The 57,671-nt window shown below is 72.7% G+C and carries 47 protein-coding genes and 1 tRNA gene (1 of these 48 cut by a window edge); 24 read left to right on the top strand and 24 right to left on the bottom strand.

Annotated features, from left to right (window positions below; translation table 11 throughout):
* Positions 1-163 precede the first annotated feature (163 nt).
* Positions 164-895 carry a 3-keto-5-aminohexanoate cleavage protein gene (locus B073_RS0105710; protein ID WP_026247097.1) on the bottom strand — a complete coding sequence of 244 codons (732 nt, stop codon included), beginning with the start codon at positions 893-895 and terminating at the stop codon, positions 164-166.
* Between the two features lie 88 nt (positions 896-983).
* Positions 984-1,598 (bottom strand): hypothetical protein, encoded by a 615-nt coding sequence (locus B073_RS0105715; protein ID WP_018537133.1) that lies wholly within the window; start codon positions 1,596-1,598, stop codon positions 984-986.
* A gap of 263 nt (positions 1,599-1,861) precedes the next feature.
* On the opposite strand from B073_RS0105715, the gene B073_RS0105720 reads away from it, so the two are divergent.
* Positions 1,862-4,684, top strand: a complete 2,823-nt coding sequence (locus B073_RS0105720) for a penicillin acylase family protein (protein ID WP_018537134.1) — start codon at positions 1,862-1,864, stop codon at positions 4,682-4,684.
* Between the two features lie 191 nt (positions 4,685-4,875).
* The gene (locus tag B073_RS0105725) at positions 4,876-5,934 is read left to right on the top strand and encodes a LysR family transcriptional regulator (RefSeq protein ID WP_018537135.1); all 1,059 of its coding nucleotides are present in this window, start codon (positions 4,876-4,878) and stop codon (positions 5,932-5,934) included.
* 22 nt (positions 5,935-5,956) lie between these two features.
* On the opposite strand, the gene B073_RS0105730 is transcribed toward B073_RS0105725, so the two are convergent.
* Both B073_RS0105730 and B073_RS0105735 read right to left on the bottom strand, forming a co-directional pair.
* Positions 5,957-7,282 (bottom strand): MFS transporter, encoded by a 1,326-nt coding sequence (locus B073_RS0105730; RefSeq protein WP_078507910.1) that lies wholly within the window; start codon positions 7,280-7,282, stop codon positions 5,957-5,959.
* A 98-nt stretch (positions 7,283-7,380) separates the two neighbouring features.
* Positions 7,381-8,655, bottom strand: coding sequence for an exo-beta-N-acetylmuramidase NamZ domain-containing protein (locus B073_RS0105735; RefSeq protein WP_018537137.1), 1,275 nt, complete (start codon positions 8,653-8,655; stop codon positions 7,381-7,383).
* Positions 8,656-8,859: 204 nt separating this feature from the next.
* On the opposite strand from B073_RS0105735, the gene B073_RS0105740 reads away from it, so the two are divergent.
* The 3 genes from B073_RS0105740 to B073_RS0105750 all read left to right on the top strand — a co-directional run bounded on the left by B073_RS0105740 (position 8,860) and on the right by B073_RS0105750 (position 12,010).
* A complete protein-coding gene (locus B073_RS0105740) occupies positions 8,860-9,633 on the top strand; it encodes an SDR family oxidoreductase (RefSeq protein WP_018537138.1) in 774 nt (257 codons plus the stop codon).
* Positions 9,630-11,282 (top strand): class I adenylate-forming enzyme family protein, encoded by a 1,653-nt coding sequence (locus tag B073_RS0105745; protein WP_018537139.1) that lies wholly within the window; start codon positions 9,630-9,632, stop codon positions 11,280-11,282. The genes B073_RS0105740 and B073_RS0105745 overlap by 4 nt, the downstream gene beginning before the upstream one ends.
* A 116-nt stretch (positions 11,283-11,398) precedes the next feature.
* Positions 11,399-12,010, top strand: coding sequence for a TetR/AcrR family transcriptional regulator (locus tag B073_RS0105750; protein ID WP_018537140.1), 612 nt, complete (start codon positions 11,399-11,401; stop codon positions 12,008-12,010).
* Between the two features lie 146 nt (positions 12,011-12,156).
* Here the strand turns inward: B073_RS0105750 and B073_RS0105755 are convergent, their stop codons facing one another.
* The 5 genes from B073_RS0105755 to B073_RS0105775 all read right to left on the bottom strand — a co-directional run bounded on the left by B073_RS0105755 (position 12,157) and on the right by B073_RS0105775 (position 17,207).
* The gene (locus tag B073_RS0105755; protein WP_018537141.1) at positions 12,157-13,389 is read right to left on the bottom strand and encodes an acyl-CoA dehydrogenase family protein; all 1,233 of its coding nucleotides are present in this window, start codon (positions 13,387-13,389) and stop codon (positions 12,157-12,159) included.
* Between the two features lie 7 nt (positions 13,390-13,396).
* Positions 13,397-14,446 carry a phosphotransferase family protein gene (locus B073_RS0105760; protein WP_018537142.1) on the bottom strand — a complete coding sequence of 350 codons (1,050 nt, stop codon included), beginning with the start codon at positions 14,444-14,446 and terminating at the stop codon, positions 13,397-13,399.
* 175 nt (positions 14,447-14,621) lie between these two features.
* A complete protein-coding gene (locus B073_RS0105765; RefSeq protein ID WP_018537143.1) occupies positions 14,622-15,590 on the bottom strand; it encodes an MBL fold metallo-hydrolase in 969 nt (322 codons plus the stop codon).
* A 133-nt stretch (positions 15,591-15,723) separates the two neighbouring features.
* Positions 15,724-16,275, bottom strand: a complete 552-nt coding sequence (locus B073_RS0105770) for an NUDIX domain-containing protein (RefSeq protein ID WP_018537144.1) — start codon at positions 16,273-16,275, stop codon at positions 15,724-15,726.
* Positions 16,276-16,310: 35 nt separating this feature from the next.
* Positions 16,311-17,207 (bottom strand): DMT family transporter, encoded by an 897-nt coding sequence (locus tag B073_RS0105775; RefSeq protein ID WP_018537145.1) that lies wholly within the window; start codon positions 17,205-17,207, stop codon positions 16,311-16,313.
* Positions 17,208-17,390: 183 nt separating this feature from the next.
* On the opposite strand from B073_RS0105775, the gene B073_RS0105780 reads away from it, so the two are divergent.
* Both B073_RS0105780 and B073_RS0105785 read left to right on the top strand, forming a co-directional pair.
* Positions 17,391-18,158 (top strand): winged helix-turn-helix domain-containing protein, encoded by a 768-nt coding sequence (locus B073_RS0105780; protein WP_078507904.1) that lies wholly within the window; start codon positions 17,391-17,393, stop codon positions 18,156-18,158.
* Entirely contained in the window at positions 18,155-19,579 is a 1,425-nt protein-coding gene (locus B073_RS0105785; protein WP_018537147.1) for an MFS transporter, read from the top strand. The genes B073_RS0105780 and B073_RS0105785 overlap by 4 nt, the downstream gene beginning before the upstream one ends.
* Here B073_RS0105785 and B073_RS39200 read toward each other — a convergent pair.
* Positions 19,555-20,376, bottom strand: a complete 822-nt coding sequence (locus tag B073_RS39200; RefSeq protein WP_018537148.1) for a response regulator transcription factor — start codon at positions 20,374-20,376, stop codon at positions 19,555-19,557. The genes B073_RS0105785 and B073_RS39200 overlap by 25 nt on opposite strands.
* Before the next feature lie 255 nt (positions 20,377-20,631).
* Complete coding sequence (locus B073_RS0105795; protein WP_018537149.1) at positions 20,632-21,039, bottom strand: hypothetical protein; 408 nt, start codon at positions 21,037-21,039, stop codon at positions 20,632-20,634.
* Between the two features lie 148 nt (positions 21,040-21,187).
* Between B073_RS0105795 and B073_RS0105800 the strand changes: the two genes are divergently transcribed.
* Together B073_RS0105800 and B073_RS0105805 are read left to right on the top strand one after the other, a co-directional pair.
* On the top strand, positions 21,188-22,618 hold the full coding sequence (locus tag B073_RS0105800) for a cytochrome P450 (protein ID WP_018537150.1): 1,431 nt from the start codon (positions 21,188-21,190) through the stop codon (positions 22,616-22,618).
* 358 nt (positions 22,619-22,976) lie between these two features.
* Entirely contained in the window at positions 22,977-24,602 is a 1,626-nt protein-coding gene (locus B073_RS0105805; RefSeq protein ID WP_018537151.1) for an ABC-F family ATP-binding cassette domain-containing protein, read from the top strand.
* Between the two features lie 53 nt (positions 24,603-24,655).
* On the opposite strand, the gene B073_RS0105810 is transcribed toward B073_RS0105805, so the two are convergent.
* Together B073_RS0105810 and B073_RS0105815 are read right to left on the bottom strand one after the other, a co-directional pair.
* Positions 24,656-25,339, bottom strand: coding sequence for an HAD family hydrolase (locus B073_RS0105810; RefSeq protein WP_018537152.1), 684 nt, complete (start codon positions 25,337-25,339; stop codon positions 24,656-24,658).
* Positions 25,340-25,512: 173 nt separating this feature from the next.
* Positions 25,513-25,600, bottom strand: a tRNA-Leu gene (locus B073_RS0105815).
* Between the two features lie 304 nt (positions 25,601-25,904).
* On the opposite strand from B073_RS0105815, the gene B073_RS0105820 reads away from it, so the two are divergent.
* The 3 genes from B073_RS0105820 (at position 25,905) to B073_RS48995 (ending at position 28,837) form a co-directional block, all read left to right on the top strand.
* Positions 25,905-27,230: a M20/M25/M40 family metallo-hydrolase gene (locus B073_RS0105820; RefSeq protein WP_018537153.1), complete on the top strand. Its 1,326-nt coding sequence runs from the start codon at positions 25,905-25,907 to the stop codon at positions 27,228-27,230.
* A 266-nt stretch (positions 27,231-27,496) separates the two neighbouring features.
* Positions 27,497-27,730, top strand: coding sequence for a chaplin (locus tag B073_RS0105825; protein ID WP_018537154.1), 234 nt, complete (start codon positions 27,497-27,499; stop codon positions 27,728-27,730).
* A 198-nt stretch (positions 27,731-27,928) separates the two neighbouring features.
* On the top strand, positions 27,929-28,837 hold the full coding sequence (locus B073_RS48995; protein WP_026247100.1) for a chaplin: 909 nt from the start codon (positions 27,929-27,931) through the stop codon (positions 28,835-28,837).
* An 85-nt stretch (positions 28,838-28,922) separates the two neighbouring features.
* On the opposite strand, the gene B073_RS0105835 is transcribed toward B073_RS48995, so the two are convergent.
* Entirely contained in the window at positions 28,923-29,111 is a 189-nt protein-coding gene (locus B073_RS0105835) for a DUF5703 family protein (RefSeq protein WP_018537156.1), read from the bottom strand.
* Between the two features lie 47 nt (positions 29,112-29,158).
* Here B073_RS0105835 and B073_RS0105840 point away from each other — a divergent pair, with 47 nt between their 5' ends.
* Entirely contained in the window at positions 29,159-29,842 is a 684-nt protein-coding gene (locus B073_RS0105840) for a hypothetical protein (RefSeq protein ID WP_018537157.1), read from the top strand.
* An 89-nt stretch (positions 29,843-29,931) separates the two neighbouring features.
* On the opposite strand, the gene B073_RS0105845 is transcribed toward B073_RS0105840, so the two are convergent.
* Positions 29,932-32,412, bottom strand: a complete 2,481-nt coding sequence (locus tag B073_RS0105845) for a helix-hairpin-helix domain-containing protein (protein ID WP_018537158.1) — start codon at positions 32,410-32,412, stop codon at positions 29,932-29,934.
* Positions 32,409-33,392 (bottom strand): aldo/keto reductase, encoded by a 984-nt coding sequence (locus B073_RS0105850; protein ID WP_026247101.1) that lies wholly within the window; start codon positions 33,390-33,392, stop codon positions 32,409-32,411. The genes B073_RS0105845 and B073_RS0105850 overlap by 4 nt, the downstream gene beginning before the upstream one ends.
* A gap of 159 nt (positions 33,393-33,551) precedes the next feature.
* Between B073_RS0105850 and B073_RS0105855 the strand changes: the two genes are divergently transcribed.
* Positions 33,552-34,607, top strand: coding sequence for an LLM class F420-dependent oxidoreductase (locus B073_RS0105855; RefSeq protein ID WP_018537160.1), 1,056 nt, complete (start codon positions 33,552-33,554; stop codon positions 34,605-34,607).
* Positions 34,608-34,855: 248 nt separating this feature from the next.
* Positions 34,856-35,644, top strand: a complete 789-nt coding sequence (locus B073_RS0105860) for a hypothetical protein (protein WP_018537161.1) — start codon at positions 34,856-34,858, stop codon at positions 35,642-35,644.
* 22 nt (positions 35,645-35,666) lie between these two features.
* On the opposite strand, the gene corA is transcribed toward B073_RS0105860, so the two are convergent.
* Entirely contained in the window at positions 35,667-36,659 is a 993-nt protein-coding gene (corA, locus tag B073_RS0105865) for a magnesium/cobalt transporter CorA (RefSeq protein ID WP_026247102.1), read from the bottom strand.
* A gap of 101 nt (positions 36,660-36,760) precedes the next feature.
* Between corA and B073_RS0105870 the strand changes: the two genes are divergently transcribed.
* The 4 genes from B073_RS0105870 (at position 36,761) to mshC (ending at position 40,409) form a co-directional block, all read left to right on the top strand.
* The gene (locus B073_RS0105870) at positions 36,761-37,456 is read left to right on the top strand and encodes a histidine phosphatase family protein (protein WP_018537163.1); all 696 of its coding nucleotides are present in this window, start codon (positions 36,761-36,763) and stop codon (positions 37,454-37,456) included.
* A gap of 130 nt (positions 37,457-37,586) precedes the next feature.
* Positions 37,587-38,177 carry a DUF3090 domain-containing protein gene (locus tag B073_RS0105875; RefSeq protein ID WP_078507906.1) on the top strand — a complete coding sequence of 197 codons (591 nt, stop codon included), beginning with the start codon at positions 37,587-37,589 and terminating at the stop codon, positions 38,175-38,177.
* Positions 38,141-39,046: an SCO1664 family protein gene (locus tag B073_RS0105880; RefSeq protein WP_199788109.1), complete on the top strand. Its 906-nt coding sequence runs from the start codon at positions 38,141-38,143 to the stop codon at positions 39,044-39,046. The genes B073_RS0105875 and B073_RS0105880 overlap by 37 nt, the downstream gene beginning before the upstream one ends.
* A gap of 133 nt (positions 39,047-39,179) precedes the next feature.
* Positions 39,180-40,409 (top strand): cysteine--1-D-myo-inosityl 2-amino-2-deoxy-alpha-D-glucopyranoside ligase, encoded by a 1,230-nt coding sequence (mshC, locus tag B073_RS0105885; RefSeq protein ID WP_018537166.1) that lies wholly within the window; start codon positions 39,180-39,182, stop codon positions 40,407-40,409.
* Between the two features lie 105 nt (positions 40,410-40,514).
* On the opposite strand, the gene B073_RS39205 is transcribed toward mshC, so the two are convergent.
* Positions 40,515-41,630: a PAC2 family protein gene (locus B073_RS39205; RefSeq protein ID WP_018537167.1), complete on the bottom strand. Its 1,116-nt coding sequence runs from the start codon at positions 41,628-41,630 to the stop codon at positions 40,515-40,517.
* Positions 41,631-41,941: 311 nt separating this feature from the next.
* Between B073_RS39205 and B073_RS0105895 the strand changes: the two genes are divergently transcribed.
* A complete protein-coding gene (locus B073_RS0105895) occupies positions 41,942-42,748 on the top strand; it encodes an SDR family oxidoreductase (protein WP_018537168.1) in 807 nt (268 codons plus the stop codon).
* Positions 42,749-42,781: 33 nt separating this feature from the next.
* Here the strand turns inward: B073_RS0105895 and B073_RS0105900 are convergent, their stop codons facing one another.
* The 5 genes from B073_RS0105900 to B073_RS0105920 form a co-directional block, all read right to left on the bottom strand.
* Positions 42,782-43,879 (bottom strand): LLM class flavin-dependent oxidoreductase, encoded by a 1,098-nt coding sequence (locus tag B073_RS0105900; RefSeq protein WP_037810972.1) that lies wholly within the window; start codon positions 43,877-43,879, stop codon positions 42,782-42,784.
* A 231-nt stretch (positions 43,880-44,110) separates the two neighbouring features.
* Entirely contained in the window at positions 44,111-45,715 is a 1,605-nt protein-coding gene (locus B073_RS0105905) for a glycerol-3-phosphate dehydrogenase/oxidase (protein WP_018537170.1), read from the bottom strand.
* A 14-nt stretch (positions 45,716-45,729) separates the two neighbouring features.
* The gene (gene glpK, locus B073_RS0105910; RefSeq protein ID WP_018537171.1) at positions 45,730-47,286 is read right to left on the bottom strand and encodes a glycerol kinase GlpK; all 1,557 of its coding nucleotides are present in this window, start codon (positions 47,284-47,286) and stop codon (positions 45,730-45,732) included.
* A gap of 43 nt (positions 47,287-47,329) precedes the next feature.
* Positions 47,330-48,118 carry an MIP/aquaporin family protein gene (locus tag B073_RS0105915; protein ID WP_018537172.1) on the bottom strand — a complete coding sequence of 263 codons (789 nt, stop codon included), beginning with the start codon at positions 48,116-48,118 and terminating at the stop codon, positions 47,330-47,332.
* Between the two features lie 227 nt (positions 48,119-48,345).
* Positions 48,346-49,110: an IclR family transcriptional regulator gene (locus B073_RS0105920; RefSeq protein ID WP_018537173.1), complete on the bottom strand. Its 765-nt coding sequence runs from the start codon at positions 49,108-49,110 to the stop codon at positions 48,346-48,348.
* Between the two features lie 238 nt (positions 49,111-49,348).
* On the opposite strand from B073_RS0105920, the gene metH reads away from it, so the two are divergent.
* From metH to B073_RS0105940, 4 genes are all read left to right on the top strand, one after another.
* Positions 49,349-52,858: a methionine synthase gene (metH, locus tag B073_RS0105925; protein WP_026247104.1), complete on the top strand. Its 3,510-nt coding sequence runs from the start codon at positions 49,349-49,351 to the stop codon at positions 52,856-52,858.
* Between the two features lie 215 nt (positions 52,859-53,073).
* Positions 53,074-53,787 carry an HAD family hydrolase gene (locus tag B073_RS0105930; RefSeq protein ID WP_018537175.1) on the top strand — a complete coding sequence of 238 codons (714 nt, stop codon included), beginning with the start codon at positions 53,074-53,076 and terminating at the stop codon, positions 53,785-53,787.
* A 359-nt stretch (positions 53,788-54,146) separates the two neighbouring features.
* Positions 54,147-55,757: an ABC transporter substrate-binding protein gene (locus tag B073_RS0105935; RefSeq protein WP_018537176.1), complete on the top strand. Its 1,611-nt coding sequence runs from the start codon at positions 54,147-54,149 to the stop codon at positions 55,755-55,757.
* An 84-nt stretch (positions 55,758-55,841) separates the two neighbouring features.
* The gene (locus tag B073_RS0105940) at positions 55,842-57,437 is read left to right on the top strand and encodes an ABC transporter substrate-binding protein (RefSeq protein ID WP_018537177.1); all 1,596 of its coding nucleotides are present in this window, start codon (positions 55,842-55,844) and stop codon (positions 57,435-57,437) included.
* A gap of 89 nt (positions 57,438-57,526) precedes the next feature.
* Here B073_RS0105940 and B073_RS0105945 read toward each other — a convergent pair whose 3' ends face one another.
* Positions 57,527-57,671: the 3' portion of a response regulator gene (locus tag B073_RS0105945; RefSeq protein WP_018537178.1), read on the bottom strand. The gene runs 527 nt beyond the window's last position; the window shows 145 of its 672 coding nt (coding positions 528-672); its start codon lies off the right edge, out of view; it ends in the stop codon at positions 57,527-57,529.

The following is a 57,671-nucleotide window of genomic DNA, read 5'->3' on the forward strand; positions in this document are numbered from 1 at the left end:
GAGCCGGCCACCGGGTGGCCGGGGAACAATGGCCGGGAAGCGCCGGTGATCGGCGTGATCGGTCGGTGCCGCCGGGAGCCGGGGCCCGCACCGGAGCCCCACCGGCCCCGCACCGGAGCCCGCCCGCCGCCGGGCCGAGGCCCCCGGCGGCCCCGGCCCGGCCTCAGGCGGCGGGCGGCCCGCCCGTCAACTCGGCGGCGCACGCGACCAGATGGGCGTTCCCGACCGCCGGGGAGCCGTCGGCCAGCGTCAGGGTGTCCTCGATGCCTATGCGGCTGGCCAGGCCCAGCTCGCTGGCCAGCCGCAGCACCGGCCAGGCGCCGCCGTCGTAGCCGTGCAGCAGCACCGGGCGGCCGTGCGGTATCTGCGCCAGTTCGGCGAGCAGCGCCCGGGCGGTGGCGGGTGCGGTGTGCGGGTCGGTGTCGCCTATGACCTCGGCCAGCACCCGCAGCACTCGCGGCGCCAGCGGGGAGGCGGCGAAGCGGGCGGCGGCCGCCGTCCCGGCCCAGATGCCGGCCTCGACGCCGACGCCGCGGGCCAGCAGCGCGGCGGCGACGGTGTCGGCGCCGTCCTCGTGCCAGTTGACCGAGGCGTGGTCGGGGAGCACCGTCCAGGACGCGATCTGCGCGGCCCGGCGGGCGGGGTCGGGCTCGGCCCAGGCGCCGGTCGTCACGCCCACCGGCACGTCGACCGCCTCCCGTATGGCCGCCAGGGCCGGGCCGACCACCTGGGGCGAGAGGGAGTCCTGGCCGCACGGGGTCTTGGGGTGGACGTGGACGTCCTGGGCGCCGGCCGCGACCGCCTGCCGCGCCGCTTCCGCGAGCGCGGCCGGCGACAGCGGCACCACACCCGAATCGGCCGCGGTCCGGGCGCCGTTGAGACATACCTGAAGCATCTGAAGCATGGGTCCGATGATGACAGGCGGGTCCGACAGTCCGCCGTGCGCGGGGTGCAGGGTGCCGAAGGCGCCGCGTGGAAGGGGCTCAGGCCGCCGCGAAGGTCTCCGCGCCGGGCACCCCGGCCGCCGTGTGCAGCGCCTCCGGGGTCAGTACGGCCGCCGGGGCGAGCACTCCGCACTCCCGGCAGGCCGGACCGGTCGCCGGGCAGCCGCCCGGGCCGGGGACCCAGGCGAAGCGGGTGCCGCCGCAGACCGGGCAGTCGCGGCGCGGGCGTCCCGCCTCCATCGCCGCGATCATGCGGCGCAGCACCTCGGAGAGGCGGGCCGCCGGGTGCCGCTGCGCGGAGACGCAGGGCACGATGTCGTAGCCGCCCCAGGTGCGGCGGTGCCACTCGTCGAGGGTGCCGGGCTGGCGGATGCCGTGGTGCTTCTCGCGGCGGCGCCGGGCGGCGAACTCCTCCTCGTAGGTGAGCCAGAGGGCGCGTGCCTCCTCCAGCTCGGCCAGCGCGGCCACCAGTCGCGCCGGGTCGGGTTCGCGGTCGTGGGTGGCGAATCCGGCCCGGGTGCACAGATGGTGCCAGGTCGCCCGGTGCCCGTAGGGAGCGAAGCGCTCCAGGCACTTGCGCAGCGCGGTGCGCCGCCGGGCGGTGACGAGTCGTGGGTCGCGGACCTGTTCTGCGAGGGCTCTGAAACCGGCCATGGTGCTTCCACCTCCGAGGCGGATCCCGAACGGACAGGGAATGGACGTGGGCGCCTGCCACCTGGATCCATCGAATTCTTTTGCGGTTTTGGGCGGCGATGTGCCGGGGTGTCCTGACGCCCCGTGCCCCCAACCGCCTTCCCGCTGTGGGAAATTCAAAAAGGTGACTGTTGTTCATCTTCCCGTAACGGGTAACCGACGGTAACGTCCGGCGCACCCTCCCCCGCGCTCCGGAAGAGCAGGGGCCCCTCCGAGGAGCAGGAATGCAACGACGTACCGGAAGGCTCAGGGCCGCCGCGGCGGCTGCCCTGTTCGCCCTGGGTGCCACGTTCTTGGCACCGCCTCCCACCGCGGCCGCGACCGCGGCGCACGACTCCGACGACTACTGCCAGGGCCAGTGCGCGGACATCCTGCCGCCCGGCGCGACGGGCAACGCGACCCTGGTGCAGATCCTCGGCAACAAGCTGTTCGGCACCCACCCGGCACACTCCACCGACCAGATCGCGCCCTACAACGCCCTGTCCGGCGGCTACCGTTCGCTCACCGACGCCACCCTCACCGACTTCTTCAACGACGCCTCCTTCGGGGTCCCGAAGGACCAGGTCGGCTCGGTCACCCGGCCCCGCTCCGACGTCACCATCACCCGCGACAAGAAGACCGGCGTCCCGCACATCAAGGGCACCACCCGCTACGGGACCGAGTACGGCGCCGGCTACGCCGCGGGCCAGGACCGGCTGTGGCTGATGGACCTCTTCCGGCACATCGGGCGCGGCGAGCTGACCTCGTTCGCCGGCGGCGCCCCCGCCAACCAGGGCCTGGAGCAGCAGTTCTGGCCCTCCGCCCCGTACACCGAGGCCGACCTCCAGGAGCAGGTCGACGCCATCCGCGACAACAACGGCGCCCGCGGCAAACAGGCCATGGCGGACGCCCAGGCATACGTGGACGGCATCAACGCCTACCGCGAACAGTCCAAGAACGGCCGCTACTTCCCCGGCGAGTACGTCCTCACCGGCCATGTCGACGCGATCACCAACGCCGGCGAGATCCAGCCGTTCAAGCTCACCGACCTGATAGCCCTGGCCTCCGTCGTCGGCGGCCTCTTCGGCAACGGCGGCGGCGGAGAGGTCCCGTCCGCCCTCGCCCTGCTCTCCGCCCAGCAGAAGTACGGCCTGGAGAAGGGCACCGAGGTCTGGGAGTCCTTCCGGGAGCGGAACGACCCCGAGGCGGTCAAGACCCTGCACGACGGCCAGAGTTTCCCCTACGCCGTCAAGCCCGCCAAGGCCGAGGGCACCGCACTGCCCGACCGTGGCTCGGTCACCCCCGAACCGCTGGTCTTCGACCGCACCGGCGCCGCCGCCTCCAAGAGCGCCACCCCGCCCCGCGACCCGGTCAAGGCCCCCGGGAAGTACCGCAAGCTGGAGGGCCTCTTCAAGGACGGCGTGCTGCCCAAGGGGAGCTTCGACCCCACCCAGCACCGCGGGATGTCCAACGCCCTGCTGGTCTCCGGCAAGCACACCGCGAGCGGCCACCCGGTCGCCGTCTTCGGCCCGCAGACCGGCTACTTCGCGCCCCAGCTGCTGATGCTCCAGGAGATCCGGGGACCCGGCATCAGCGCCCGCGGCGCCTCGTTCGCCGGCGTCGGGATGTACGTCCAGCTCGGCCGCGGCCAGGACTACGCCTGGAGCGCCACCTCCGCCGGGCAGGACATCACCGACACCTACGCCGTCGACCTGTGCAACCCGGACGGCTCGGCGCCCACCGAGAACTCCACCTCCTACCGCTACCACGGCCGGTGCCTGCCGATGGAGAAGCTGGAGCGCACCAACTCCTGGAAGCCCACCATCGCCGACCCCACCGCCGCCGGCTCCTACCGGATGCAGGTCTTCCGCACCAAGTACGGCATCGTCACCCACCGCGCCACCCTCGGCGGCACACCCGTCGCCTACACGGCGCTGCGCTCCACCTACCGCCACGAGGCCGACTCCATCATCGGCTTCCAGATGCTCAACGACCCGTCGTACGTCCACGACGCCCGGAGCTTCCAGCGGGCCGCCCAGCACATCGGCTACGCCTTCAATTGGTTCTACGCCGACTCCCGCGACATCGCGTACTACAACAGCGGCCTCAACCCCGTCCGCAACCCCGACGTCGACGCCGCGCTGCCCGTCCGGGCCGAACCGGCCTACGAATGGCGGGACTTCGACCCCGCCACCAACACCGCCGCCTACACCCCGCCCGCCCAGCATCCGCAGTCGGTCGACCAGGACTACTACGTCTCCTGGAACAACAAGCAGGCCAAGGACTACGACTCGGCCGGCTTCGGCAACGGCCCGGTGCACCGCGCCAACCTCCTCGACGACCGGGTGCGCGCCCTCACCAAGGAGGGCGGGGTCACCCGGGCCTCCCTGACCCGGGCGATGGCCGACGCCGCCCTCACCGACCTGCGCGGCGAGGACGTCCTGCCGGAGCTGCTGCGCGTCCTGGACGGCAAGCCGGTCACCGACCCCGCGCTGCGCACCGCGGTGCAGCGGCTGGACGCCTGGCGCAAGGACGGCGCCCAGCGCCGCGAGACCACCCCCGGCTCGCACACCTACGCCCACTCCGACGCCATCCGCCTGATGGACGCCTGGTGGCCGCTGATGGTCAAGGACGTCTTCCGGCCCGGCCTCGGCACCGACCTCTACGACGCGCTGAACGCCAACCTCGCCATCGACGAGTCCCCGTCGGCCGGCCACGGTCCCACCGGGGCGCACGCCGGATCGGCCTTCCAGTACGGCTGGTGGAGCTATGTCGACAAGGACCTGCGCGCGGTGCTCGGCGACCGCGTCCAGGGCCCGCTCGCCGCACGCTACTGCGGCAACGGCGACCTCTCCGCCTGCCGGGACACCCTGCTGGCCACCCTCCGGCAGGCCGACGCCCGCACCGCCGAGCAGGTCTACCCGGGCGACGACACCTGCAAGGCCGGCGACCAGTGGTGCGCGGACGCCATCGTCCACCGCGCCGTGGGCGGCCTGACCCACGACAAGATGAGCTGGCAGAACCGCCCCACCTACCAGCAGGTGGTGGAGTTCCCCGCCCACAGGTAGACGGCCGGCGGCGGGAACGACACGCATGACGTGAACGGCACGAACGCAACCGGGCCCTGGGGTGTCGTCGGCTCCCCGGGGCCCGGCTGCGTTCCCCCGCCGCCACCGTGAACAGCCGCGCCGCCGGAAATACCGGTACGGCTATGCTGCTCCTTCCTGAATTTGGGGGAAGGGAAAGCGAGTAGGGGCGCATGACCGTGACAGGTCCGCAGCAGAATTCAGGTCCGCAGCAGAACTCGGGGTCGCGGCAGTTTCCGCCGGAGCTGCTCGACACCACGATGGACCAGCTGCGGACGCTGATCACGGTGCACGAGGCGGGCACCGCGCTGGCCGCGGCCCGCCGGCTGGGCCGTGAGCAGTCCAGCGTGCAGAAGCAGCTCGACACCATGAACCGCACCTTCGCGGCGCTCTGCGGCGAGGAGTTGGTGCTCAAGCAGGGCCGGGGCCGCGACGCGCTGTTCACCGCCACCGGCGAGGCCCTGGTCGAACTGGCCCGGCGTACCCTCGGCGAGTGGTCCGCCGGCGTCCACGACGCCCGCCGCCGGCTCGGCCGCACGCTCTCCGTCGGCACCACCCGCTACACCCTCGGCTTCCTCCTGGACGCCGTGGAGTACGTCAGCGCCGACTTCGACCGCGAGGGCGTCGACCTGAAGATCACCCACGTCCGCACCGCCGACCTCTTCACCAAGCTCCGCTCCCAGGAACTGGACCTGGTCTGCGGCAGCGTCGTGGTCACCGAGGGCGAGGAAGCCGCCCAACTCGCCCCGTACGAGGTGATGGAGTGGCGGCGCAGCGGGCTGTCCCTGCTGACGAACCTGCCGCCGGAGCGGCTGCCCACCGGCCCGTTCCCCGCCGGTGAACTGCCGCGGCTGCCGCTGGTGGTCTCCACCGGCGGGCTCATCGACCGCTTCCTGACCGCCTGGTACGGCACCGACTACCGCCAGAAGCTGACCGTCGCCGCCGAGATAGAGGCCGCGCACTACGGCTTCGAACTGCTCCGCTCGGGCGTGGTCAGCGGCGCCATGCTGGTCACCCGGGGCCTGGGGGAGGCCGCGTCGGACGGCCATCTCCCGGAGGCCGAGGGGCTGCGGACCCTGGAGGTCGTCGGGGACGTCGGCCCCCGGACGGAGGTTCTCGTCGGCGTCTTCACCCGCCGCGGCGAGCGGGGCTCCTACGGGCCGGAGCACCCGCTCAACCGCCTCTGGGAGGCGCTCTCCTGGGAGAGCGAACGCTGGTGGCTCCGGCCCTGACCGCCTACTCCGGGCCCGCCGCTCAGCCCGTGAGTTCCCGCTCCCGGGTCTCCGGCAGCGCCAGTACGCACCCCAGCGACACCAGCGCCATCGCGCTCACGTACCAGCCCACCGACGCCGAGCCGAACGCCGCCTGCAGCCGGGTGGCGACCAGCGGCGCGACCGCCCCGCCCAGTACCCCGCCCAGGTTGTAGGCGAGCGAGGCGCCCGAGTAGCGGACGGTGGTCCCGAACAGCTCCGGCAGATAGGCGCCCATCGGGCCGTAGACCACGCCCATGCAGAACAGCGCCCCGCCGACGCCCAGCGCGATCAGCACCGGCTGCCGGGTGTCCAGCAGCGGGAAGAGCGCCGGCCCCCACACCACCGCGAGCCCCGCGCCGCCCAGCACCAGCTTCCGGCGCCCGACGCCGTCGGAACGGGTCGCGGCCAGCCAGGTGCCCGCCGCCAGGAACAGGCAGGCGACCAGCGAGAGTCCGAGCATGGTGGTACGGGAGACACCCAGGCTGCCGGTGGCGTACGCGAGGCAGTAGGTGGTGGCGGTGTAGAAGAGCCCGTACGCGACGATCATCCCGCCGGCGCCCAGCAGCAACTCCCGTGGATGGCGCCGGAGGACGTCCACGGCCGGCACCCGGCCGGCCTCCTGCGCGTCCCGCACCTTCGCGAAGACCGGCGTCTCGCTGATCTTCAGCCGGACGAACAGCCCCACCCCGACCAGCAGGAACGACAGCAGGAACGGCACCCGCCAGCCCCACGCGCGGAACGCCGCATCGCTCATCGCTTCGGACAGCAGCCAGAACACCCCGGTCGCCGCGAAGAACCCCACGGACGGCCCCAGTTGCGGGAACGCGGCGTACAGCCCGCGCCGGCTTCGCGGCGCGTGCTCGACCGCCAGCAGCGCCGCCCCGCCCCACTCGCCGCCCAGCCCGATCCCCTGGAGGAACCGCAGCAGGATCAGCATCAGCGGCGCCCAGATCCCCCACGTCCCGTACCCGGGCAGCAGTCCGACGCACGCCGTCGACAGCCCCATCAGCAACAGCGAGGCGACCAGCACCGACTTGCGCCCGACCCGGTCGCCGAAGTGGCCGAACACCAGCGACCCGAGCGGCCGCGCGGCGAACGCCACCGCGTAGGTGGAGAACGACGCCAGCGTGGCGTTGACCGGATCGAGCGTCGGAAAGAACGCCTTGTTCAGCACCAGCGCCGCGGCCGTGCCGTAGATGTAGAAGTCGTAGAACTCGATGGCCGTCCCGATGAACGAGGCCACGGCCACCCGCCGCAGACTCTCCCCGCCGGCCGCCTTCTCGACCGGCTTGTCCGCCGGTCTCGCTGATGTCGCGTCACTGTGCACGAGCCGCACTCTCACGGTCGATGCAGAGGGCAGTCAATAGGCGGAATGGCCCGTCTTGGATGGTGAGATGTCGGGCGGGGCCCGCCGCCGGCCCGGGCTCACCGGTATCGCAGATACCGCTTCCGCACCGCCCGGAAGCTGCGCAGCCCGTCCTGCCAGGACTCGGCGATCTCGTCGACGCCGGCGCCCGCGTCGATCATGGTGCGGACGGTGTCGGTGCCGGTCAGGTGGTCGAAGTGGTCGGGCATCCAGGCGAAGTCCTTCCAGAGGCGCTTGGCGGTGAGCACGAGGGCGAGGCCGGTGCGGACCGGGTCGAAGGCGGTGCGGTCGTGGACGTGGAGTTGAAGGCCGCCGATCGTCTTTCCCTGGAACTTGGAGAAGGTGGGCGCGAAGTACGCCTCGCGGAAGTACACGCCGGGCAGGCCCAGTTCGGTGGCCGCGTCGGCCCAGCGGTGGTCCAGGCCCGCGGCGCCGAGGAGTTCGAAGGGGCGGGTGGTGCCGCGGCCCTCGGAGAGGTTGGTGCCCTCGAAGAGGCAGGTGCCGGCGTAGGCCAGGGCGGTGTCGGCGGTGGGCATGTTGGGGCTGGGCGGCACCCAGGGGAGGCCGGTGGCGTCGAAGAAGTCGGTGCGGCGCCAGCCGGTCATGGCGACGGTCTCCAGCGCCACCGGCCGTCCGGCGGCCCGCGGCACGAAGACGTCGTTGAAGAGCAGCGCCAGTTCCACCACCGTCATGCCGTGTGCCTGGGCGATCGGCTCCCGGCCGACGAAGGAGGCGAACCGCCGGTCCAGGACGGGACCGGTCGCGGCGCGGCCGGTCACCGGGTTGGGGCGGTCGAGCACCACGAACCGCTTGCCCGCCAGGACCGCCGCCACCATGCAGTCGTAGAGCGTCCAGATGTAGGTGTAGAAGCGGGCGCCGACGTCCTGGATGTCGAAGACGACGGTGTCCACCCCGGAGGCGGTGAAGATGTCGGCCAGTTCGCGGCCGCTCTTGTCGTAGGTGTCGTAGACCGGCAGGCCGGTGGCCGGGTCGGTGGAGCGGCCCTCGGAGCCGCCGGCCTGGGCGGTGCCCCGGAAGCCGTGCTCCGGGCCGAAGACCGCGGTGAGCCGGACCCGGGGGTCGGCGTGCATCACGTCCACGATGTGCCGGACCGCCCGTCGCGTGGTGGTGACGCCGGTGGGGTTGGTGACGACGCCCACCCGCCGGCCGTCCAGGAGGCGGTAGCCGTCGGCGGCCAGGCGGTCGAAGCCGGTGCGCACCCGGCGCCTGCTGCCGGTGCCCGGCGCGGCCTGGGCGGGGGCCGGACCCGCGGTGACCGCCGCCGCCCCGGTCGCCGCCAGCTGCCCCAGCAGAACACGTCTCGACAGAGCCATGCGCACACCTCCGTGAGCGGTGGTCGACCCGATGTGTGTCGTGTGCACGCTAACGCGGCCGGGGCCGGGACGGAACGCGCCCGGCCGTGACGGAAAACAGAGCCTTCCGCCGAGACATACCGACTGGTTAGTCTGCCCCTGCCGGTGCGCCGGCACGACCGGTGCGCGGACGCACGTCAGGGCGACGACCGAGGGAGACACAGCGTGGCAGCCGTACGGGACAAGGCCGTTGTCGTAACCGGAGCGGGCGGGGGGATCGGCGCCGCACTCGCCCGCCGGTTCGCCGCCGAGGGCGCCCGGGTCGTGGTCAACGACCTGGACGAGGCCAAGGCGCGTAAGACAGCACAGGAGATCGGCGCGGTCGCCGTCCCCGGCGACGCCTCCGGCATCGTCGGCCCGGCCCGCGAGGCGCTCGGCGGCGCCATCGACGTCTTCTGTGCCAACGCCGGCGTCGGCACCGGCGGCGGCCCCGAGGCGCCCGAGGACGACTGGGCACTGGCCTGGGACGTCAACGTGATGGCCCATGTGCGGGCGGCGCGCGAACTGGTGCCGGAGTGGCTGGCGCGCGGCAGCGGCCGCTTCGTCTCCACGGTCTCCGCGGCCGGCCTGCTCACCATGGTCGCCGCGGCCCCCTACAGCGTCACCAAGCACGGCGCCTACGCCTTCGCCGAGTGGCTGTCGCTGACCTACCGCCACCGCGGCATCGAGGTGCACGCCATCTGCCCGCAGGGCGTACGGACCGACATGCTCGCCGCCACCGGGGCCGCCGGCGACCTTGTCCTGACCCCGACCGCCATCGAACCGGACGCGGTCGCCGACGCGCTCTTCGCCGCCATGGACGCGGGCCGCTTCCTGGTCCTGCCGCACCCGGAGGTGGGCGACTACTACACCGCCCGCGCCACCGACCCGGACCGCTGGCTGACCGGGATGAACCACCTCCAGCGGAAGCTGGAGGAGCGCGCGGGGGAGGCCCGGTGACCTCCTACCAGGACAAGCCGTGGCTGGCCCTGCTCACCGAGGCTCAGCGCGCCCCCGTCCAACCGCCGCCCTCCGTGCTGCACGCCTTCCGCGCCGCGGCCCGCCGCGCCCCCGACCGCACCGCGCTCGCCTACTTCGACGGCCGGATCTCCTACGCCGAGACCGACGCGCTCTCCGACGGCCTCGCCGGCCACCTCGCCGCCCGCGGCCTCCGTCCCGGCGACCGCGCCGTGGTGATGCTCCAGAACACCCCGCACTTCGTGCTCGCGGCGCTCGCCGTCTGGAAGGCCGGCGGTGTGGTCGTCCCCGTCAACCCCATGTACAAGGCGGCGGAGACCCGGCACATCCTCGACGACGCCGAGGTCACCGCCGTCCTCTGCGCGGACCACACCTGGGCCGGCTTCCTGCGCGCCACCGCCGCCGAGGCGCCCTCCGTCCGCATCGCCCTCACCGCCGACGAACGCGGACTCCAGACCCGCGACGACCCCCGCGTGCTGCGTGGCGAACCGGCCGGTCCCCAGGACGGCGCCGACGACCTGCTCACGGCCGCCCGGACCGGCGGAGAAGCCCCCGCCGCCCCCGAACCGGCCGCCGACGACATCGCGCTCATCAGCTACACCTCCGGCACCAGCGGCACCCCCAAGGGCGCCACCAACACCCACGGCAACATCAGCTACAACGCCGAACGGATGCGCACCGGCCTCGAACTCGCCGAGGGCGCCACCTACTTCGCGCTCGCCCCGCTCTTCCACATCACCGGCATGGTCTGCGAACTGGCCGCCTGCCTCGCCAACACCGGCACCCTGGCGCTGGCCCACCGCTTCGAGGCCGGCACCGTCCTGGACGCCTTCCTGGAGCACCGCCCGGCCTTCACCGTCGGCCCGTCCACCGCCTACATGGCGCTGATGGCCCACCCGGACGTCACCCCGGGGCACTTCACCTCCTTCCGGACCCTCAGCTCGGGCGGCGCGCCGCTGCCGCCGGCCCTGGTCGAGAAGTTCCGCACCGCCTTCGGCCCGCACCTCCACAACGGCTACGGCCTGACCGAGTGCACCGCGCCCTGCGCCACCGTCCCGCCCGGCAGGGAGGCACCGGTCGACAAGGTCTCCGGCACCCTCGCGGTCGGCGTCCCCGGCCCGGACACCGTCATCCGGATCATCGACGAGGCCGGCCGGGACGTGCCGTTCGGCGAACAGGGCGAGATCGCGGTCCGTGGCCCGCAGGTCGTGCCCGGCTACTGGCGCCGCCCGGACGCCACCGCCGAGGCCATCCCGGACGGCGAACTGCGCACCGGCGACATCGGGTTCATGGACCGCGACGGCTGGCTGTACGTCGTCGACCGCAAGAAGGACATGATCAACGCGTCCGGGTTCAAGGTCTGGCCCCGCGAGGTCGAGGACGTCCTCTACACCCATCCCGCGGTACGCGAGGCGGCCGTGGTCGGCGTACCCGACGCGTACCGCGGCGAGACCGTCAAGGCGTACGTCAGCCTACGTCCCGGCGCGTCCGCCGCCCCCGCCGAGCTGGCCGCCTACTGCCAGGAGCGGCTCGCCGCGTACAAATATCCCCGGGTGGTGGAGATCCTGCCGGAGCTTCCCAAGACCGCGAGTGGCAAGATCCTTCGACGGGAGCTGCGCCGGCGCGCATGAAGGAGCGCAGGCCGGTGCGCCGGCCGGACGCGGGCAGGCGCCCATGATGGACGCAGGCCGGGTGCGCATGACGGACGCACATGAGGAACAGCGGAACAGAGGATCAGGTGAGGGCGATGGCCGGCATCAAGGACGGCGCGGGCAACGGGAGCGGCACGGCGAAGCCCGTCGCGCAGCGGCTGCTGGCCACCGCCACCAGGCTCTTCGCGGAGCAGGGCTACGACCGCACCTCGGTGCAGGAGATCGTGGACGCGGCGGGCGTCACCAAGGGCGCCCTCTACCACTACTTCGGTTCCAAGGAGGACCTGCTCCACGAGGTCTACGGCCGGGTGCTGCGGCTCCAGCAGGAGCGGCTGGACCGCTTCGCGGACGCCGACGCGCCGGTGGAGCGCCGGCTGCGGGACGCCGCCGCGGACGTCGTGGTCACCACCATCGAGAACCTCGACGACACCAAGATCTTCTTCCGCTCGATGCACCATCTGAGCCCGGAGAAGGACAGGCAGGTGCGGGCCGAGCGGCGCCGCTACCACGAGCGGTTCCGCGCACTGATCGAGGAGGGCCAGCGCACCGGGGTCTTCACCGCCGACGTCCCCGCCGACCTCGTCGTCGACTACCACTTCGGCTCGGTGCACCACCTGGGCACCTGGTACCGCGAAAACGGCCCCCTCACCCCCCAACAGGTCGCCGACCACCTGGCCGACCTGCTGCTACGGGCGTTGCGGCCCTGACGGGGCCCGGCCCCCGACCCCGCCGCAGGAATTGCTCCGCCCCGTCCCGCTGTGGCCCCGTAGGGGGCGCGCCCGCCCCCTACGGGAACCGTTCGACCGCGCCCTACGGGCCCCCACGCCCGCGGGTACGGACCTCGCGCCCGCCGCTACACGTACCGCTTGATCTCCCGCCGTGCCAGCGACCGCTGGTGTACCTCGTCCGGACCGTCCGCCAGCCGCAGTGTGCGGGCGGCGGCCCAGAGTTCCGCCAGGGGGAAGTCCTGGCTCACGCCGCCCGCGCCGTGCAGTTGGACCGCCTTGTCGAGGATGTCCACGACCGTGCGCGGAGTGGCGATCTTGATGGCCTGGATCTCGGTGTGCGCGCCCTTGTTGCCGACGGTGTCCATCAGCCAGGCGGTCTTGAGCACCAGCAGCCGCAGCTGTTCCACCGCCACCCGGGCGTCCGCGATCCACTCCTGGACCACGCCCTGCTGCGCCAGTGGCCTGCCGAACGCCGTACGGGCCACCGCCCGCCGGCACATCAGCTCGATGGCCCGCTCGGCCATCCCGATCAGCCGCATGCAGTGATGGATCCGGCCGGGCCCCAGCCGCGCCTGCGCGATGCCGAAGCCGCCGCCCTCCTCGCCGATCAGATTCCCGACCGGCACCCGGACGTCCTCGAACAGCACCTCCGCGTGCCCGCCGTGGTAGTGGTCCTCGTAGCCGTAGACCTGCATCGCGCGCTTCACCGTCAGGCCGGGGGTGTCCCGCGGCACCAGCACCATCGACTGCTGGCGGCGGATGTCCGGGCCGTCCGGGTCGGTCTTGCCCATCACGATGAAGATCCGGCACAGCGGGTTCATCGCCCCGGAGATGTACCACTTGCGGCCGTTGATGACGTAGTCGTCGCCGTCCCGCTCGATCCGGGTCTCGATGTTGGTGGCGTCCGACGAGGCCACCTCCGGCTCGGTCATCGCGAACGCCGACCGGATCTCGCCCGCCAGCAGCGGCTCCAGCCACCGCTTCTTCTGCTCGGCGTCGCCGAACTGCGCGAGCACCTCCATGTTGCCGGTGTCCGGCGCCGCGCAGTTCAGCGCGGTGGGCGCCAACTGCGGGCTGCGGCCGGTGATCTCGGCCAGCGGCGCGTACTGGAGGTTGGTCAGCCCCGCGCCGTACTCCTCGTCCGGCAGGCTGTGCTGGTCTACGAAGAACAGGTTCCACAACCCCTGCCGGCGCGCCTCGGCCTTGAGCTCCTCGACGACCGCCGGGGTGTCCCACGGCGAGGCCAGTGCGGCCCGCTGCTCCTCCGCGACCCGCTCGGCCGGGTGGACGTGCTCGGCCATGAACGCCTCGAGCTTCGCCCGCAGTTCCTCGGTACGGGCATCGAATGCGAAGTCCATCGGTGCCTCAGCCTTCCTTGAGAGTGGTCAGTCCGCGGTCGATGAAGACGGGCACCAGCTCGCCGATCCGGTCGAAGCCCGCGCCGACCGTCTGGCCGAGCGTGTAGCGGTAGTGGATTCCTTCGAGGATCACCGCGAGTTTGAACCACGCGAACGCGGTGTACCAGGCGATCCGCGAGGTGTCCCGCCCCGAGCGCTCGGCGTAGCGCGCGATCAGCTCCTCGGGGGCGGGGTGCCCCGGCGCGCCGCTGGTGGTGCTCACCGGCGACTCCGGCAGCCCCAGATCGGTGCAGTACATCGCCAGCAGCCCCAGGTCGGTCAGCGGGTCGCCGAGCGTGGACATCTCCCAGTCCAGCACCGCGGTGATGGTGTCGTCGGCTCCGACGAGCACGTTGTCCAGCCGGTAGTCGCCGTGCACGACGGCCGGCGCGGGCGAGGGGGGCAACGCCCGGCCCAGCGCCTCGTGGAGCGCGTCGATGCCGGGCAGATCGCGGTTCTTGGAGGCCGCCAACTGCTTTCCCCACCGCCGGAGTTGGCGTTCCAGGAAGCCGTCCGGCCGCCCGAAGCCGGCCAGATCGGCCGCCGCCGGATCCACCGCGTGCAGCTCCACCAGCGTGTCGACCAGCGACAGCACCACCGCCCGGGTCCGCTTTGGACCCAGCGGGGCCAGCTGGTCCACGGTCCGGTACGGGGTGCCCGCCACCAGCTCCATCACATAGAACGGCGCGCCGAGCACCGTCTCGTCCTCGCACAGCAGCAGCGTCTCCGGCACCGGCACCGCGGTGTCGTGCAGCGCGCTGATCACCCGGTGCTCGCGGCTCATGTCGTGCGCGGTGGCCAGTACATGGCCGAGCGGCGGCCGGCGGACGACCCAGGAGGCGGCACCGTCGGTGACTCGGTAGGTGAGGTTGGACCGGCCGCCCTCGATCAGCCGTGCCCGCAGCGGCCCGGAGACCAGGCCCGGCCGCTCCCGGTCCAGATGCTGCCGCAGGCGCTCCGGATCGAGGCCGGGTGGTGCCTCCCCGGCGGCCGGCGGGGGCGGGGTGCCGTTGCTCATCGTGCTTCCTCCGTACGGAGTGACGTGACGGTTGGGCGGTGCAGGGCCGGCGGGCCCGTCCCGCCCGATCATGCCGACTAGTCGGTATGGAGTCCAGTGCCCCGCCGTGGGGCGTCGGTCACCCGACGTGTTTCCGCCACTTCCACCGGCCGGCGCCCCGCCCCCGACTGCCCGCTCAGGCGTGGCAGGCCGGCGCCACCCCGCCGTTCATCTCGGCCATCGCCTGGAACCCCGCCACCACGTCCAGCGGCGCCCCCGGGGCCGCACCGTCCAGCTCCGCGTACGCCCGCAGCAGGTTGGCCACCAGCCGCTCGCGCTCCGCCAGCCCCGCGAACGCGCCCAGATCCGCCTCCCGGGCCACCTCCAGCGGCGTCCGCCCGGCCGCCCGCCCCTCCCGCGCCAGCTCCCCGACGAACCGCAGATACCCCTCGACCTCGTCGTAGACCTCCGGCCCGGCCACCGGACCGTGCCCGGGTACCACCGTCTCCGCGCCCAGCGACCGCAGCAGCTCGATCGCCCGCAGCGACCCGCTCAACGAGCCCATCAGGACGAACGGCGTGCCGCCGTGGAAGACGAGGTCGCCGGTGAAGACCACCCGCTGCCGCGGCAGCCAGACGACGGTGTCGCCGAGCGTGTGCGCCGGCCCCGGATGGATCAGCTGCACCTCGGACTCCCCGACGTGCACGGTCATCCGGTCCTCGAACGTGACCTCCGGCGGGGTGAGCCGGATGTCGCCGTACGTCACCTCGGGCCACACCGCGTGCAGTTGGTACCCGGCGGCCAGCACCTCCCGCCGGCAGGCCGCATGCCCGATGATCGTCGCCTCCGGCGCGAACACGCCGTTGCCGTAGGTGTGGTCGCCGTGGTGGTGGGTGTTGACGACCGTACGGGGCACGGGGGCGCCGGTCTCCGCGATCCGACGGCGCAGCAGCCGCGCCCGCCGCTCGGTGGCGGCGGTGTCCACGACCAGGGTGGCGGTGCCGTCGGTGACGAAGCCCGCGTTGTTCAGGCACCAGCCGCCGTCCGGCTGGATGAACGCGTGGACGCCCGGGGCGAGTTCGGTGAGGTAGGGCTCGGGCACGGCGTCGGCGCCCGCGCCGGCGTCCGTGGTGGCCTCCGTGGTGGTCCGCTGATGGTCCGTCATGTCCGCTCCGTGCTGGTCGATGCTGGTCGATCGGTCGGTCCGCGCGGACACCGGAGCCGGCGGCCGGACCGGCGCCGCACGGACCCGGCAACGGTACCTCCCGGCCGCCCGCCCACCACTCCGGCCGCCCCGATCAGACCTCCCCGGCCGCCCGCCGGGCCGTCAGCTCCCGGTACGCGGCCAGCCCGTCGGGCGTCCACGGCCACTCCTCCAGCCGCCGGGCGAGTTCCTCCTCGGGCAGGAACGCGTGCCAGTCGATCTCCGCCTCCTGGGGCGCCACCGGAAGGGTGCAGCGCACCTCGTAGACCGCCGACCACCAGGTGTGCTCGGGCGTTTCGTACAGGAACCGGAACAGCGGCTCCGGCCGGGCCAGCCCGGACACCCCCAGCTCCTCCTCGGCCTCCCGCAGCGCCGCCTCGTCGTAGCTCTCACCCGCGCCCACCACCCCGCCCACGAACATGTCGTAATGCGCGGGGAACACCAGCTTCCGGGGGGTGCGCCGGTGCACGAAGATCCGGTCCTCGGCGTCCCGGACCAGGACGAACGCGCACCGGGTGCGCAGCCGGCGGGCGTAGGTCACCGCCCGCGGGGCCTGCCCCACCACCCGGTCGTGCTCGTCGACGACGTCGAGGATCTCGTCCGCGTTGAGCGGCTCCTGCTCGCTGACCGGTCGCTGATCGCTCATGGGGCCATCGAACCACCCCGCGGCGGCCCCCCGCCTCAGCGCGGCTGGAGTTCCCGTACGTCGTCGGCCGCGCCGCTCCCGGGCGGCATCGCCGGATGGCTGCCGATCAGCACGATCCCCGTCACCACCGCGACGATCCCGGCCGCCTGGAACGCCAGCGCCCCGGGCGTCACACGCAGCTGGTCGCCCAGGAAGCCGACCCCGCAGGCGATCCCCGCCAGCGGCTGCGCGGCGGTCAGCGCGGGCAGCGACATCCGCAGCGGCGCCGACTCGAAGGCGCTCTGCACCATCACCAGCGCCAGCACCCCGAGCACCACGATCGCGTACGGCTGCCAACTGGTCAGCAGCGCCCGCCAGCCGCCCGCCGTGAACCGCAGCCCGCTGATCCGCGTCAGCGCGTCCTGGAGCCCGTACAGCAGCCCTGCCGCCACCCCCAGCAGAGCCGCCTCCAGACTGACGTGCACCCGTTCCCGTTTGGCGACCGCCGCCAGCACCAGGGCGACGCCCAGCACCCCGCCCATGATCAGCCACTGGGCCAGCTGCCCGACCTCGCTGTTGTGCCCGCCGTGCGGCTGCCCGGCCACGATGAAGACCGTCACCCCGCCGGCCAGCAGCCACAGCCCGGCCCACCCGCTGCGGCCCAGCCGCTGCCGGGAGATCCGGCGCGCGAGTGCCATCGCGAACAGCAGGTTCGTCGCCATCAGCGGTTCGACCAGGGTGATGTCGCCCATCCCCAGCGCCACCGCGCCCAGCGCCATCCCCGCCACCATCAGCGCGATCCCGGCCACCCAGCGCGGCATCCGCACCAGGTCGAGCAGCAGCCGGAAGGAGAGATAGTCCTGCGGCGGGGCGTACTGCGCCGCGATCTGCTGGAGGACGAACCCGGTGCCCAGACAGCATGCCGCGGCAAGGGCGAGCAGGATCACCGTCACGTCGCACACCTCGTATCGCGCGGGGCGGGGGGTGCGCCCGAGGATAGTCAGCCACCATGGCCGAAACGCGCCCCTCGACGGCGCCATTCTCGCGCGTACCCGTCTGTACCACCGTCCACGGGCAGAGGATTCTCTGCAGAGAACTCTGTGCAGAGAGTCCTCTGCATCTCTAGGCTGACGTTCATGAGCCATGACGACGTGCCCGCCGGCAACCGGCAACCGGCCGGCGGGGACGCTTCCGCGTCCCCGGCATCCCCCGCGCCCCGCCCCACCCGCCGGATGGACGCCCGCAGCCTGCGCGGAATCGCCCACCCGCTGCGGATGCGCATCCTGGAGCTGCTGACCCTCGACGGCCCGGACACCGCCACCGGCCTCGCCCGCCGGCTCGGCGAGAACACCGGCACGGTGAGCTGGCACCTGCGCCACCTCGCCGACCACGACTTCATCGAGGAGGAGACCGGCCGCGGCACCCGGCGCGAGCGCTGGTGGCGGGCGGTGGCGGTCTCCCGCCGGCTCGACACCACCGACTTCCGCGACGATCCGGACGCCCGCGGCCCCCTCTCGGTCTACGTCCACGAGATCGTCCAGCAGCACTTCAACCGGGTCGTCGACTACCTCGCCGAGGACTGGGGCGCGGAGTGGCGGGACGCCGGCGCGGTCGCCCAGTGGCACGACCTGGCGCTGACGCCGAATCAACTCGCGGCGTTGAACCAGGAGTTGTCGCAGGTCGTGGAACGGTATCGGAGCGCCGGCGTCACGGGGGACGACGCGGCCGCCGCGCAGCCCGTCATCGTCCAGCTCCAGTCCTTCCCCCGCAGGCCGCGGGCGGACGGCCCACCGCGGCCGGACGTCACGCACCGGGACCCGGCAGACCGGACCGACCGGACCGGCCATGGTGGCCGCACCGATCGCACCGATCGCACCGATCGCACCGACCGGACGACCCGGTGAGCGGCCTGCTCCTCCGCCACCGCGACTTCCGGCTGCTGTGGTGCGGGGAGGTCGCGGGCAAGTTCGGCGCCGCGGTCACCGGGGTGGCGATGCCGCTGACCGCCGTCGAGGCCCTGCGTGCCGACACCTTCGCGGTCGGCCTGCTGAGCGCCTGCGGCTGGCTGCCGTGGCTGCTGATCGGGCTGCCGGTCGGGGCCTGGGTGGACCGGGCCCGCCGTCGCCCCCTGATGCTGGGCGCCGCCGTGCTCTCCATGGTGGTGTTCGCCGCGGTCCCCGTCGTCACCTGGTGCGGCGGGCTGAGCCTCGGCCTGCTGATCGGCGCGGCCCTGCTGAGCGGCGCCGCCGCGGTGGTCTTCCAGACCGCCTACAGCGCCTACCTCCCCGGCCTCCTCGCCCCCGCCGACCGGCCCGAGGGCAACGCCAAGCTGCACGGCAGCGCCTCGGCGGCGCAGCTCGCCGGGCAGGGCGCCGGCGGCTTCCTGGTCCAACTCGCAGGCTCCGCCAACGGGTTGTTCGCCAACGCGGCCACCTTCCTGGTCTCCCTGCTCTGCCTGCTCGGCATCCGGCACCGCGAGGCGCCCCCGGCCGGCCCGGGGGAGCGCGCCACGCGGTCCCTGCGGGCCGAGGTCGCCCAGGGCCTGCGACTGGTCGCCGGCGATGCCTGGCTCCGCACGCTGACCCTCTTCGGCGCCGCCTCCAACCTCGCCCTGATGGGATACCAGTCGATCCTGCCGGCCTTCCTGGTACGCGAGGCAGGGCTGGCGCCGGGCACCGTAGGCACCGTGCTGGCGGTGGCGAGCACCGGCGGGATCGCGGGCGCCTTCGCGGTCCGCCGGGCCGCCGCGCGGATCGGCACCGCCCGCGCCACCCTGCTCTTCGAACTCGGCCTGCCCGCCGCGGCGTTGCTCATCCCGCTCACCACCTCGGGGCCCGGCGCCGCCCTGTACGTCGTCGGCGGCTTCGGCGTCTCCGCGGGCGTGGTCGGCGGGAACATCCTCAAGGCCGGCTTCCAGCAGGCGTACTGTCCACCGGCGCTGCTCGGCCGGGTGACCGCCGGCTCCGCCTTCCTCAACTACGGCACGCTGCCGCTGGGCGCCCTGCTCGGCGGCGCGCTCGGCGCCGCCTTCGGTGTCCGTACGGCCCTGTGGATCACCACCGCCGGCGTCCCGCTCGCCGCCCTGATCCTCCTGGTCTCACCGATCCGCACGGCCCGCGACCTCCCGTCCCACCCCCCGGAGGACAACGCCTGCATGAACTCCCAGACGCACGCCGACGGGAAAGCCGAGACGCATCCTGACGGGAACGCCGAGACGCATTCTGACGGGAACGCCGCGAAGATCCCGGACGCGCCCGGCGACGACCTTCGACCTGCTCACCCGACCCTGAGCCGCACCGATCAAGAGCCCCCGACGCTCTCGTAGCCCCCGTCGCCCCCGGCGCCGACTCCCTCGGTCGGCCCGCCCACCGGCCCCCACGCCGTCTCCATCCCGGCCCCCACCCCCACCGGCTCCACCTCTCCGCCCCCAGGATCGAAGCGGTAACCGGATCCCCACACCTCCGTCAGCAGCCGAGGCGCGGCGGGATCGGCCTCCAGCTCCGCCCGCAGCCGTGCCATGCGCGCCGCCACCGCCGACAGGTCGCCGAAGTCCCGCCCCCAGACCCGCTTGAGCAGCTGCTCCCGGGAGAACACCCGCCCGGGGTGCCGTACCAGGAACGCCAGCAGCGCGAACTCGTCCCTGGACAGCGCGAGTTCGCGCCCGGCGTGGAGTGCCCGCCCGGTCCCGATGTCGACGACGACCTCCCCGACCCGCAGGACGTCGGCGGACCGGCCGGCCACTGTCGCGCCACCGCCCCTGCCCGCGCCCCCGGCCCCGGCCCCGCGCAACGCCTCCGTCACCCGCCCCACCAGCTCCCGCGTCCCTACGGGTCCCTCCGCGGCCAACGGCACCACGGGGACCGGCGGCCCGCCCCTGCCCCGCCGCAGCCGGCGGCGCAGCTCCAGGCCGTCGATGCCCGGCAGCGCCGGATCGAGGACGACGGCGTGCGGAGCGAAGTCCGCGGCGAGTTCGAGGGCGGTGAAGCCGTCGGTGGCGTAGGCGGTGGTGTGGCCGGCGCGGGCGAGTTCGGCGGTGACGGCCGTGGCGACGGCCGGGTCGTCCGCGACGACGAGGACACGGTGCGGCGGCCCGGGTGCCGGCCCCGGGGGAGCGGGCGGCACTGCCCGGCGCACCGCTCAGCCCGCCGTTCCCGCGAGGCGCGTCCCGGGGCGCGCCCTCAGGAGAAACCTCATACCTCCAGCCAACACCCGCACGCGCACCTTCGCGCGCCGAGACCCCGGCCGCACCGTCTCCGAGGCCCCAACGATGACGTGGCCAACGGTGACGTTGCCAACGGTGACGAGCGCTCCCCGCTGCAAGCACGCGCCCGACGCCGCCGAACCCCCGCCCCGGCTCCCGCCCCCAGCTCCAGCCCGTTACTTCTCCAACTGCTCCCGCACCCGCCGCGACACCGTGAACGCGTACAGGTCCAGTACGCCGGGCGGCTCCGCGAGGCCCGGCCCACCGGCGCGTATCCATGCGGCGATGTCCGCCAGCGCCGCGTCGTCGTTGACCAAGCCCAGCCACACCGGGCGGCCGCCCGCGGCCCGCCCGTTGGCCGAGGGCTGCACCACGACCACGTTCGCCTGGTCGCAGACGTCCAGGCACTCCGAGGCGCGGACCGGCGCCGCCCCGTCCAGCGCCGCCCGCAGCCGCGGGATCTGCCCGGCGTGGTCGACCCCCGGGATCTTCGCCCCGTCCCCGCAGCAGCAGCCGCGGCAGACGGTCACCCGGCACTGCTGCGCGGTGGCCCGCCCCGCCCGCCCGACCTGCTTTTCGATCATCCGGTCATGGTACGGGGCCGCTCCGCACCGACCGCCGGCCCCCGGCCATCCGCCCCACCGTCCACCGCCGCAGCCCCCACCCCGCCCGTAGCGCAGACCACGCGAGGGCGCGACATTCCCCGGCCCGTTCCTGGACAGACATCCGGGCATGGCCCTGACCAATCCCTCGCCCCGTACCGGCTCCGGCACCGCACACCCGTCCCCGACCTCCGCCCGGCGCCCGATCCCCGGCCCCGCCGGCCTCCCCGTGATCGGCTCCCTGCTCGACCTCCACCGCGACTCGCTCGGCGCCTTCTTACGCGCCCAGCGTGAACACGGCGACGTGGTCCGCCTGGAGGCCGGCCCGCCCGGCCTGCGCAGTGTCTTCTACGCCGTCTTCGCGCCCGAGGGCGTCCAGCAGGTCCTCGCCACCCAGGCCGCCAACTTCCGCAAGGACCACCCGTTCTACGAGGAGGTCCGCCAGTCGTTCGGCAACGGCCTGCTCACCAGCCAGGACGCCGACTACCTCCGGCAACGCCGGCTGGTGCAGCCGCTGTTCACCCGGCGCCGGGTCGACGGTTACGCCGCGGCGGTCGCCACCGAGGCGGACGCGGTCGCCGCCCGCTGGCGGTCGGCCGCGGACGGCGTGGTCGACCTCGTCCCCGAGCTGAACCGGCTCGCCCTGCGCACCGTCGCCCGCATCCTCTTCGGCGTCGACACGGAGGCCGCGGTGACCGCCATCCACCGTTGCGCCCCCGTCATCAACGACTACGTCGTCCGCCGCGCCTACACCCCCGTGAAGATCCCCCGCGACTGGCCCACCCCCAGGAACCTCCGCAACCGCCGGGTCACCGCCGAACTCAACGCGCTCTGCGACCGGATCATCGCCGAGCGCCGCACCGCCCCCGGTGACGCCACCACCGGGGAGCCGGACCACAACGACCTGCTCTCCCTGCTCGCCGCGGCCGGCAACGACGAGGACGGCACCCTCGACGCCACCGAGGTCCGCGAACAGGTCCTGATCTTCCTGCTGGCCGGTCACGAGACCACCGCCACCTCGATGGCCTTCACCCTCCACCTGCTGGCCCGGCACCCCGACGAACAGTCCCGGGTCCGCGCCGAAGTCGCCCACGTGCTCGGCGACCGCACGCCCACCGCCGCCGACCTGGACCGACTGCCGCTGCTCACCAGGGCGTTCAAGGAGTCCATGCGGCTCTACCCGGCGGCCCCGGTCGTCAGCCGCCGCGCCGTCGAGGCCACCGAGGTCGCCGGCTTCCCCCTCCCGGCCGGCGCCGATGTCGTCGTCGCCCCCTGGGTCACCCACCGCCACCCGGACCTGTGGGAGGACCCCGAGCGGTTCGACCCGGACCGCTTCGCCCCCGAGCGCGAGGCCGGGCGGCACCGCTACGCCTGGTTCCCCTTCGGCGGCGGCCCGCGCGTCTGCATCGGCCAGCACTTCTCGATGCTGGAATCCGTCCTGGCCCTGGCGACCCTGCTCCGTTCCCACGAACTGACCGCCCTCGACCAGGAGGTGCCGGTCGCCGCCGGCATCACCCTCCAGGCCACCGGTCCGGCCCGGGTACGCCTCCGCGCCCTGTAGCGGCCCCGGGGGCGGGACCGGCTCCAGCGGCGGGTCAGCCCACGCGTGAGACCGCGGGCGGGAATGCAAACGCAACAGAAATAGCGTTTGCATTCTTGCCCGCCACCCTCTACGGTCGTAGACGTCCACCCCGCCCGGGCCGCGCCCGGCGGGTTTCCCTCCCGACAGGAGAAGGCCGTTGCTCGTCTGAGGTCTGGCAGACACCGCGCCCGCGACCGGCGATCCGTTCCGCGATCCCCGCCCCGCGCGCCCGTCCGCGACCTCGGCGTACGCACGGCGTACCCGGTCCCCGGCACTGCCGCGGTGTCTCCCTGCGCATCTATCGCCCCACCCCGCGCACACCTCCCAGGAGACCCGTATGTCAAAGTCCCCCGCCGCCTCCGCCGCGGCCGTCGTCTGCACCAACACCGGCTTCGCCTGGCCCGACGGCACCCCCGTCCTGGACGGCTTCCAGTTCTCCGTCGGCCCCGGACGCACGGGCCTGGTCGGCCTCAACGGATCAGGAAAATCAACCCTGTTGAAGCTGATCGCCGGTGAACTCACCCCCACCGCCGGCAGCGTCAAGGCCGTCGGCGAGGTCGGCTACCTCCCGCAACACGCCGCCCTCGACACCCACCTCAGGGTCGACGAGGCGCTCGGCATCGCCGCCACCCGCGCCGCCCTGCACGCCATCGAGAACGGCGACCCGAGCGAGGAGCACTTCACCGCCGTCGGCGACGACTGGGACGTCGAGGAGCGTGCCCGCGCCACCCTCGACCAACTCGGCCTGCACGCCATCGGCCTCGACCGCACCATCGGCGAGGTCTCCGGCGGCGAGTCCGTCCTGCTCCGGCTGGCCGCCCTGCTGCTCCGCCGCCCGGACGTCCTCCTCCTCGACGAACCCACCAACAACCTCGACCTGCCCGCCCGCCGCCGCCTCTACGACACGGTCGCCGCCTGGTCCGGGGTCCTCCTCGTCGTCAGCCACGACCGCGAACTCCTCGAACACGTCGACCGGATCGCCGACCTGCGCGGGGGAGAAGTCCACTGGTACGGCGGCAACTTCAGCGCCTACGAAGAGGCCCTCACCGCCGAACAGGAAGCGGCCGAGCGAATGGTGCGGGCCGCCGAGTCCGACGTCGCGCGCCAGAAGCGCGAACTGGCCGACGCCCAGGTCAAACTGGCCCGCCGGGTCCGCTACGGCAACAAGATGTACGCCCAGAAACGCGAGCCCAAGATCGTCATGAACGCCCGCAAGGGGGAGGCCCAGGTCTCCGCCGGCAAACACCGCGCCCTGCACACCGAACGCCTCCAGGAGGCCAGGGAGCGCCTCGACGAGGCCGCCGAAGCCGTCCGCGACGACGACGAGATCCGCATCGACCTCCCGTACACCGCGGTCCCGCCCGGCCGCACCGTCCTCACCGTCACCGGTCTGCGCACCCGCCACGGCACCCGCGCCGACCTGGACGTGCGCGGCCCCGAGCGGATCGCCCTCACCGGCCGCAACGGCTCCGGCAAGACCACCCTGCTCCGCACCCTGACCGGCGACCTCCCGCCGAGCGCCGGAACCGCCGAGGTCCACGTCCCGCACCGCTTCCTCCCGCAACGCCTCGACGAGGTCCTCGACCACGACCTCACCGTCGTCGAGAACGTCGCCCGCTACGCCCCGGAGGCCACCAACAACCGCATCCGCGCCCGCCTCGCCCGCTTCCTCTTCAAGGGCGCCCGCGCCGACCAGCAGACCGGCACCCTCTCCGGCGGCGAACGCTTCCGGGCCGCCCTGGCCGCCCTGATGCTCGCCGAACCGGCCCCCCAGCTCCTCCTCCTCGACGAACCCACCAACAACCTCGACATGTCCTCCGTCCGCAGCCTGGTCACCGCCCTGCACTCCTACGAGGGCGCCCTCCTCGTGGTCAGCCACGACCCCCGCTTCCTGCGCGAACTCTCCCTCACCCGCTGGCTGACCCTCGAATCCGGCACCCTCACCCCCATCGACCCCCTCTGACCCACACCACCAGCGCCCCCGGGGCCACTTCCGGGGCCGGCGCCGAACCGGCCCTAGAAGTGCCGCACCAACTCCCCGAACGCCCCCAGCCGCAGCACCTTCGCATCCCCCGGATCCAGCTCCTCGTGCTCCAGCACCCACGTGTGGTCGTGCGGGATGTACACCGCGTTCAGCCCCGCCGACCGCGCCGGCAGGATGTCCGACTTCGGGGAGTTCCCGATCATCCACGTCCGCTCCGGCACCAGCCCGTAGGCCCGGGTCAGCTCCTCGTAGGTGGCCACGTTCTTCTCCGGCACGATGTGCACCCCGCGGAAGTGCCCGGTCAGCCCCGACGCCGCCACCTTCCGCTGCTGCTCCTCCGCGTCCCCCTTGGTCAGCAACAGCAACTCGTGCCGCCCCGCCAACTCCGCCAGCGTCTCCGCCACCCCCGCGATCAGCTCCACCCGGTCCCCGGCGAACGCCGCCCCCCAGCCGGCGATCCGCGCCCGCTCCGCCGCCGTGGCCGCCCGCCCCCGCACCCGCTCCAGACACTCCCCGAGGCTCCGCAGAAACACCCGGCTCCCGTACCCCAGCCTCACCGCGTTCGCCGCCTCGATCCCGTCCAGCACGCCCCGCACCGCCCGCCGGTCCACCCCCGGCCCGGCCAACCACCCCGTGAACTCGTCGATCACCCGCTCGAAGATCACGTTGTTCTCCCACAACGTGTCATCCGCATCAAAGATCAGCACCGCCCACAACCCCTCTCACCCACCGTGAACGGGGGCACCCTACGCACGCGCCCCGCAGCTCCGCACGGAAATTCCGCACACCGGACGCGACCACCGCCGGCGAAGAACCCCGGCAACGCACCGACTCAGCGTCCCAAAACGCCAAAAGACCCCGGATTCGAAGATCCGAGGTCTTTTGTCTGTGGTGTCCGAGGGGGGACTTGAACCCCCACGCCCGATAAAGGGCACTAGCACCTCAAGCTAGCGCGTCTGCCATTCCGCCACCCGGACAAGGTGTCTGTCGTTGCGGCCTCCGGGCCGTTCCGACGAGGAAAACAATAGCAAACGTTCGGGGGTGGTCGATCACGCCTGGTCCGGAGCGGCCGCGGTGGCTGTGAACCGCACATGTCGGGCGTATTGCGGCCTTGGGTGGAGCGGGCGCCGGGTGGAGGATGGCGGTGGACCCCGCCGCGGGGTGCTCTTGGGTGCGCCGCGGCCGTGAACGAAGAGGAGGCAGTGTGAGCGAGCTTCGCGAGCGATCCATGGAGAGGTGCGGGCCCTGCGCCGGCCGGGCCGGGCGAAGCGAGGTCCGGGCATGAGCGAGTCGCAGCCGGCACGCACGGTCACCGGCGAGGACGAGGTCGTCGACCTGTGCCGGGACCTGATCCGGATGGACACCAGCAACTACGGCGATCACTCGGGGCCGGGGGAGCGCGCCGCCGCCGAGTACGTCGCCGAGAAGCTCGCCGAGGTCGGCCTGGAGCCGCAGATCTTCGAGTCGCACAAGGGGCGGGCCTCGACCGTCGCGCGGATCGAGGGCGAGGACCGCTCGCGGCCCGCCCTGCTGATCCACGGCCACACCGACGTGGTGCCGGCCAACGCCGACGACTGGACCCACCACCCGTTCTCCGGGGAGATCGCGGACGGCTGCGTGTGGGGCCGGGGCGCGGTCGACATGAAGGACATGGACGCGATGACGCTGGCCGTCGTGCGCGACCGGCTGCGCACCGGGCGCAAGCCCCCGCGGGACATCGTGCTGGCGTTCCTCGCCGACGAGGAGGCGGGCGGTACGTACGGCGCGCGGTACCTCGTCGATAACCACCCGGAGCTGTTCGAGGGAGTGACGGAGGCGATCAGCGAGGTCGGCGGCTTCTCGTTCACCGTCAACGAGAACCTGCGGCTGTATCTCGTGGAGACGGCCCAGAAGGGCATGCACTGGATGAAGCTGACCGTGGCCGGCTCGGCCGGGCACGGTTCGATGATCCACCGGGACAACGCCATCACCGAACTGTCCGAGGCCGTAGGCCGGTTGGGGCGGCACGAGTTCCCGGTGCGGGTGACCAAGACCCTGCGGGCCTTCCTGGACGAGCTGGGGGACGCGCTGGGCACCGAGCTGGACCCGGAGAACATGGACGCGACGCTGGCCAAGCTCGGCGGGATCGCCAAGCTGATCGGTGCCTCGATGCGGAACACCGCCAACCCCACGCAGCTGGGCGCCGGTTACAAGGTCAACGTGATCCCTGGCGAGGCCACTGCTCACGTCGACGGCCGCTTCCTGCCCGGTTTCGAGGAGGAGTTCCTGGCCGACCTGGACCGGCTCCTGGGCCCGCGGGTCAGGCGCGAGGACCTTCACGCGGACAAGGCGCTGGAGACCACCTTCGACGGTGCCCTGGTGGACGCGATGCAGTCGGCGCTCCAGGCCGAGGACCCCATCGCGCGGGCCGTGCCGTACATGCTCTCCGCGGGGACGGATGCCAAGTCCTTCGACGATCTCGGCATCCGGGGCTTCGGGTTCGCGCCGCTGAAGCTGCCGCCGGAGCTGGACTTCGCCGGGATGTTCCACGGCGTGGACGAGCGGGTTCCGGTGGACGGGCTGAAGTTCGGGGTGCGGGTGCTCGACCGGTTCATCGACCAGAGTTGAGGCGGAGCGGGAGAGAGGGAGAGAGGGAGAGAGGTGGGGAGGTGGAGAGGCCAGAAGTGGAGTAGAGCGCATCGGCCTTGTGTGGCTTGGGGGTTCGTCCTGTGAAGGCATGCGCCTAACGTGAAGTCGGCCTGAAATCCCTGCCTTTGGGGTTGGCTTCGCTGAAAAGGATGAACGCTGCGATGTGTTCGTAGCTTCATGAGCCTGATCTCCGTTGACGTGGGTGCGGTCCGCGGCTGGGATCGCATTGCCTACAAGGAGGAACCATGATCAAGAAGGTCGTAGCCGCAGCAGCGGTTGCCGGTGGCGTCGTACTCGCCGGCGCCGGTCTGGCCGTCGCCGACTCCGGTACCCAGGGCGCCGCGGTGCGCTCCCCGGGTGTGCTGTCCGGCAACGTCGTCCAGGCCCCGGTACACGTTCCGGTGAACGCGTGCGGCAACACGATCTCCGTGGTCGGCCTGCTGAACCCGTCCTTCGGCAACTTCTGTGTGAACCACTGACGTTATCGACGGCCTTTCCGGCCCGATTTTCGGGCCCGGCCCAGTCAGGCTCCGGAATGTCCCTCCGACATTCCGGAGCCGCTGGGCATTCTCGCGGGTGGGTGCCCCTCCTCAGGAGGCAGTCCGCGGAGCGTGCTCTCACCTCCGCCGGCGGCCATCCGCCCGCATTCCTGTAAAGCACTAGGCAGGGGAACACCAATGAGGCAGGTCGCGAGAAAAGGGCTGATCACCATGGCGGCCGCGGGCGGCGCGCTCGCCATGGCCGCCGGAGCCGCGTACGCGGACTCCGGTGCCGCGGGCCGCACGGCGCACTCGCCGGGCATCGGTTCGGGCAACACCATCCAGGCCCCCATCGACGCCCCGATCAACGTCTGCGGCAACACCGTCAACGTCGTCGGCGCGCTCAACCCGGCGTTCGGCAACAAGTGCGCGAACGGGTCCGATGGCCACGACCACGGCCATGGCCACGGTCACGGCAAGCACCGGCGGACGCCCGGTGGCGCCAGCGCGACGGGTGGGGCGGCGCACTCGCCGGGCATCGGTTCCGGCAACACCATCCAGGCGCCGGTCGACGTCCCGGTCAACGTCTGCGGCAACAGCGTCGACGCGGTCGGCGTGCTGAACCCGTCCTTCGGCAACGACTGCGACAACACCTCGCCGGGGGGCCCGGGCCACCCGCACCACCCCGGGGGCGGTTCGCACCACCCCGGACACCCGGGTCAGCCGGGTCAGCCGGGTCAGCCCGGTCAGCCGGGACACCCGGGTCAGCCGGGGCAGCCCGGTCAGCCGGGACACCCGGGTCAGCCCGGTCACCCGGGTCAGCCCGGTCACCCAGGCCAGCCCGGTCACCCGGGACACCCGGGTACGCCCCAGCAGCCGGGGCACCCGCACGGGCCGGGCGGGGCGCACGGGTCGCGGCCCGGCACCCCGCAGTCGCCGGGCGGCCCGGCGACGCACACGGGCAGCCACCACGTGACGGCGCCGGGGAACGGAGCACAGCTCGCGCACACCGGTGCCGGGACGCTGGGCTACGCGATCCCGGTCAGCGCGGGCATGCTGCTCGGGGGAGCCGTGCTCTACCGCCGGGCGCGCACCGCCCGTAGGTGATCAGCGGCACCCCGTAGGAACGCACGACGGAGCGGGCCCCGTCCTCGACCGGGCCCGCTCTGCCGTACTCACACCGTCCCCGGGCTCACCACGTGGCGCGCAGCTGGCGGATGATCCGGCGACGCAGCCGCACCCGGCGACTGCCGTCGGGATTGAGACGAAGTCGGTCCAACTCCCAGTGCCCGTACTCGGCATGGTCGGTCAGCAGGCGTGTGGCGGCCTTGCGGGAGACGCCCCGAGGCACATACACATCGCAGAATTCGTATTCCGGCATCGCATCTATTGTGCGGGACCGGCCCCGGTACGGATAGCGTCTGCACTATGTCTGATGCTGCGCAGCCTTCCGCTGCCGAGGTACGTGCCGCCGCTGAGGCGGTCAAAGCCGCGCTGGACCGTCACCTCGACGCGGTCGAACGCCGCACGGGGGCGGACGATCCCGCCGTCTACGCCGCGTTCGACGAAGTCGCCGCGGCTGCCGAGCGCTATGACGAGCTGCTCTACGACGCCTACGACGAGGTCACCCCCTTCGAGATCCCGGGGAACGACGCGCTGCCCGCCTATGCGGGGCCCGAGGAACCGAGCGCGCTGAGCGTGCTCATCCGGCGCGACTACACCGTCGCCCATCCGCAGCGGCTGCTGCATCAGGCACAGCGCATCGCGGCCCTGGACCCGGACGCCGCGGACGATGCCACGGGCAACGCCCCCGACGCCGCCACGCTCGTCGGCAGCAGTGTGTACGCCGCGCTCGGTGTGCTCTTCGGGGAGTACGAACCGGACGAGATCGCCTCCCGGCACAAGGAGTTCGGCCTGGAGGAGGGCGACTCCACGCTGTGGGTGGCGGCCGTCGACGAGCCGGCCGAGCCGGGGGAGTGGCTCTCCGCGCCGTTCGACCAGGCGGATCCGCAGCGGGTGGTGTGCCGCTTCGACGTCAGCTCGGTCTTCGACGAGGAACTCGACGACGACGATGACGACGATCTGCTGGAGCCGGCCGACCGGAGCCGGTGAGGCGCGGCGGACGGGGCCCGCGGGACGGACGGCCGGTGCGCCGCCGCCCCGCGGGCCCCTCGCCGGGAATCCCCGGGCCGGGCGGCGGGTCAGTCCTCGGACTGCTCCTCGGTCTGCGTCCGCAGCAGCGTCCGCAGCCGGGTGGTGCGCTCCTTGGCGGGGACCTCGGCGACCGCGCGGGACAGCGCCGGGCCGACGCCCTGGACCACCGACAGATGCCGTTCGCCGCGGCTGAAGGCGGTGTAGGCCCAGGCGCGGGTCAGGCCGCCGGCGGCGTCGCCGGGGAGCACCACGACCGCGGCGGGCCAGCGTGACCCGGCCGCCTGATGGGCGGTGAGCGCCCAGCCGTGCCGGACCGTGCCGGAGCCGACCTGTTCGCGCGGGACGACCACGGCGGTGCCGTCGCACTCCAGGTGCAGGCCGTCGGCGTCGGCGCCGGTGACCGTGCCGGGGAGCGTACGGCCCGGCGTGGGGGAGTAGGCGACGCGGTCGCCGGGGTCGAAGCCGCCGAACCGGCCGGGGCCGGGGTTGAGGCGCTCCTTGAGTGCGGCGTTCAGTGCGCGGGTGCCGGCCGCGCCGCCGTGGCCGACGGTGATGACCTGGGTCTGCTCGGCGGGGATGCCCAGCGCGCGGGGCACCGAGTCGGCGACCAGCTGGACCGTGCGGTGCACCGCCTCGTGGGCGTCCCGCACCGGGACGGTGACCACCTCCTTGCCGGGCGCTTCGACCTCGGTCAGCTCGCCGACGCCGATGCCCGACACCAGCTCGCCGATCGGGCCGAAGTCGGGGGTGCGGGAGGCGATCTGGGGGCAGAACCGGGACTGCAGGACGTCCTGGAAGAGCCGCCCCGGGCCCGCCGACCACAGGACGCCGGGGTCGCCGCTGAGCACCAGGCGCGTCCCGTCGGTGAGCGACTCGACGAGCAGGGCGGCGGTCTCCAGGTCCAGCTGCGGGGCGTCCAGTACGACCAGCAGGTCGAGGGCGAGGGCGCCGTCCGCGTCCCGCCCGGGGCCCTCCCGGCCGGACAGCAGACCGGCGACGGTCACCGCTGGCGCCGGCGCGGCCGGTGTGGCGGGCTCCCCGGGGGCGGCGTCCGGCGCGGCCTCGGCGAGCTGCGCGGCGAGCCGTCGGCGGCCGTCGGCGGTGTGCGCGGCGCCGAACGCCCGCAGCCCGAGGGCGCGGGCCGCGGCGACCAGCGCGGCGGGCTCGGCGCGGGCCGCCTCGCCGCCGGTGTGGGCCACCAGGCCGCTGTGCGCGACGGTCCGGATCAGCTCGGCGGCGGAGGACGAGGGCGCGGCCGCCGCGGCCTGCGCCCAGGCGTCGGCGGTGGGGTGGGGTCGGGGGCCCGGGGTGTCGTGGGCGTCTGTGGCCTCTGAGGCGTCCGCGGTGTTCGTGGCGTCTGTCGCGCCCGTGGTGTCCGCGGCCTCGGCGGCCTCGGTGTCCTCGGCGGGCGGTCCCTGCCCGTCCGCTCCGGAGCCCGCCGTCGCGTCGTCCGCAGTCTCGGTCACGTCCGCCACGTCCGCGGCGGCGTCCGCAGCCACGTCCGCGGTGCCGTCGGTCGGCTCGTCCGCCGTGCCGTCCGTCGGCTCGTCCGCCGGCGGTTCGAAGGTGTTCAGCAGCCGGGCCAGGCCGTCGGCGACGCTCTCCTCGGCCATCGCGAGCCGGTCCAGGCCGAGCAGCAGACGGACCGGCTGCTCCTCGTCGTCCTCCGCCGAGGCCCGGGGGCGGCCCGGGGTCTCCAGCGCGTCCTGGAAGACCAGCACCGCGCCGTCCGCGATGGCGCTCTGGAGGGCGGCGTCCGGATCCGGTACGGCGCGTTGGGCAAGGGCGGCGCGCAGCGCGGACGCCTCCAGGGCGGAGTGGCCGGCGACCGCGGCCTGCTCCAGCAGCCAGCCGATCAGCGCCTGGGCGCGCCGCTCGTCGCCGGGGCCGCAGGCGGGGCCGAGCAGCGCCCGGGCGAAGCCGTCGGCCTGCTCGGGGCGCACCCCGGGCACCGCGAGCAGCTGCCAGGGGTCCTCGGTGAGCGCCTCGGCGGCCTGCTGGCCGAGCACCTCCGTGGCCCGCTCGGCCAGCGCCTCGGGGGCGCCGCCGGCGGCCAGCACCTGCCGGACGCCCTCGATGCCGGGGGCCGGGGCGACGGCGGGCCGGGCCGCCGGGACCGTGGGGCCCGCGGCGGCACCCTGGGCGCCGGAATCCGGGACGGCCGGGCGGGGCGGGGCGGGCGGCGGACCGGCGGGCCGTGGCGCGGCCGCCTCGGGGACCGGGCCCGCCGGTGCCGGCTGCGGGGCCCGGCTCGGGCCGCCGGTGCCCTCCGGGCCGGGCGCGCCGTCCCGTGCCGGCCGGGCGGCGGGGGCCTTGGCGGCCGGCTTCGGGGTCTCGGCGAAGAACGACGCGGCGGAGCGCTCACCGCTCTCCACGGCCCGCACCGCCGCCGCCAGTGCCGCCACGGACGCGGCCGGGCCGGGCTGTGCCGTGCCGTCGGCGCCGCCGCCGGACTCGCCGCCCGGGCCGCCCCCGGGCGCGGCGGCCTCCTGCTCGGGCGGGTTGTCGCCGGCGCGGTCGGTACTCACAGCGTGCTCCAGTCGTGGTCGGGATAGTGGTGCACCGGAGCCGACACATCGTCCAGCGCCCGGCGGATCTCGTCAGGAAGACTAAGCGCCTCCACTGACAATGCGGCTCTGAGCTGCGGCGCGGTGCGGGCGCCGAGGATCGGGGCGGTCACGCCGGGGCGGTCGCGGACCCAGGAGAGCGCGACCTGAAGGGGCGTGACGGCCAGCCCGTCGGCGGCGGTGGCGACCGCGTCGACGATCCGGCCCGCGGTCTCGTCCAGATAGGGCGCCACGAACGGTGCCAGATGCTCCGAGGCGCCCCGGGAGTCGGCCGGGGTGGCATGGCGGTACTTGCCGGTGAGCACCCCGCGGCCCAACGGGGACGACGGGAGCAGCCCCAGGCCCAAGTCCCGGGCGGCGGGCAGCACTTCCCGTTCGACGCCGCGCTGGAGGAGGGAGTACTCCAGCTGCGCACTCGCCAGCCGGTTGCGGACGCCGGGCGCGGCCAGCTGCCAGGTGGCGGCCTTGGCGAGCTGCCAGCCGGAGAAGCCCGCCAGGCCCACATAGCGTGCCCGGCCGCTCGCCACCGCCAGGTCGAGCGCCTGGAGGGTCTCCTCCAGCGGGGTGTGCGGGTCGAAGGCGTGCAGCTGCCAGAGGTCCACATAGTCGGTGCCCAGGCGCTCCAGGGAGGCGTCCAGGGCCGCGAGCAGATGGCGGCGGGAGCCGTCCACCCGGCGGTCCGGCGCCAGGACGCTGCCGGCCTTGGTGGCGACGACCAGGTCCATGCGCGGCACCAGGCCCTCCATGAGCCGGCCGAGGAGGTACTCGGCGCCGCCGTCGGCGTAGATGTCGGCGGTGTCGACGAGCGTGCCGCCGGCCTCCCAGAACGTCTTGAGCTGTTCGGCGGCGTCCTGTTCGCCGGTGTCGCGCGCCCAGTTGAGGGTGCCCAGCCCGAGGCGGGACACCCGCAGGCCCGTGCGGCCGAGGTGCCTTTGCTCCATGAGCCAGACCCTACGCGCCGGGCCCCGCGAGCAGGGGACCTGTGGACAACCGTCGCCCGGCCGTGCCCGGACCGGGCTCCGGCCCACCGGTGACGATCCCCGCACCCGCACGCTAGAGTCCCCGGAACAGCGACGTTACTGATGGGTAAGGGGAGCGGCATGAGGCTTGGCATCAACCTCGGCTACTGGGGCGCCGGCATGGACTCCGACAATCTCGCGGTGGCGAAGGAGGCCGACCGCCTCGGCTACGCCGTCTGCTGGGCGGCCGAGGCGTACGGCTCCGACGCCCCCACGGTGCTCTCCTGGGTGGCCGCGCAGACCGAGCGGATCGACGTCGGCTCGGCGATCTTCCAGATCCCGGCCCGTACACCCGCCATGACCGCGATGACCGCCGCGACCCTGGACTCGCTCTCCGGCGGCCGCTTCCGGCTCGGCCTCGGCGTCTCCGGCCCGCAGGTCTCCGAGGGCTGGTACGGCGTGAAGTTCGACAAGCCGCTGGCCCGCACCCGGGAGTACGTGGAGATCGTCCGCAAGGCCATGTCCCGCGAGCGGCTCTCCTACGAGGGCGCGCACTGGACGCTGCCGCTGCCGGGCGGCCCGGGCAAGCCGCTGAAGCTCACCGTGCACCCGCAGCGCGAGCACATCCCGCTCTACATCGCCGCGATCGGGCCCAAGAACCTCCGGCAGACCGGTGAGATCGCGGACGGCGCCCTGCTGATCTTCCCCTCCGCCGACCACCTGGAGGAGACCACGATCTCCCACCTCCGGGCGGGCCGGGAGGCCGTCGGCAAAACCATGGACGGCTTCGACGTCTGCCCCACCCTGCCGCTGGCCCTCGGCGACGACAAGAACATCAGCGCGCTCGCCGACTTCTTCCGCCCGTACACCGCGCTCTACGTCGGCGGCATGGGCAGCCGGAAGCAGAACTTCTACAACCAGCTGGCACAGCGGATGGGGTACGAGAAGGAGGCCGCCGAGATCCAGGACAAGTACCTGTCCGGGGACAAGGACGCCGCCGCCGCGGCCGTCCCCGAGCGGCTGATCGACCAGACCACCCTGCTCGGCTCGGTCGACCGGATCGCCGAGCGGATGCAGGCGTACGCCGCGGCCGGCGTGACCACCCTGACGGTGACGCCCGCCGGCTTCACCCTGGAGGAGCGGCTGGCCGCGCTCCGCGCCGGCACCGAGGCGCTGGAGCGGTCCGGCCTGGCGTAGCACCGCGCACACGAAAGCCCGGCGCGGAAGGCGCCGGGCCGGAGAAGCACTACGGCCGTGGTGGGGGCTCGGGGGTCTTCCCCGCCACGGCCGTCACGGAACTCAACGCCCCAGGGACGGGCGGGTTACGGGGCCCGCGCCGGGCGCGTCAGGCGAACGGGCGCAGCGGGCCGCGCCCCCGGTTGCCATGGGCGGAATACGGCATTTGACTCTCCGAGCACGGGTGTGTCCGTTCGGAGGTGACGCTGATGTTCTCGGCCAGGAGCCTGTTCCAGGAGATCGTCGACAACGACGCCGCCTACCGCCTCTTCTGCTCCATCGCGGCCCGTGGGGAGACCCAGGGCGGCTGGGAGAACGGGCGGATCGCCGCACTGCTGCCGGAGTCCCACAGGGACCTGGCGCCCAAGGTCGCCCGGCACGGCGCCGACGAGGACAAGCACGGCCGGATCTTCCGCGCCCTGCTCCGCAGGCGCGGCCTGACGCCCGTCGAGGTCCCCGAGGCCACCGACTACACCATGCTGCTGGAGCGGCGCGGCACCGGACTGGCCCACAACAAGCTCCGCCGCGAAGAGCCGCTCGGTGAACGGGACATCATCGCCTACCTCGCGCACAGCCGGGTCACCGAGCAGCGCGCCGCGGAGCAGATGCTGCTGCTCCGGAAGCACTTCGGCGACCACCCCGAGGTGGGCCGGGCGGTCCGGATGATCTGCCACGACGAGGAGAACCACCTCGCGTACTGCCACGAGGAACTGCTGCGGCTGGCCCGGGCCGGCCACGGGCGCGCCATCCAGCGGACCCTGCGGCAGTGCGCGCTCGCCGAGATCGCCGTCCACCGGGACGTCAGCCTGGCCGTGATGGCGCGGATGGGCCGCATCCTGGGCTGGTCCCGGAGCAGATCGACGCTGATCAGGGCCGGGATCATGGCGTTCTACGGCTATGAGCGGCTGTTCGGCTGGCGGCGGATGGTCAGCCTCGCGATGCCCGCACGACGGAACGCGCTGGGCGGGCCGGCCGCCACCGCGCCGGAGTTCGCCTGAGCGCCGCGCCCCTCCGCCCCGTTCACAGCCAGCCGCGGCGCTTGAACAGCCGGTAGAGCAGCACCTCGATGGTGGCCATCAGCAGCAGGATCAGCGGATAGCCCAGCGGCCACTTCAGTTCCGGCATGTCGCTGAAGTTCATGCCGTAGATGCCCGCGATCAGGGTGGGCACCGCGGCCAGCGCGGCCCACGCCGAGATCTTGCGCATGTCGTCGTTCTGCCGGACGCCCATCTGCGCCAGATGGGCGGCGAGGATGTCCGACAGCAGCCGGTCCAGGGACTCCACCGACTCGTTGGCGCGGGTCAGATGGTCGCCGACGTCCCGGAAGAACGGCCGGGCGTGGTCGTGCACGAACGGCACCCCGGGGTTCTGCAGACGGTTCATCGGTTCGACCAACGGGACGGTGGCCCGGCGGAATTCGAGCACCTCGCGCTTGAACGCGTAGATCTGGGCGGCGGTGCCCCGGGCCTCCCGGCGGATCGGCGCGAACACCTCCGCCTCCAACTCCTCCATGTCCACCTGGAGTTCGCCGGCGACCTCGATGTAGTGGTCCACCACCGCGTCGCTGATCGCGTAGAGCACCGCGCCGGGGCCGTGCCGCAGGATCTCCGGATGGTGCTCCAGCCGCGCACGGACCGCCGCCAGCGGACTGGCCGTACCGTGCCGGACCGTGACGACGAAGGAGTCGCCGACGAAGACCATCAGCTCCGAGGCGGTCACGGTGTCGGCCGTGACGTCGTAGGTGATCGGCTTCAGCACCACGAACACCGAGTCGTCGTAGACCTCCAGCTTGGGCCGCTGGTGCGCCTTGAGGGCGTCCTCCACAGCCAGCGGATGCAGCCCGAACTCGCTGCTGACCTGGTCGAACTCGTGCTGGGTCGGCTCGTACATGCCCAGCCACAGGAAGGAGTGCCCCTCCGCCCGCGCCGCGGCCAGCGCGCGGGAGAAGTCCCGCGCGCACTCATGGCGGCGGCCCTCGCGGTAGATGGCGCAGTCCACGATCACACCAGGCATTCTCGCCCGTGCCAGGGGCCCCTGCCAGGGAAGCCCACCCGGCCCGGGACCTTCCCGCCCGACAGGCGGGACTTTGGACTCTCTCATCTAGGGTGGCGGGCATGCCCACGCTGATCCTGGTGCGGCACGGCCGCTCCACCGCCAACACCTCCGGCGTGCTCGCCGGCCGGACTCCCAAGGTCGCCCTCGACGAGCGGGGCGCCGCCCAGGCCGCGGCGCTGCCCGCCCGGCTCGCGGGCGTCCCGCTGGCGCTCGCCGTCACCAGCCCGCTCCAGCGCTGCCGGGAGACCCTGGCGCCGCTGCTGGAGGCCCGCCCCGGGCTGCGGCTGGAGACCGACGAGCGGATCACCGAGTGCGACTACGGCGACTGGTCGGGCCGCAAGCTCGCCGAGCTGGCCGACGAACCGCTGATGGAGGCCGTCCAGCAGCACCCCTCCGCGGCCGGCTTCCCCGGCGGCGAGGCGATGCGGGAGATGCAGGCCCGCGCGGTGGCCGCGGTCCGGGACTGGAACGCCCGGGTCGAGGAGACCTCCGGCGCCGAGGCGGCCTACCTGATGTGCTCGCACGGTGACATCATCAAATCCCTGGTCGCCGACGCCCTCGGCATGCACCTGGACCTCTTCCAGCGGATCTCCGTGGAGCCGTGCTCGGTGACCGTGGTCCGCTACACCCGGCTGCGCCCCTACCTCGTACGGCTCGGCGACACCGGCGACCTCGCCTCGCTGATGCCCCGCGAGGACGGCGACGCCGGGAGCGAGCGGGACGCGGCCATCGGAGGCGGTGCGGGCGCAGCGTGATCAGCCGGCGCAGTAGGGTGGTGCGACGGCGCTGCCCGCGACGCCCCTGTGATCCGCGCAGTACCCCCTCCGGGACGCCGCGACCGCAGCGACCGCACTGACCCAAGCAGTCGAGAATCGGAGCAGGACGTTGTCCCGTCAGGTGTTCTTCTACGACCTACCGGACCGCTTCGTGGCCGGTACGGTCGGGCTGCCTGGCCGCCGTAGCTTCTTCCTCCAGGCCGTCGCGAGCGGCCGCGTCACCAGCGTCGCCCTGGAGAAGACCCAGGTGGCGGCGCTCGCCGAGCGGATCGACGAGCTGCTGGACGAAGTCGTGCGGCGCAGCGGCGGCAGCGCCCCGGTGCCCGCCGTCTCCCCGGCCGAGATGGCCGACACCGCGCCGCTGGAGACGCCGGTGGAGGAGGAGTTCCGGGTCGGCACCATGGCCCTGGCCTGGGACGGCGACGAGGAGCGGATGATCGTCGAGGCGCAGGCGCTGGTCGAGTTGGAGGCCGACAGCGACGAGGACCTCGCCGACGCCGAGGAGCGATTGCTCCAGGACGACGAGAACGGCCCGCCGATGCTCCGGGTGCGGCTGACCGGCACCATGGCCCGGGCGTTCGCCAAGCGGGCGCTGGACGTGGTCAACGCCGGCCGCCCGCCGTGCCCGCTGTGCAGCCTGCCGCTCGACCCGGAGGGACACGTATGCCCGCGCCAGAACGGATACCGGCGGGACGCCTGAGCCCCATGGAGCCCCTCGCCGAACCGGCCGGCCCGGAAGCCGCCCCCGCGGCCCCGCAGGAGCCCGTCGGAAGCCTGCCGCCGGAGCTGCTCGCCGAGGGCGAGCTGACCGTCCGCGGCCAGATCCCCGACGCCTCCAACGCCGTCCTCTACTGCACCGTCGAACACGACGGGCGCAGCGCCGCCTGCGTCTACAAACCGGTCGCCGGCGAGCGCCCGTTGTGGGACTTCCCGGACGGCACGCTCGCGCAGCGCGAGGTCGCCGCCTACGAGGTCTCCCGGGCCTGCGGCTGGGACCTCGTCCCCACCACGGTGCTGCGGGACGGCCCGTACGGCACCGGCATGGTCCAGGAGTGGATAGCGCCGCCCGGGGACGCCGACGAGGCGCCCGAGCTGCTGGCGCTGGTCGCCGAGGACGAGCCGGCGCCGGGCTGGAAGGCGGTCGGCCGGGCGGAGATCGGCGCGGGCCGCACCGCACTGCTGGTCCACGCCGACGACCCCCGGCTGCGCCGGCTCGCCGTCCTGGACGCGGTGATCAACAACGGCGACCGCAAGGGCGGCCATCTGCTGCCCGGGGCCGGTGGCGCGTTCTTCGCGATCGATCACGGTGTGACGTTCAACTCGGCCGACAAGCTGCGCACGCTCCTGTGGGGCTGGGCCGGGGAGCCGCTGCCCGACGAGGCGCTGGAGGTGCTGCACGGCCTCAAGGCGGCGCTGGCCGACGGCGCGCCGCTCGCCGCCCGGCTGGCGGAGCTGATCACGGACGCCGAGCTGGCGGCGCTGCGCGCGCGGGTCGAGGGGCTGCTGAGCAGTGGACGCCACCCGGAGCCGAGCGGGGAGTGGCCGGCGATTCCCTGGCCGCCGGTCTGAGCCGGCACGGGCCCCGGCCGCCCAACGGCCGTATGTGTCTGGCACATCCGGCCGCGAACCGCAAGACCGCCTTTCCGGCCAGAGAGGCCCCTCCGGTTCGTATGTGGAACATCCGTCCGGTTACGCTCAATGCATGCATGCATGGCCCGCTTCTGAGGTCCCCGCCCTGCCCGGTCAGGGCCGCGACCTGAGGATCCACGACACCGCGACCGGCGGACGGGTGACCCTCGACCCCGGTCCCGTCGCCCGTATCTACGTCTGCGGCATCACGCCGTACGACGCCACCCACATGGGGCACGCGGCGACCTACAACGCGTTCGACCTCGTCCAGCGCGTGTGGCTCGACACGAAGCGTCAGGTGCACTACGTGCAGAACGTCACCGACGTCGACGACCCGCTGCTGGAACGGGCGGTGGCGACCGGCGACGACTGGACCGCGCTCGCCGAGCGCGAGACGGCCCTCTTCCGCGAGGACATGACGGCGCTGCGGATGCTGCCGCCGCGCCACTACATAGGCGCCGTCGAGTCGATACCTGCCATCGTCCCGCTGGTCGAGCGGCTGCGCGAGGCCGGTGCCGCCTACGAACTCGACGGCGACGTCTACTTCTCGGTCGCCTCCGACCCGCACTTCGGCGAGGTCTCCGGCCTGGACGCCGAGGCGATGCGACTGCTGTCCGCCGAGCGCGGCGGCGACCCGGAGCGCGAGGGCAAGAAGAACCCGCTCGACCCGATGCTGTGGATGGCCGCCCGCGACGGCGAGCCGAGCTGGGACGGCGGCTCGCTGGGCCGCGGCCGGCCCGGCTGGCACATCGAGTGCGTCGCCATCGCCCTGGAGCACCTGGGCATGGGCTTCGACGTCCAGGGCGGCGGCTCCGACCTCGCCTTCCCGCACCACGAGATGGGCGCCTCGCACGCCCAGGCACTGACCGGCCGGCACCCCTTCGCGCAGGCGTATGTGCACGCCGGCATGGTCGCGCTGAACGGCCGGAAGATGTCCAAGTCCAAGGGCAATCTGGTCTTCGTCTCCGCGCTGCGGCGGGCCGGCACCGACCCGGCGGCGATCCGCCTGTCGCTGCTGGCCCACCACTACCGCAGCGACTGGGAGTGGACCGACGAGGTGCTCCGGGAGGCCGAGGACCGGCTGGCCCGCTGGCGCTCCGCGGTCTCCCGCCCCGACGGCCCGCCCGCCGAGGCCCTCCTCGCGGAGATCCGCGCCGCCCTGGCCGACGACCTGGACGCGCCGGCCGCGCTGGCCGCGGTGGACCGCTGGGCCGCCGCGCAGGAGGCCGACGGCGGCACCGACGAGGGCGCGCCCGGCCTCGTCTCCCGTGCGGTGGACGCGCTGCTGGGCGTGGCGCTGTAAGGACGACGGCCGCGCGGTCGCGGCCGGATGCGTGAGGGGCGCCCCCGCCGGAATGGCGGGGGCGCCCCTTCGTCGTGTGCCGGCGGATCGCGGCCGGGCGGCCGGTCAGCGCTCGGCGCCGGAGTCCTCCGGGCCCTCGCCTTCGGTGCGGCCGCCGTCCGGTCCCGCGTCGCGGTCCCCGGTGCCCTCGCCGGCCTCCGGGCCGGTGGACGGCTTCGGGGGGCCGGACTCCTCCGGCGGCCGGGGCTCGCGCGGCTCCTTGGGCGTGGCGCGCGGGTGCCGGGAGCGGCCGCTGGTGGTGTCGCGGAGGTAGGAGCCGTCCCGGCCGTCGGCGACGCCGCCCTCGCTCGCCACCCCGGGGCCGGCCTGCGGGTCACGGCGGCGCAGATAGCGCTCGAACTCGCGGGCGATGGCCTCACCGGACGCCTCCGGCAGTTCGGCGGTGTCCCGGGCCTCCTCCAGCGACTGGACGTACTCGGCGACCTCGCTGTCCTCCGCGGCGAGTTGGTCCACGCCCAGCTGCCAGGCGCGGGCGTCCTCGGTCAGCTCGCCGAGCGGGATCCGCAGGTCGAGCAGGTCCTCCAGGCGGTTGAGGAGGGCGAGGGTGGCCTTGGGGTTGGGCGGCTGGGAGACGTAGTGCGGCACCGCGGCCCACAGACTGACCGCCGGGACCCCGGCGTGTGTGCACGCCTCCTGGAGGATGCCGACGATGCCCGTGGGGCCTTCGTAGCGGGACTCCTCCAGATCCAGCCGGCGGGCCACGTCCGCGTCGGAGCTGACGCCGCTCACCGGGACCGGCCGGGTGTGCGGGGTGTCGCCCAGCAGCGAGCCCAGCACCACCACCATCTCGACGCCCAACTCATGGGCGAAGCCGAGGAGTTCGTTGCAGAACGAGCGCCAGCGCATGCTCGGCTCGATGCCGCGGACCAGGACCAGGTCGCGGGGGTTCCCCTTGCCGTCCGCGTCGCCGACCCGGACGACGGAGAGCCGCGTCGTGGGCCAGGTGATCTTGCGGACGCCGTTCTCCAGGAAGACCGTGGGGCGGTTCACCTGGAAGTCGTAGTAGTCCTCCGCGTCGAGCGCGGCGAAGACCTCGCCCTTCCACTCCCGGTCAAGGTGGGCGACCGCGGCGGAGGCGGCGTCGCCGGCGTCGTTCCAGCCTTCGAACGCGGCCACCATGACCGGGTCGATCAGCTCGGGCACCCCCTCCAGCTCGATCACCCAGCCCCTCCTTCCGGCCGGTCGGGCCGCCTGGGGCGGCCGCCGGCAGCAGTTCCATTGCGTGCGCTCCCAAGACTACGGCTTATCCGGGGCCGATCCGCAGCCCCTTTACGAGCGTGTGTGCGGACGGCCCGGAGCGGCCCGCGGCCCGCTCCGCGGCCTGGCCGTCCGTATTCCGCCAGCGCCGCACGCCGCCGTGCCGGAGGATCGAGCCGTACCGCGGAGGAAGCCCCCGGAAACGCCGAAAGCGTGCTGGAGTCCCTCAACTCGGTGCTTTTGCTGAGGATTTGGATGCGAGACAGGTGAGGACGATGACGGCAATCACGACGACCACGACGGCCACGATGGCCACGGAGCCCGCCGGCCCGGTGCCCGGCGCCCGCCCGCTGACCGGCAGGGCGGCGCTGGTGACCGGCGGCAGCCGGGGCATCGGCGCGGCCATCGCGGTGCGGCTGGCGGCCGACGGGGCGGCGGTGGCGCTGACCTACCGGGACCGGGACGACCTGGCCGCCCGGGTCGTCGAGGAGATCGAGGAGGCCGGCGGGCGGGCCTGGGCGCTCCGGGCCGACGCCGCGGACCCGGAGGAGGTGCGGGCCTCGGTCGCCGCCGCGGCCGACCGCATGGGACGGCTGGACATCCTCGTCAACAACGCGGGCGTGGGCCTCATCGCGCCCTTCGAGGGCATCGCGCTCGACGCCGTGGACCGGGTGCTGGCGACCAACGTCCGCGCCCCCTTCCTGGCAGCCCAGGCCGCGGCCGCCCACCTGGCCGAGGGCGGCCGGATCATCTCGATCGGCAGCTGCCTGGCCGAGCGGGTGGCCTTCCCCGGCGGCTCCCTCTACGCCACGAGCAAGGCCGCGCTCACCGGCCTGACCAGGGCGCTGGCCCGGGAGCTGGGGCCTCGCGGCATCACCGTCAACCTCGTCCACCCGGGGCCCATCGACACCGACATGAACCCCGCGGACGGCGAGAACGCCGCGTTCCAGGCGCAGTTGACCTCGCTCGGCAGCTACGGGCGGCCGGCGGACGTGGCGGCGACGGTGGCCCACCTGGCGGGCGACGGCGGCCGGTACATCACCGGTGCCGCGCTCGCGGTCGACGGCGGCTTCGCCGCCTGACGGGCGGCCGCGGGCGCCCGGTCGCGCCCGCGGTCACCGCCGCTCCCCGCCCTCCGGGGCGCCGTCCGCCGCGTCCTCCCACAGCGTGCTGGGCGCCTCGCGGCGGACCACGGGGGCGATCTCCTCGGCGAACCGGTGCAGGGTCTCCAGCTGTTCGGCGTGGTCCAGCCCGAAGCCGTCGACGCTGAGCGACTGCAGGTCGTGCCCGTACACCGCGTGCCAGCCGAGGATCTTGTCGATGATCTGCTGCGGCGAGCCGATCAGCTGCGGGCCGTCCGCGATGGCGTCCTCGATGGTGCGGAACGGGGTGTTGTAGCCGGGCCGGCCCGCCAGGTGCGGCCGGAAGCTCTGTGCGACCCGCGCCTCGTAGAGGTCCTTGTAGCGGGCGATCGCCTGCCGTTCGCTGTCGGCGATCAGCAGCCCGCCGGAGCCCGCGGCCACCCGGGCCCGGGCCGGGTCGTGCCCGTAAGCCGCGAACCGCTCGCGGTAGTGGGCGATCAGCGCGGCGTAGGCGGCGCGCGGCTGGATCGCGTTGGCGGTGAACAGCGGATCGCCGTGCCTCGCGGCGAGTTCGGGGGAGTTGCGGCTGGTGGCCGAGCCGTGCCAGATCCGCGGCGGGCCGTCGTAGGGGCGCGGCAGGGTCGTGACGTTCTTCAGCGGCGGCCGGAACTCGCCCGACCAGTCGACGTTCTCCTCGTGCCACAGCCGGCGCAGCAGCTCGTACTTCTCGGCCTGGAGGTCCCACTGCCGCTCCTCGTCGAGGCCGAAGAGGTCGAAGTGCCCGGCCTCGGCGCCCTTGCCGACGACCAGCTCCAGCCGCCCGCGGGCGAGTTGGTCGAGCGTCGCGTAGTCCTCGGCGACCCGCACCGGGTCCAGGATCGCCACGACGGTGACCCCGGTCAGCAGCCGGATCCGGGACGTCCGGGCGGCCAGCGCGCCCAGCACCACCGACGGGCTGGAGGAGAGGAAGGGGCCGGCGTGCCGTTCGCCGACGGCGTACGCGTCGAAGCCGAGCCGCTCGGCCGCCTCGGCGCTCGCCACGACTTCGGCGAACCGGTCGGCGGGGGCGGCCAGTTGTCCGGTCAGCGGGTGCGGCGCATGGCCGATCAGGGAGAGCACGGAGAATTTCATGGCGTCCTTCCGGCGTGAGTCCACCCCGGCGGTGGTCCTCCCGCTGTGCGGTCCTCCCACTGTGCGCGCCGGACGTTGCGGCGGCGTGTCGGCCGTGTGGCACCGTGCCGCCGGACGGCCGCGGCGCGCGCCCCGGAGGGGGACGCGCGCCGCGGTGTGCTCCGCAAAGGGGCCGGGGCGGCCCGTGGACCGCCCCGACTCACCTCACCCGTGCGGTGTTCTGACGAAGCGTCAGTCCTCCAGCATGGTCTTGACCCGGGCGCGGATGTCCTCCGTGGCCAGGCCGCGGATGGTCAGCGTGGTCCGGCGGCGCAGCACGTCGTCGACGGTCTCGGCCCACTCGTGGTCCCGGGCGTAGGCGACCTGCGCCCAGATCTCCGGGGCGTCCGGGTGGATCCGCTCGGCCAGCGCCGGGTCCTCGTTCGCCAGCCGGGCGATGTCGAAGGAGAGCGAACCGTAGTGGGTGGCCAGGTGCCGCGCGGTGTCGGCGGCCATCCGCGGGCCGGGCGTGCCGCCGTCCACCAGCAGCCGGTGGGCGACCGCGTTGGGGTTGGCGATACCGGGCAGCGGGAGCTTCTTCGGCAGCTGCGCGATCGGCTCCATGTCCTCGGCCAGCGGGTGGCCGGGCAGCGCGGCGAGCTTGTTCATCACCGTGCGGCCGATGTGCCGGAAGGTGGTCCACTTGCCGCCGGCCACCGACAGCATCCCGCCGCGGCCCTCGGTGACGACCGTCTCGCGCTTGGCCTTCGAGGTGTCGCCGGGACCGCCCGGAAGCACCCGCAGACCGGCGAACGAGTAGGTGATCAGGTCGCGGGAGAGCTGCTGGTCGCGGACGGAGAAGGCGGCCTCGTCCAGGATCTGGGCGGTGTCCTTCTCGTTGACCGCGACGTCCGCCGGGTCGCCCTCGTACTCCTCGTCGGTGGTGCCGAGCAGCAGCATGTCCTCCCAGGGGAGGGCGAAGGTGATGCGGTACTTGTCGATCGGGGTGGCCAGCGCCGCCTTCCAGGGCGAGGTGCGCTTGAGCACCAGGTGCGCGCCCTTGGACAGGCGGATGGAGGGCGCCGCGTTCGGGTCCTCCATCTTGCGCAGGTGGTCCACCCACGGGCCGGTGGCGTTGAGCACCAGGCGGGCGCTGACGCCGAACTCGGCTCCGTCGAGGCGGTCCTTGAGCTCCGCACCGGTGACCCGGCCCTGGGTGAAGCGCAGGCCGGTGACCTCGGCGTGGTTGAGGACCGTGGCGCCGGCGGCGACCGCCGCGCGGACGGTCATCAGCGCCATCCGGGAGTCGTTCATCTGGTCGTCGCCGTACACGGCAACGGCCTTGAGGTTCTCCGTCCGCAGCTCCGGGACGTCGCGCTGGGCCTTGGCCGGGCTTATGACGTGGCCGACGCCGTCACCGAACGCGGAGAGCGCGGAGTAGGCGAAGACGCCCGCGCCGAGCTTGGCCGCGCCGTGCGGGCCGCCCTTGTAGACCGGCAGGTAGAAGGTGAGCGGGTTGGCCAGGTGCGGGGCCACCTCGCGGGAGACCGCGCGCCGCTCGAAGTGGTTCTCCGCGACCAGCTTGACCGCACCGGTCTGCAGGTAGCGCAGACCGCCGTGCAGCAGCTTGGAGGAGGCGGAGGAGGTGGCGCCGGCGAAGTCGCCGGCGTCCACCAGGGCAACCCGCAGTCCGGCCTGCGCGGCATGCCAGGCGGTGGAGATGCCCAGGATGCCGCCGCCGATCACCAGGAGGTCGTACGTCGCCTTGGACAGCTGCTCCCGGGTTTCGGCGCGGCTCGGCAGGGAACCGGCGGCCGGGTGCGTCCCGAGGGCCGGGACGCTCTGCAGGGTGCTCATGATGTGCTCCTCAGTCAGCTCTCGTCGTCGAGCCAGCCCATGGTCCGCTCAACGGCCTTGAGCCAGTTCTTGTACTCGCGGTCACGGGTGGCCGCGTCCATGCGGGGGGTCCACTCGGCGGCCCGGCGCCAGTTGGCGCGCAGCTCGTCGGTGCTGGACCAGAAGCCGACGGCCAGTCCGGCCGCGTAGGCAGCGCCGAGGCAGGTGGTCTCGGCCACCATCGGGCGCACCACGGGTGCGTCCAGGAAGTCCGAGATGGTCTGCATCAGCAGGTTGTTGGAGGTCATTCCGCCGTCGACCTTGAGCGCGGTCAGGTCGACGCCGGAGTCCTTGGTCATGGCGTCGGTGATCTCGCGGGTCTGCCAGGCGGTGGCCTCAAGAACGGCGCGGGCGATGTGCGCCTTGGTGACGTAACGGGTCAGGCCCGCGATGACACCGCGCGCGTCGGAGCGCCAGTACGGGGCGAACAGGCCGGAGAAGGCCGGCACGAAGTAGGCGCCGCCGTTGTCCTCGACGGTGCTGGCCAGCGTCTCGATCTCGGCCGCGCTGTTGATCAGCCCCATCTGGTCGCGCATCCACTGGACGAGCGAGCCGGTGACGGCGATGGAGCCCTCCAGGGCGTACACCGTCTGCTGGTCGCCGATCCGGTAGCCGACCGTGGTCAGCAGCCCGTTGTAGGAGTTCACCGGCTGGTGGCCGGTGTTCATCAGCATGAAGGTGCCGGTGCCGTACGTGGACTTGGCCTCGCCCTCCTCGAAGCAGGTCTGGCCGAAGAGCGCGGCCTGCTGGTCGCCGAGCGCGGAGGCGACCGGCACGCCCGCCAGGACGCCGTCGGCGGTGGTGCCGTAGACCTCGGCGGAGGACCGGATCTCGGGCAGCAGCGAGGCGGGGATGTCCAGGGAGGCGAGGATCTTCTCGTCCCACTGCAGGGTGTGCAGGTTCATCAGGAGGGTGCGCGAGGCGTTGGTCACGTCGGTGACGTGCCGGCCGCCGTTGACGCCGCCGGTGAGGTTCCAGATGACCCAGGAGTCCATGGTGCCGAAGAGGATCTCGCCGCGCTCGGCGCGCTCGCGCAGGCCCTCGACGTTGTCCAGCAGCCAGCGGACCTTCGGGCCGGCGAAGTACGAGGCCAGCGGCAGGCCGGTCTCGCGGCGGAAGCGGTCCTGGCCGACGTTGCGGCCCAGCTCCCGGCAGAGCGCGTCGGTGCGGGTGTCCTGCCAGACGATGGCGTTGTGGACCGGCTCGCCGGTGTTCTTGTCCCAGAGGAGAGTGGTCTCGCGCTGGTTGGTGATGCCGATCGCCTTGACGTCGTCAGGGGAGAAGCCGGGGTTGCTCTGTGCGGCCTTGTCGATGGCGCCCGCGACGACCTGTTGGACGTTGCTCCAGATTTCGGCGGCATCGTGTTCGACCCAGCCCGGCTTCGGGAAGATCTGCTCGTGTTCCTTCTGTTCGACGGAGACGATCCGGCCGTCGCGGTCGAAGACGATGCAGCGGCTGGACGTGGTGCCCTGGTCGATCGCCGCGATGAATGGACCGTGGCCGTGCGAGGAGGTGCTGGGGGTGTCGCTCATGGTGTGCTCCAGGGGTCGGTGCGGGCGTGGTGGGCGGGGCGGCTCAGGCGAACGCCAGTTGATAGATGCCCCCGGCGACGGCTCCGCCGATCAGCGGGCCCACGACGGGGATCCAGGCGTAGCCCCAGTCGGAACCACCCTTGTTCGGCAGCGGCAGCAGCGCGTGCACGATGCGCGGGCCGAGGTCGCGGACCGGGTTGATGGCGTAGCCGGTCGGTCCGCCCAGAGACAGGCCGATACCGGTGACGACCAGGGCGACCAGCAGTGTGCCGATCGCGCCCACGCCCTTGCCGTTGTCGCTCAGCCCGAGGGTGAGGATCGACAGCACGAGCACAGCGGTGGCGATGATCTCCGTGACGAGGTTCTGGACCACGTTCCGGATCTCGGGGCCGGTGGAGAAGATGCCCAGCACGGGGCCGGCCTTCGGGGCGGCGGCCGGGTCGACCATGCCCTCCTCGCCGAAGTGGCCGGTCAGAACCTCCGGGTCGGTCAGATGCGCCCGGAACTGCCCGTAGTACACGAGCCACACCAGCACCGCGCCGATCATGGCGCCGAGGAACTCGCCGGCGAAGTACACCGGCACCTGGCTCCACTCGATGCCGCCCTTGATCGCGAGACCGATGGTGACGGCGGGGTTGAGGTGTGCGCCGGACTTGGCGGCGATGTAGGCACCCGTCAGGACGGCGAAGCCCCACCCGAAGGCGATGGCGACCCATCCGGCGTTGAACGCCTTGGAGCGCTTGAAGGTGACGGCGGCGCACACGCCACCGCCCATCAAGATCAGAACAGCGGTACCGATGGTCTCGCTGATGAAGATGTCGGAGCTGGACACCCGCGACTCCTTTGTCCTTCGTCCAGGGGAAGGCGAACCCCGGGTCCCTCCGGTGGTCCGCACCCTCCGAGAGGGCGTTGGTCGGCCCGCGGCAGTCCACACCATAACGCTTATTTCCGTCAGGTGTTCGGCAATGCCGACCGACGAACGGCAGTTTTGTTTACCTCCTAGACCCCGTCAAGGGCTCTGTGGCGAAAAATCTAGGTGAACATCTGGGGCAAAACCGGTCAGAACCGCCCTGCCCCGAGGTCCCGGGAGACCGCTCGTGCGCAATCCCTCACAGCAGCGACGATTTCCGGCCGCAGTTCGCCGTCGCGGCACACCCGCTCGACGGCCCCGGTGACCCCCACCGCGCCCACCGGCATCCGCCGCCGGTCGTGGATCGGCGCCGCGATCGAGGCCACGCCCTCCCAGGTCTCCTCCACGTCCGCCGCCCAGCCGCGCGCCCGCGTCAGGTCCAGCACCGCCTCGAAGTCGGTCAGTCCGGTCGTCGTCCGCGGGGTGAAGGACTCCCGCTCGGCCTCCACGGCCTCGCTGTGCGCCACCGGGTCGTACGCCGACAGCACCTTCCCCAGGGCCGTGCTGTGCAGCGGCTGCATCGCGCCGACCTCCAGCACCTGGCGGCTGTCGTCGGGGCGGAAGACGTGGTGCACGATCAGCACGCCCTGCTGGTGCAGGACGCCGAGATAGACGCTCTCCCCGCTGGAGCGGGCCAGGTCGTCGGTCCACACCAGGGCGCGGGCCCGCAGCTCGTGGACGTCCAGGTAGCTGTTGCCCAGCCGCAGCAGCTCGGCGCCGAGCTGGTAGCGGCCCGAGGCGGCGTCCTGCTCCACGAAGCCCTCCTGCTGGAGGGTGCGCAGGATGCCGTGCGCCGTACCCTTGGCCAGTCCGAGCGAGGAGGAGATGTCGGAGAGGCCCAGCCGCCGTTCTCCCCCTGCGAGCAGCCGCAGCATCGCGGCTGCTCGCTCCAGCGACTGGATGGTGCGTGCCATCGGGCGACCTCCGAAAAATCTGGTTCGACAATGCTGAACGATATCGGCCCATGCCGACCATGGGGAGTGGGCCCGGCTGCCGACGATCATGGCTGACGGACCGGTCCGGCCTCCGGAACCGCTGTCCACGCCGTGGAACGGGGAACACCTCTCTCGGCCCGGAAGCTACGCTGGCCGGGTGCGCCCTCTTCAGGAGGGGTGCAAAGCCGACAGCCGTCGCAACCACGGGAGCACTTCCATGGCTTCGAATTCGCCCGCGTCCACCAGCTCGTCCCGCGTCACCTCACTCCGCGAAGCGCTTGCCTCACGGGTCGTGGTCGCCGATGGCGCCATGGGCACGATGCTGCAGGCACAGGACCCGACCATGGAGGACTTCCAGCAGCTGGAGGGCTGCAACGAGATCCTCAACCTCACCCGCCCCGACATCGTGCGGTCGGTTCACGAGGCGTACTTCGAGGTCGGCGTCGACTGCGTCGAGACCAACACCTTCGGCGCCAACTTCGCCGCCCTGTCCGAGTACGACATCCCCGAGCAGGTCTTCGAGCTGTCCGAGTCCGGCGCCCGGATCGCCCGCGAGGTCGCCGACGAGTTCACCGCCGCCACCGGCCAGCAGCGCTACGTCCTGGGCTCGATGGGCCCCGGCACCAAGCTGCCCACCCTCGGCCACGTCGCCTACGGCACCCTGCGTGACGCCTACCAGCAGAACGCCGAGGGCATGATCGCCGGCGGCGCGGACGCCCTGCTGGTGGAGACCACCCAGGACCTCCTGCAGACCAAGGCCGCCGTGCTCGGCGCCCGCCGCGCCCTGGAGGCCACCGGCACCCACCTGCCCATCATCTGCTCCGTCACCGTCGAGACCACCGGCACGATGCTGCTGGGCTCGGAGATCGGGGCGGCGCTGACGGCACTGGAGCCGCTGGGCATCGACATGATCGGCCTGAACTGCGCCACCGGCCCGGCCGAGATGAGCGAGCACCTGCGCTACCTGGCCCGCCATTCCCGCGTCCCGCTGTCCTGCATGCCCAACGCCGGCCTGCCGGTCCTGGGCAAGGACGGCGCGCACTACCCGCTGACCGCCGCCGAGCTGGCCGACGCCCAGGAGACCTTCGTCGCCGACTACGGGCTGTCGCTGGTCGGCGGCTGCTGCGGCACCACCCCCGAGCACCTGCGCCAGGTCGTCGAGCGGGTCCGGGGCCTGGCGCCCACCGCCCGTGAGGTGCGCCCCGAGCCCGGCGCGGCCTCCCTCTACCAGACCGTCCCGTTCCGCCAGGACACCTCCTACCTGGCGATCGGCGAGCGCACCAACGCCAACGGCTCGAAGAAGTTCCGCGAGGCGATGCTTCAGGGCCGCTGGGACGACTGCGTGGAGATGGCCCGCGACCAGATCCGCGAGGGCGCCCACATGCTCGACCTGTGCGTCGACTACGTCGGCCGGGACGGCGTCACCGACATGCAGGAGCTGGCCGGCCGGTTCGCCACCGCCTCCACCCTGCCGATCGTCCTGGACTCCACCGAGGTCGACGTCCTGCGGGCCGGACTGGAGAAGCTCGGCGGCCGCGCCGTGCTCAACTCCGTCAACTACGAGGACGGCGCCGGCCCCGAGTCCCGCTTCGCGAAGGTGACCCGGCTGGCCGTCGAGCACGGCGCGGCGCTGATCGCCCTGACCATCGACGAGGAGGGCCAGGCCCGCACCGTCGAGAAGAAGGTCGAGATCGCCGAGCGGCTGATCGCGGACCTGACGGGCAACTGGGGCGTGCGCGAGTCCGACATCCTCATCGACTGCCTGACCTTCACCATCTGCACCGGCCAGGAGGAGTCCCGCAAGGACGGCATCGCCACCATCGAGGCGATCCGCGAACTGAAGAAGCGCCACCCGGACGTCCAGACCACCCTCGGCCTGTCCAACATCTCCTTCGGCCTCAACCCGGCCGCACGCATCGTCCTCAACTCCGTCTTCCTGGACGAGTGCGTCAAGGCCGGCCTGGACTCCGCCATCGTGCACGCCTCGAAGATCCTGCCGATCGCCCGCTTCGACGACGAGCAGGTGACCTGCGCCCTCGACCTGATCTACGACCGGCGCGCCGAGGGCTACGACCCGCTGCAGAAGCTGATGGAGCTCTTCGAGGGCGCCACCGCCAAGTCCCTCAAGGCCGACAAGGCCGCCGAACTGGCCGCGCTGCCGCTGGAGGAGCGCCTCAAGCACCGCATCATCGACGGCGAGCGCAACGGCCTGGAGGACGACCTCGCCGAGGCCCTGACGGAGCGTCCGGCCCTCGACATCGTCAACGAGACCCTGCTGGCCGGTATGAAAGTGGTCGGCGAACTGTTCGGTTCCGGCCAGATGCAGCTGCCGTTCGTGCTCCAGTCCGCCGAGGTCATGAAGACCGCGGTGGCCTATCTGGAGCCGCACATGGAGAAGTCCGACGACGAGGGCAAGGGCACCATCGTGCTGGCCACCGTCCGCGGCGACGTCCACGACATCGGCAAGAACCTCGTCGACATCATCCTGTCCAACAACGGCTACAACGTCGTCAACCTCGGCATCAAGCAGCCCGTCTCCGCGATCCTGGAGGCCGCCGAGGAGCACCGGGCCGACGTCATCGGCATGTCCGGGCTCCTGGTCAAGTCCACCGTGATCATGAAGGAGAACTTGGAGGAGCTCAACCAGCGCAAGATGGCGGCCGACTACCCCGTCATCCTCGGCGGCGCCGCCCTCACCCGCGCCTACGTCGAACAGGACCTCCACGAGATCTACGAGGGCGAGGTCCGCTACGCCCGCGACGCGTTCGAGGGCCTGCGGCTGATGGACGCGCTGATCGCCGTCAAGCGCGGCGTGCCCGGCGCGACCCTGCCCGAGCTCAAGCAGCGCCGGGTGCCCAAGCGGGACGCGACGGTCACCGAGCCGGAGCCGGAGGAGGGCACCGTCCGCTCGGACGTCGCCACCGACAACCCCGTGCCCACCCCGCCGTTCTGGGGCACCCGCGTCATCAAGGGCATCCAGCTCGCCGACTACGCCTCCTGGCTGGACGAAGGCGCCCTGTTCAAGGGCCAGTGGGGGCTGAAGCAGGCCCGCACCGGCGAGGGCCCCAGCTATGAGGAACTGGTCGAGACCGAGGGCCGGCCGCGGCTGCGCGGCTGGCTGGACAAGCTCCAGACCGAGAACCTCCTGGAGGCGGCCGTCGTCCACGGCTACTTCCCGTGCGTCTCCAAGGGCGACGACCTGATCCTGCTCCACGAGGACGGCACCGAGCGGACCCGCTTCACCTTCCCCCGCCAGCGCCGCGGCCGCCGGCTGTGCCTGGCCGACTTCTTCCGTCCGGAGGAGTCCGGCGAGACCGACGTCGTCGGCCTCCAGGTGGTCACCGTCGGCTCCAGGATCGGCGCGGCCACCGCCGAGCTGTTCGAGGCCAACTCCTACCGCGACTACCTCGAACTCCACGGTCTGTCCGTGCAGTTGGCCGAGGCGCTGGCCGAGTACTGGCACGCCCGGGTCCGCGGCGAGCTGGGCTTCGCCGGCGAGGACCCGGCCGACGTCGAGGACATGTTCGCGCTGAAGTACCGCGGCGCCCGCTTCTCCCTCGGCTACGGAGCCTGCCCCGACCTGGAGGACCGCGCCAAGATCGCCGACCTCCTGCAGCCGGAGCGGATCGGCGTCCAGCTCTCCGAGGAGTTCCAGCTCCACCCCGAGCAGTCCACCGACGCCATCGTCATCCACCACCCGGAGGCGAAGTACTTCAACGCGCGGTAACCGGGGCCCCGGGCAAGCCCCGGGACCGCGGTGACCTGCGGTGGCACGGCGAACCGGCCGGAGCGCCCACGGAAGCGGATCCTCCGCACTCCCCGGGCGTTCCGGCGCGTACGGTCGTACACTGGTCGATCCGGTAGTGGCCGGTCGTTTCCCCCCGCCGGGGGTGGCGGCCGGCCCTTTCGTCCCTCCGGGGACGTCCCAACGGAGGTGGATGGATGACCAGCAGCATCCCCGCAGTCGGCACCCGGACGGCCGAAGCCGCGACCCTCCAGGCCGTCTTCCTCGATCTGGACGGCACCCTCGTCGACACCGAGGGCTTCTGGTGGGAGGCCGAGGCGGAGGTCTTCGCCCGGCTCGGCCACGTCCTCGACGACAGCCACCGCGAGGTCGTCGTCGGCGGCCCCATGTCCCGCAGCGCCGGCTACCTGCTGCGCGCGACCGGCGCCGAGATCGGCCTGACGGAGCTGAGCACCCTGCTCAACGAGGCGTTCGTGGCCCGCATCGGCCGCGGCGTCCCGCTGATGCCGGGCGCCCGCCGACTGCTGTCCGAGCTGGCCGCGCACCGCGTGCCCGCCGCGCTGGTCTCCGCCTCGCACCGGACCGTCATCGAGCGGATGCTGCACTCCCTCGGCCCGGAGAACTTCCGCCTCACCGTCGCCGGCGACGACCTGATGCGGACCAAGCCGCACCCGGACCCGTATCTGACCGCCGCCGCCCGGCTGGGCGTCGACCCGGCCCGGTGCGCCGTCGTCGAGGACACCCTCACCGGGGTGCGGGCGGCGGAGGCGGCCGGCTGCCGGGTGGTCGCGGTGCCGTCCGTGACCCCGATCCCGCCGGCTCCGGGACGGAGCGTGGTCGGCTCCCTCGAAGAAGTCGATCTTCCTTTTCTCCAGGCCCTCATCACGGAAAGCAAAGGGGCCGTGCACTGAGCGTGCTGCGCGTATTGCCCGGAAACTCACGGCAGCGATCCGCTTATTTTCCGTGACGAATACGCCGGGAATTCCCGGGTCGGCCGGGGCGCTGGGATGCGTGACGTTTCTCACGTGCCGAGCCGTCGACAGGGGGCTCAGTGGGTGATCCAGGGGGCCCCGTCGGAGGTTTCTACGGGGGTAAGTGTCCGGATTGATGGGGCAACGCGCAATACGTTCCGCCGTCCGGATATCGATCACGCTGTTCCCGTTATCCCGCCGCCCTATCGATGTAACTTCCGTACGTCGATGAGCCGCTGGCGGTGCCTACTAATCTCGACGCGAGCAACACCTCTGCGCTGATAAGGAACCTGCCGACGATGAATCGCAAGACCCTGGTGCTACCGGCGCTGGCCGGTCTCCTCGCCCCGGCTCTCGCCGCTTGCGGCAACGGCGACGGCGCGGGCTCGGGCGGCTCGCCGATCGTCGTCGGCGTCGCCTCGCAGATCGAGGCCACCAAGGCGGCCCCCGCGCCGCTGGACCCGGCGCAGGCGTACGACACCGACGCCTGGAACGTGTTGCGCAGCACCTTCCAGACGCTGATGCGGCTGCCCCGCACCGGCACCGCCGTGGCGCCCGAGGCCGCCGAGTCCTGCGGCTTCCGCGACACCCAGAACGAGCAGTACCGCTGCACCCTGCGCAGCGGCCTGAAGTTCTCCAACGGCCACGACCTGACCGCGCAGGACGTGAAGTTCTCCATCGACCGGATGCGGACCATCAACTACACCAACGGCCCGGTGTCGCTGCTCGACGACATCGACCGGGTCGAGACGCCCAGCAACCGCGAGGTGGTCTTCCACCTCACCAAGCCGGACGCCACCTTCCCGCAGAAGCTCGCCACCCCCGCCGCGGCCATCGTCGACAGCCAGGTCTACCCCAAGAACAGCCTCTACAAGGGCTGGGAGACGGTCGGTTCGGGCCCGTACACCGTCAAGACCGAGCACAGCGGCGACCGCCTCACCAAGGCCGTCTTCACCAAGAACCCCGAGTACAAGGGCGGGCTGCCGGTGAAGAACGACTCCGTCGAGATGCGGTTCTTCGACGACTCCGCGGACATGGAGGCCGCCCTCCGCAAGGGCGACATCGACCTGCTGACCCGCGGCCTGACGCCCGACCAGGTCAAGAGCCTGCAGAACTCCCAGGACAAGCACCTGGTGGTCCAGGAGATGCCCGGCCAGGAGATCCGCTACATCGCCTTCGACACCAAGGACCCGGCCGTCTCCAACAAGGCCGTCCGGCAGGCGATCGCACAGGTCGTCAACCGCTCCCAACTGATGCGCGACGTCTACTCCTACACCGGCGACCCGCTCTACTCACTCGTCCCCACCGGCCTCTCCGGCCACATCAACTCCTTCTACACCAAGTACGGCAGCACCCCCGACGTCGCCGCCGCCAAGCAGACCCTGCAGCAGGCGAACATCACCACCCCGGTGAAGTTCACCCTGACCTACAGCAAGTACCACTACGGCCCCAACACGGCCAAGGAGTTCGCCGCCCTCCAGAAGCAGCTCAACAGCACCAAGCTGTTCGACGTCAGCATCAAGGGCGTCGACCGCTGGCAGCAGTTCCGCACCGACGCGTCCAGCGGCAAGTACACGGCGTACGGCATGGGATGGTTCGCCGACATCCCCGACGCGGACAACTACATCGCGCCGTTCGTCGGCAAGGGGAACTTCCTCAACTCCCCGTACCGCAACGAGAAGATCGAGTCACAGCTGATCCCCGGCACCCGGCAGCAGACCGACCGCAACGCCGCCGGCGCCGGCTTCAGGCAGGCCCAGGACATCCTCGCCGACGACGTCCCGTTCCTCCCGCTGTGGCAGAGCAAGCAGTACGTCGCCGCCCGCGACAACATCACCGGCATCGAGTGGGCCCTCAACTCCTCCTCGGCGCTGCAGCTCTGGGAGCTCGGCCGCGGTGTCTCCAGCTGACCGCCCGCCCCTCCCGGCACCGTCCCCCGCCACGGCAGCCCGCCGCGGCCCGACCGGCACCACCAGAACGTGAGGAACCACCGAGTGAAGCGTGACCAGTGGCTGTCCGCCCCGATCGGAGCCGGGCTGGCGACAGTCCTGCTCGCGGTCGCCGGGTGCGGCACGGACACCTCGCAGTCGTCCGGCCACGGCGAGCCCGTCGTCATGGGCACGACCGACAAGGTCAAGGCCACCGACCCAGCCTCGGGCTACGACCCCGGCTCCTGGCTGCTGTTCAACAACGTCTTCCAGTCACTGCTCAGCTTCCCCAAGGGCCAGACGACCCCGGAACCGGAGGCCGCCGAGAGCTGCGGCTTCACCGGCTCCGACAGCAGGGTCTACCGCTGCACCCTCAAGGACGGCCTGACCTTCAGCAACGGCGACAAACTCACCTCACAGGACGTCAAGTTCTCCTTCGACCGCATCCGGCGGATCAAGGACAAGGACGGCCCCGCCGTGATGTTCGCCGCCCTGGACAGCGTCGAGACCCCCGACGCCAAGACCGTGGTCTTCCACCTCAGCGCGCCCGACGCCACCTTCCCCATGAAGATCGCCTCGGGCGCCGGCTCCATCGTCGACCACACCGCCTACCCCGCCGACCGGCTGCGCACCGACGGCAAGGCCGTCGGCTCCGGCGTCTACACCCTCGACTCCTACGGCCCCGACCAGGCCAAGTTCGCCGTCAACGCGTCCTACAAGGGCCCCGCCAAGACCAAGAACTCCGGGATGACCCTGAAGTTCTTCACCGGCCCCCAGCCGCTCCGCAAGGCCGTCGACAGCGGCAAGGTGGACCTCGCCTACCGCGGCCTGGCCATGAAGGACATCGCCGCGCTCGACAAGGCGTCCCTGGACCAGCAGCACGGCACCCAGGTCGTCGAGGGCGGCAGCGCCGAGGTCATGCACCTGGTCTTCAACCTCAAGGACCCGGTCGCCGGCAAGCTCGGCGTCCGCAAGGCCGTCGCCTACCTCCTGGACCGCTCCACCCTCGTCCGGGACGTCTACCAGCGCACCGCCGAACCCCTCTACTCGGTCGTCCCGGCCGGCATCACCGGCCACAACACCGCCTTCTTCAACACCTACGGCGACCGCCCGCAGCCCGACAAGGCCGCCGCCGCACTGCACGACGCCGGCCTCCAGGGCAAGGTCCCGCTCACCCTCTGGGCCACCCCCGACCGCTTCGGCCCCGGCACCGTCGCCGCCGTCCAGGAAATCGCCCAACAGCTCAACGCCAGCGGCCTGTTCGACGCCAAGGTGCGCAGCGTGCCCACCGGCGACTACGACCAGGGCGTGGCCGCCGGCCGCTTCGGCGTCTACGTCAAGGGCTGGATACCCGACTACCCGGACCCGGACAACTTCACCCAGCCGTTCTTCGGCAAGGACAGCGTGCTGGCCAATCACTACAGCTCGCCGGAGATCACCGGCCGGCTGCTGCCGCAGACCGCCGACCAGCCCAACCGCGGCGCCACCAAGGCCGCCTTCCGCGAGCTCCAGGACATCATCGCCAAGGACCTGCCGGTCATCCCCATCTGGCAGGGCAAGCAGTACGCGGTCGCCCGCCAGGGCGTCTCCGGCCTGGAATGGACCCTGGACTCCTCGACCGTCTTCCGCTTCTGGGAGATCAGCAAGTCCGCCGACGCCTGAGCCGGCCGGACGGAAGACCACAACGGCGGCGGGGCCGGACCGGGACACCCCGGACCGGCCCCGCCGCCGTATCGGCTGCCCCGCCGCCCCTACTGGGCGCCCGGCCGCACCAGCCCGCTTTCGTACGCGTACACCGCCGCCTGCACCCGGTCCCGCAGCCCCAGCTTCGTCAGCACATGCCCGACATGCGTCTTGACCGTCGTCTCGCTGACGAACAGATCCGCCGCGATCTCC

Origin of the sequence: Streptomyces sp. MspMP-M5 (assembly GCF_000373585.1) — a bacterium.
Lineage (GTDB): Bacteria > Actinomycetota > Actinomycetes > Streptomycetales > Streptomycetaceae > Streptomyces.

Coding starts and splice junctions, on each gene's coding strand:
- B073_RS0105710 (WP_026247097.1), bottom strand. CDS start 895: ATGCTTCAGGTATGTCTCAACGGCGCCCGGACCGCGGCCGATTCGGGT.
- B073_RS0105715 (WP_018537133.1), bottom strand. CDS start 1,598: ATGGCCGGTTTCAGAGCCCTCGCAGAACAGGTCCGCGACCCACGACTC.
- B073_RS0105720 (WP_018537134.1), top strand. CDS start 1,862: ATGCAACGACGTACCGGAAGGCTCAGGGCCGCCGCGGCGGCTGCCCTG.
- B073_RS0105725 (WP_018537135.1), top strand. CDS start 4,876: ATGACCGTGACAGGTCCGCAGCAGAATTCAGGTCCGCAGCAGAACTCG.
- B073_RS0105735 (WP_018537137.1), bottom strand. CDS start 8,655: ATGGCTCTGTCGAGACGTGTTCTGCTGGGGCAGCTGGCGGCGACCGGG.
- B073_RS0105750 (WP_018537140.1), top strand. CDS start 11,399: ATGGCCGGCATCAAGGACGGCGCGGGCAACGGGAGCGGCACGGCGAAG.
- B073_RS0105755 (WP_018537141.1), bottom strand. CDS start 13,389: ATGGACTTCGCATTCGATGCCCGTACCGAGGAACTGCGGGCGAAGCTC.
- B073_RS0105760 (WP_018537142.1), bottom strand. CDS start 14,446: ATGAGCAACGGCACCCCGCCCCCGCCGGCCGCCGGGGAGGCACCACCC.
- B073_RS0105765 (WP_018537143.1), bottom strand. CDS start 15,590: ATGACGGACCATCAGCGGACCACCACGGAGGCCACCACGGACGCCGGC.
- B073_RS0105770 (WP_018537144.1), bottom strand. CDS start 16,275: ATGAGCGATCAGCGACCGGTCAGCGAGCAGGAGCCGCTCAACGCGGAC.
- B073_RS0105780 (WP_078507904.1), top strand. CDS start 17,391: ATGAGCCATGACGACGTGCCCGCCGGCAACCGGCAACCGGCCGGCGGG.
- B073_RS0105795 (WP_018537149.1), bottom strand. CDS start 21,039: ATGATCGAAAAGCAGGTCGGGCGGGCGGGGCGGGCCACCGCGCAGCAG.
- B073_RS0105800 (WP_018537150.1), top strand. CDS start 21,188: ATGGCCCTGACCAATCCCTCGCCCCGTACCGGCTCCGGCACCGCACAC.
- B073_RS0105805 (WP_018537151.1), top strand. CDS start 22,977: ATGTCAAAGTCCCCCGCCGCCTCCGCCGCGGCCGTCGTCTGCACCAAC.
- B073_RS0105820 (WP_018537153.1), top strand. CDS start 25,905: ATGAGCGAGTCGCAGCCGGCACGCACGGTCACCGGCGAGGACGAGGTC.
- B073_RS0105825 (WP_018537154.1), top strand. CDS start 27,497: ATGATCAAGAAGGTCGTAGCCGCAGCAGCGGTTGCCGGTGGCGTCGTA.
- B073_RS48995 (WP_026247100.1), top strand. CDS start 27,929: ATGAGGCAGGTCGCGAGAAAAGGGCTGATCACCATGGCGGCCGCGGGC.
- B073_RS0105835 (WP_018537156.1), bottom strand. CDS start 29,111: ATGCCGGAATACGAATTCTGCGATGTGTATGTGCCTCGGGGCGTCTCC.
- B073_RS0105840 (WP_018537157.1), top strand. CDS start 29,159: ATGTCTGATGCTGCGCAGCCTTCCGCTGCCGAGGTACGTGCCGCCGCT.
- B073_RS0105850 (WP_026247101.1), bottom strand. CDS start 33,392: ATGGAGCAAAGGCACCTCGGCCGCACGGGCCTGCGGGTGTCCCGCCTC.
- B073_RS0105855 (WP_018537160.1), top strand. CDS start 33,552: ATGAGGCTTGGCATCAACCTCGGCTACTGGGGCGCCGGCATGGACTCC.
- B073_RS0105860 (WP_018537161.1), top strand. CDS start 34,856: ATGTTCTCGGCCAGGAGCCTGTTCCAGGAGATCGTCGACAACGACGCC.
- corA (WP_026247102.1), bottom strand. CDS start 36,659: ATGCCTGGTGTGATCGTGGACTGCGCCATCTACCGCGAGGGCCGCCGC.
- B073_RS0105870 (WP_018537163.1), top strand. CDS start 36,761: ATGCCCACGCTGATCCTGGTGCGGCACGGCCGCTCCACCGCCAACACC.
- B073_RS0105880 (WP_199788109.1), top strand. CDS start 38,141: ATGCCCGCGCCAGAACGGATACCGGCGGGACGCCTGAGCCCCATGGAG.
- mshC (WP_018537166.1), top strand. CDS start 39,180: ATGCATGCATGGCCCGCTTCTGAGGTCCCCGCCCTGCCCGGTCAGGGC.
- B073_RS0105895 (WP_018537168.1), top strand. CDS start 41,942: ATGACGGCAATCACGACGACCACGACGGCCACGATGGCCACGGAGCCC.
- B073_RS0105900 (WP_037810972.1), bottom strand. CDS start 43,879: ATGAAATTCTCCGTGCTCTCCCTGATCGGCCATGCGCCGCACCCGCTG.
- B073_RS0105905 (WP_018537170.1), bottom strand. CDS start 45,715: ATGAGCACCCTGCAGAGCGTCCCGGCCCTCGGGACGCACCCGGCCGCC.
- glpK (WP_018537171.1), bottom strand. CDS start 47,286: ATGAGCGACACCCCCAGCACCTCCTCGCACGGCCACGGTCCATTCATC.
- B073_RS0105920 (WP_018537173.1), bottom strand. CDS start 49,110: ATGGCACGCACCATCCAGTCGCTGGAGCGAGCAGCCGCGATGCTGCGG.
- metH (WP_026247104.1), top strand. CDS start 49,349: ATGGCTTCGAATTCGCCCGCGTCCACCAGCTCGTCCCGCGTCACCTCA.
- B073_RS0105930 (WP_018537175.1), top strand. CDS start 53,074: ATGACCAGCAGCATCCCCGCAGTCGGCACCCGGACGGCCGAAGCCGCG.
- B073_RS0105935 (WP_018537176.1), top strand. CDS start 54,147: ATGAATCGCAAGACCCTGGTGCTACCGGCGCTGGCCGGTCTCCTCGCC.